This is a genomic window from Streptomyces sp. NPDC048506 (assembly GCF_040651315.1).
GTDB lineage: Bacteria > Actinomycetota > Actinomycetes > Streptomycetales > Streptomycetaceae > Streptomyces.
Genome location: NZ_JBEZIX010000020.1, coordinates 82,464 through 140,134 on the forward strand (window position 1 = coordinate 82,464; position 57,671 = coordinate 140,134).

Genomic DNA, 57,671 nt, shown 5'->3' on the forward strand with positions numbered 1-57,671 from the left:
GGTCCGCCGCCACCTGCCGTTGGACACCGGCTGGCGGATCAGGGTGCGCGGCGGCGACGCCCGCGCGGGCCTGGCCAAGGTCCCGGACGGCTGGGCCGACCTGATCATCGCGGACGTCTTCGGCGGTGCGCGTACGCCCGCGCACCTGACCAGCGCCGAGTTCGTGGCGGAGGTCCGCCGGGCGCTCCGGCCCGGCGGCCACTACGCGGCCAACCTCGCCGACGGGCCGCCGCTGCGCTTCCTGCGCGGCCAGATCGCCACCGTCGGGACGGCCTTCCCCGAGCTCTGCCTCACCGCCGACCCGGCCGTCCTGCGCGGCAAGCGCTTCGGCAACGCGGTGCTGCTGGCCTCCGACGCGCCCCTCCCGGTCGCCGAACTGACCCGCCGTGCGGCGACCGACCCTCAGACCGGCCGGGTCGAACACGGCCGCGCGCTGCGGGACTTCACCGGCGGCGCGACACCGGTGACCGACGCCACGGCGGTCGCCTCCCCGGCCCCACCCGCCAAGACCTTCGACTGAACCGCCGACCGGCTCGCTACGTCGCGTGGTTGTCGGTCTGCACGGTCGGCGGATGGCCGTTCCAGGTGCAGATCACGGACGTGCGGGCGCTACCGCTGGTGAAGTCCACCCGGATCCAGCCGTACTGCTTCCACACCTGCATCTCCCAGCCCGAGTTCGGGGTCGCCGAGACCAACTCGGCGGCGGAGCCGCCCAGGTCGAAGACCACCCGGCCGCCGTTCGTGGCGTAGCTCCTGACGCTGCCGCCGGAGTCCGGTGCCCAGCCGCCGGACGCGCCGCCGCCGGGCGAGCGGGACGCGCCGCCGCCGGTGCGCGAGGGCGTGGCCGATGAGGTGGGCCCGGCGGGCGACGGGCTGTGGCTCGCCGGGGGCGACGGCTTGGGCCGGTGCGTGGAGGAGACCTGCGGCGTCGCGCCGTCGTCCGGCCGTGCCGCCGAGGACGCCGCCTGATCGGAGAGGGGCAGCGCGCGCGGTGCGTCGTACGCCGTGCCGGACAGCACCGTGTGCACGCCGAACCACGACAGGGTGACCGCGGCTCCGGTCGCCAGCGTCCAGGCCGCCGCGTGAACCAGTCCTCGTTGCATTTGGCTCATACTGCACCACCGGCCCACCCCGTTGCAGCCCGTCCCCGACCCCGGAACACCCTGTTCCGACGTCAACCTCGGGTAAAGAACCCAGCCCGAATGGCGTACGGTGCCGCCCATGGCACGTGTGCTCGTGGTCGAGGACGACCAGTTCGTACGCTCGGCCCTCATCCGGCATCTGACCGAGGCCGCCCACACGGTACGCAGCGTCGGGACCGCCCTGGAGGCGCTGCGGGAGGTGGCGCACGTCGGCTTCGACGTGGTCATCCTCGACCTCGGCCTGCCCGACCTGGACGGGGGCGAGGCGTTGAAGATGCTGCGCGGGATCACCGACGTCCCTGTGATCATCGCCACCGCCCGGGACGACGAGGCCGAAATCGTGCGGCTGTTGAACGACGGTGCCGACGACTACCTCACCAAGCCGTTCTCGGTCGAACACCTCTCGGCCCGGATGGCGGCAGTCCTGCGCCGCTCCCGGGCCGGCGCGGCCGGCGCGGAACCGCCCTCACGGGTGATCCGGGTCGGCGGCCTGTCCGTCGACCCGCTGCGCCGCCAGGCCGCGCTCGACGGCGTCGCGCTCGACCTCACCCGGCGCGAGTTCGACCTGCTGGCGTTCCTCGCCGGGCGCCCCGGAGTCGTCGTCCCGCGCAAGGAGCTGCTCGCCGAGGTCTGGCAGCAGTCCTACGGAGACGACCAGACCATCGATGTCCATCTGTCCTGGCTCCGCCGCAAATTGGGGGAGACCGCGGCGAAACCCCGGTATCTGCACACCCTGCGCGGTGTCGGCGTGAAGCTGGAGCCCCCGCAGTGAGATGGGCCCTGGTCAAGGTGGCGCTGGCGGTCACCACGATGGTCGTGGTCGCGTTCGCCGTCCCGCTCGGCCTCGTCGTCAAGGAGATGGCCCGCGACCGCGCGTTCTCCAACGCCGAGCGGCAGGCCGCCACCATCGGCCCGGTCCTCGCCATCACCACCGACCGCACCCAGCTGGAGCGCGCCGTCGCCAGCGCCGAGACCGGCTCCGGCGGGCGGATCGGCGTGCACGTCCCGGCCGGCGGCAAGGACGGCGCCCCCGCCGAGATCGGCTCCCGGCGCGCCGCACCGGCCGATGTCGCGGCCGCCGTCAAGCTCGGCCGGGCCTCCATCTCGCCGGTCCCCGGCGGCTCCTCGCTCCTCCAGCCGACCGCCGTCGCCTCCGGCATCGCGGTCGTCGAGGTCTTCGTCCCCGACGAGGCGCTCACCAACGGCGTCACCACCTCCTGGGTGGTGCTGGCCGGCGTCGGACTCGCCCTGGTCATCGGCTCGGTCGCGGTCGCCGACCGGCTCGGCACCCGGATGGTGCGGCCCGCCGAACGGCTCGCGGACGCCGCCCACGACCTCGGCAAGGGCAAGCTCGGCGTCCGCGTCCCGGAGGACGGCCCCAAGGAGCTACGACTGGCCGCCAGCGCCTTCAACGCCATGGCCGACCAGGTCGTCCAACTGCTGGCCAACGAACGCGAACTGGCCGCCGACCTCTCGCACCGGCTGCGCACGCCGCTGACCGTCCTCCGCCTCAACACCGCCTCGCTCGGCGACACCCCGGCCGCCGACCAGACCCGGGCCGCCGTCGCACAACTGGAGCGCGAGGTGGACCAGATCATCCGCACCGCCCGCGAGCAGAAGACGCAGACCCAGCAGGCGGCGGCCGCGGCCGGCTGTGACGCCGCCGAGGTGATCCGCGAGCGGATGGCCTTCTGGTCGGCGCTCGCCGAGGACGAGGGCCGCACCGTGCGCATCGCCGGCGCGGACCGCCCCGTCCGCATCCCGGTCGCCCGCCCGGAACTCGCCGCGGCCCTGGACGCGATGCTCGGCAACGTCTTCCGGCACACCCCCGAGGGCACCGCCTTCGCGGTCGACGTGCACAACGCGGAGGACGCGGTGATCGTGCTGGTCTCGGACGCCGGTCCGGGCATCGCCGACCCGGAGGCGGCGCTGCGCCGCGGCTGGTCGGGCGGGGGCGGGTGGGGGCACCTCCCAGCGGTAGCTGGCGGAGGCTCCACCGGCCTCGGCCTGGACATCGTGCGCCGGCTGGCCGAATCCACCGGCGGCGACGTCCGCATCGGCCGCTCCGTCCTCGGCGGCACCGAGGTACGGGTCTGGCTGGCCCTGGACCGCCCGGCGCGCCCCGGCGGCCGCCGCGGCCACCGGCTGCGCCGCACGCTCGGCACCCGGCGACGCCGGGCGGCCGCCCGCGCCGCCTCCTGAGCCGCCGTCGGGCCGGCATGTGCCGGGGGCTCTTAACCGACCCCTTCCGCTTCCTTAAGGCAGTCATAATTCCGCCAACCACCGTACGGATCCCGGCATTTGTCCGTTTCCCTGCCGCTAGCGTGCGGGACGCACCACGGTGCACACCAGCCACCCCCCACGCAGACGACAGGCAGGCACGAGATGAGCTCCTCGGTACACCGCCGGCGCAAGAGCCGCACCACCAAGCTGATCGTGACCGGCGCGGCCGTGACGGTCGCCGCCGGCGGCGCCTTCGCCGTCGCCGGATCCGCCATGGCCACCAAGGCGCCGCGGACCGCCGGCACCGCCGCGAAGGCCGCCGCCGGCTTCGCCCCGTACGTCGACACCTCGCTCTGGCCCGCCTACGACCTGGCCGACACCGCCAAGAAGACCGGGGTGAAGAACTTCAACCTCGCGTTCGTCACCTCCGGCGGCGGCTGCACCCCCAAGTGGGGCGGCGTGGTCGAGCTGGGCAACGACCCGGTGGCCAAGCAGATACCCGCCCTGCGCAAGGCCGGTGGCGACGTCCGGGTCTCCTTCGGCGGCGCCAACGGCTCCGAACTCGGCCTCGCCTGCGGCTCCGCGGACCAGCTGGCCGCGGCCTACGGCAAGGTCATCGACCAGTTCACGCTCACCAAGGTGGACTTCGACATCGAGGGCGGCGCGCTGCCCGACACCGCCGCCAACACCCGCCGCGCCCAGGCCATCGCCCAGCTCCAGAAGAAGCACCCCGGGCTGGACGTCTCCTTCACCCTGCCGGTCATGCCCGAAGGCCTCACCCAGGACGGGGTGAACCTGCTCGCGGACGCCAAGAAGAACGGCGTGAAGATCTCCGCCGTCAACATCATGGCGATGGACTACGGAGCCTCCTACAACGGCGACATGGGCACCTACGCCACCAAGGCCGCAACCGCCACGCAGGGTCAGATCAAGAAGGCGCTCGGACTGGGTGACGCGGCCGCCTGGAAGACCGTGGCGGTGACCCCGATGATCGGTGTCAACGACGTCCAGAACGAGGTCTTCAAGGTCGACGACGCCAAGGAGTTGGTGACGTTCGCCAAGGCCAAGCACCTGGCCTGGCTGTCGATGTGGTCCTCGACCCGCGACAAGGCCTGCCCCGGTGGCTCCGGCAACTCCGCCCAGCCGACCTGTAGTTCCATCGAGCAGGGCCCGCTGGACTTCACCAAGGCCTTCGGCGCCTACACCGGCTAGCACGTCCTGCCCCCACCGGCGGTCCGGACCTCGTCGCCCCCACCCGGACCACCGTCCCGCAGGCGGGGCGCAGCGGGCTCAACCCCCCACCCGCTGCGCCCCGCCACGTACCGCCGTCCGGAAGGCGATCGGGGTGCTGCCGGTCTGCCGCTGGAAGAACTTGCTGAAGTTGGTGGCGTCGGCGAAGCCCAGCCGGTCCGCGATCCGGGCCGCGGACTGGTCGCCGTGCGCCAGTAGCCGCTTGGCCTCCAGCGCCACCCGGCGGTCGATGAACTCCTTCGCCCCGACGCCCGCGGTGGCCTCCGTGGCCCGGGAGAGGGTGCGCGGCGCGTAGCCCAGCGAGCGGGCGTAGTCGGCGACCCGGCGGCTCCGGGTGAAGTCCCGCTCCACCGCGTCCCGGAAGCGCAGATACGTCGGGTTCGGCTCACCGTCGGCCGCCCCGTCGCGGTCCGGCCCGCCCAGGAACGCGGCCCGCAGCACCAGGACGGCCAGCAGGTGCCGCAGCACCTCCAGGTGGACCTCCAGCGGCAGCCCGCCCAGCGCCCCGAACTCCTGGTGCAACTGGCGCATCGCCTCGTCCACCCGACGCGCCGCCACGCCCTCGGGGCGCCGCACCGGCGGTCCGTACCAGTCCTCTATCCGGGCCGCCGCCGCGGTCGCCGGATCCAGGAAGCCGGACTCGAAGAGCACCAGCCGGCCCTCCGCGCCCGTCAGGTCCCCGAAGTGCTGGACCTGCCCCGGCCGTGACCACAGCAGATCGCCCGGTTCGAGCACGTGCTCCCGGAAGTCGACGCAGTGCGCCAGCCGGCCGCGCTCCAGCACCAGCAGATGGTGGAAGCCGGGGCGGTGCGGGGTGGACAGCTGACAGGCGGCCGCGCGCCCGCGCAGCTCGGCGAGCGTCATCACCTCCATGCCCGCCGGCCGCCCGGCCGGCGCGGAGAACGCCACCTCCCGGATCTCGGGAACGGGTTTCCCACCCTCCTGTCGTTTTTTGACCATCACCGGTCCCTTCGCTACCCCGAAATGTCCAGCTACTGCCCCTAGCGTAGAAGCCATCAGCACCACCGCTGACGGAAAACGGAAGTCCGCAGACCCGGACATGCCGACACCGGACACACCGAACAACTGGGAGATCCACCATGTCCACGATCGCTCTCTTCGGGGCCAACGGCACCATCGGAAGCCGCATCCTCAGCGAGGCCCTGCGGCGCGGTCACCAGGTCACTGCGGTCGTCCGCGACCCCGCGAAGATCACCACGAGCCACTCGAACCTGACCGTGGCCACCGGCGACGTCCTCGACCCGGCCTCCGTCGCCGCCGCGGCCGAGGGCAAGGACGTCGTGGTCAGCGCGGTCGGCGGCGGTGACGGGCCGGGCCACATCGCCACCATCAAGCCCGCCGCCGAGTCCCTGGTCGCCGGTGTGCGCACGCTCGGCGACGTGGCGCCCCGGCTGATCGCGGTCGGCGGCGCGGGATCCCTCCGGACGCCCGACGGCAAGCAGGTCTGGGATGCCGAGGGCCTGCCCGAGTTCCTGCTCCAGATCATGCACGCCCACGGCGACGCCCTGGACTTCTACCGGACCGTCTCCGACGTGCGCTGGACCAACCTCAGCCCGGCCGCCACCATCGCGCCCGGCGAGCGCACCGGCGGCTACCGCACCTCGACCGAGGACCTGGTCACCGACGCGGAGGGCGCCAGCCGGATCTCCGCCGAGGACTACGCGGTCGCCCTCGTCGACGAGATCGAGCGCCCGCAGCACATCGGCGAGCGCTTCACCGTCGGCTACTGAACCGCCCCGGACACGCACAAGGCCCCCGACCTGAGGTCGGGGGCCTTGCAGTGGGGTGAGTAACGGGACTCGAACCCGCGACATCCTGGACCACAACCAGGTGCTCTACCAGCTGAGCTATACCCACCATGACCGGTGCTTGTGTGGTTCCTTTTCCCCACCGGCTGAGAAAAAGTGTACAGGGTCCGGAGGGGTGCTCACGCCCAGTTTTTCACCGGGGCGAGCGAGGGCGTGTCTTCCGGGTCACAACCGGTCGGAACCCGACCCGGAAGACCGCCCCCGTGCGTCACGACGACGGCGCGGACTGCGGCGCCGGCTGGGAGCACCGCCCCTCGACGGCAGGGGCGGGCTCCGCGGGCAGGACGTGCTTGGCGGCGATCGCCTTGGCGGTCTCCGAGTCCGGTCCGGGCTGCGGCACGAAGACCGCCTCCCGGTAGTAGCGGAGCTCCGCGATGGACTCCCGGATGTCCGCCAGCGCCCGGTGGTTGCCGTTCTTGTCCGGACTGTTGAAGTAGGCCCGCGGGAACCAGCGCCGGGCCAGCTCCTTGACGGACGACACATCGACGATCCGGTAGTGGAGGTAGCTCTCCAGCGTCGGCATGTCGCGCAGCAGGAAGCCACGGTCGGTGCCGACGGAATTGCCGCACAGCGGCGCCTTCCCCGGCTCCGGCACATGCTCCCTGATGTAGGCGAGCACCTGCGCCTCGGCCGCCTCCAGCGTCGTTCCGCCGTCCAGCTCCTCCAGCAGCCCGGAGGCGGTGTGCATCTGGCGCACCACCTCCGGCATGGTGCTCAGCGCCTCGGACGGGGGGCGGATCACCACATCCACCCCGTCGCCCAGCACATTCAGCTCCGAGTCGGTGACCAGCGCGGCCACCTCGATGAGCGCGTCATTCGCCAGCGAGAGTCCGGTCATCTCGCAGTCGATCCACACCATGCGATCGTTCATACATCTCACCCTACGGGGCGTTCGCGCTGTCCGGGCAGCACGGGGCGTCCCGCAGCACGGCCGACCGCGGTCTCCGGCAGCCGGGAGGCGTAGGCGTCCGACTGCGGTTTGCCGACCTCGCCCGCCTCGGCGGTCGCCAGCCCGTGTCCGGCCAGTGCGGCGGCGGAGAACCGCTCCGCACCGCCGGCCGCCAGCGCAGCCCGCTCGCGCTCCGGCCGCTCGACCCGCTCGGGCCGAAGCGCCGGCTCGGGCGGCCCGTTCTGCGGCCGGCGGGCGCGGTAGGCCGCCCGGTAGGCCGCGGGCGAGGCGCCCAGCTGCCGCCGGAAGTGACCGCGCAGCGCGACCGGTGAGCGGAACCCGCAGCGCCCGGCGACCTCGTCCACCGAATAGTCGGAGGTCTCCAGCAGCCGCTGGGCCTGGAGCACCCGCTGGGTGATCAGCCACTGCAACGGGGCGCTCCCGGTCAGGGAACGGAAGCGCCGGTCGAAGGTGCGCCGGCTCATGTATGCGCGGGCGGCCAGAGTCTCCACGTCGAACTGCTCGTGGAGGTGCTCCAGCGCCCAGGCGACGACCTCGGCGAGCGGGTCGGCGCCGATCTCCTCCGGTAATGACCTGTCGAGGTAGCGCTGGTGCCCCATATCGGAGGCGGTCCGGCGGGGTGGTACGACGAGCCGGCGGGCCAGCGCGTTCGCGGCGTCCGCGCCGTGGTCGGTGCGCACGATGTGCAGACACAGATCGATACCGGCCGCCGTCCCCGCGGAGGTGAGCACGTCGCCGTCGTCGACGAAGAGCTCGCGGGGGTCCACATGGACGGACGGATAACGCTTGGCGAGCGTCGGCGCGTACATCCAGTGTGTGGTGGCCGGGCGGCCGTCAAGCAGTCCGGCCGCGGCGAGGACGAACGCCCCCGTGCACAGCCCGACGATTCTGGCCCCTTCTTCATGCGCGCGGCGCAGCGCGTCGAGCGCGGCGGGCGGCGGGGCCTGGGTGATGGATCGCCAGGCCGGTACGACGACGGTCCCGGCTCGGGAGATCGCCTCCAGCCCGTAGGGGGCGGATAGTTCGAGCCCCCCGGTCGTGCGCAAAGGTGCGTCTTCGCCCGCGCACACAAGTAGCCGGTACCGCGGAACGCCGGCGTCCTGTCGGTCGATGCCGAAGACCGAGAGCGGAATGGAGCTCTCGAAAATGGGGCCGCCGCTGAAGAGGAGCACCGCGACTATTTCGCGGCGTCGTCGGGCGGCGAGCTTGCGTGCGGCATCTGGTACGGCAGCGGAGTCCTGGCTCATGGCACTTAAGCCCCCCTCGGTCGTCTCGCCCTCTCGGTCCTGCACAGTTCCCCCGCCGTTACTACCAAGATCGAATCTACTGTGTTCCGTGAGGATGGAGTGCCAAGTTCACCACCCACTGGTATGTCGATATGGCAACTTGGCGCGAAGCATTCGATCACGAAGCGTTCCACTCGTCGGGCCTACATGGGAAGTACGCGTCTCGGCTCTGCCCGTTCGCAGTAGGACACAACCATGCCCAGCGGTCCTTTCCTCCCTGCTCACACCAGGGTTGAGGGGTACGTGGGGCAAGGTGGTCAGTCAGGCCCGAAGTTGGCTGGAAACAGTCGCGCGCAGACTTGCAGACGCCTCAATCGACCGGCGTACGCCCTTCGGATTGCCGTCCGCCCCTGTGCGCCGTCCGCGCCGAATATCCCTTTCTGTCCCGGCGTCGCCGCCTCCTGCGGGCGCGGGCCCGCGCGGCGGGCTGTTCGGATTTCCGCAACAGCGCCCGACAGGCGCAGGTGACCGCCGTGAGTCCGGCGGCGGTACCGGCGGCGCCGGCCCAGGAGGCGCCGCTGATGATCAGGACGACCGGCACCAGGGCGCAGCTGAAGGCGCCCCAGCGCACGACATCGCTCACTGGGTCGGGTGATCTGTCGGGCCGCAGCGGCACCTCGCGCTCCCCTCGGACGGGCTGCTACTACAACGCCGCCGGCGATCATGGGTCACCGCGAGGGGTACGTACGGGGGCAGGCCGGGGCATTGCCATCCGCGCCAGGCTCCGGCATGCTCCGGGGAACGTTCGAGGCCTCTCCCCGCTTCTCCCCGTCTCGCACGGACGCCGGGCGTCCGTGGTGGGCTCTGGGCAGCGGAGGAGTGGCGCCGTACTCTTGGGGTAAGGGGTTGGGAAGATGATTCCCAGTCGTATCGTTCCCCTTTGAACTATGGCTCCCGCGCCTCGATCGAGCCAGCTCAGTCAACTGCCGGATCAAGTCAATCGCCGTTCCCCGTTCGCCCCTCCGCAAGAGGACGTCCTCGCCGAGACACCAATGGCCGGTCACGAATTCCCCGAACCCGCGGACCGCAAGCAGGTCGCCGATCCCCTGGCGGACCTGGAAGCGGCGGAAGAGCCCCGACGCTCATGCGATCCTGCGTTCCGGCATGGCGTCGTCGTCGGCTTCGACGGGTCCATGTCCAGCGAACGGGCGTTGGCGTATGCAATCGGTATCGCGCGGCGCCACGGCGCCGGATTGATCATCGTCCACGTGGCCAATCGGCTGCCGACGACCGTCTGGGCGGGCTGTGAGCCCCCGGTCTTCGTGGACGTGCCCGACCACCGCACCGAGGTGCTCGGGCTGGAGCTGGCCTGCGCGGAGCACCTCAGCGAGGTGCCCTGGATCCTCGTCGAGCGCGGTGGGGACATCTGCCACGAGCTGGAGGAGGTCGGCCGGGAGTACGAGGCCGACGCGATCGTGGTCGGCTCCACGCACGGCATCGTCGGCCGGATCTTCGGCTCGGTCGCCGGGCGACTGGCCCGCCGGGCGCAGCGCCCCGTGATCGTCATTCCCTGAGTACCGCTCAGCCGCCTCGCGTCCCCCTCATCTCTCCCCATACCGCGCACACTTGAGGGGGCGCCATGAATGTTGTGGGCGCAGTGGACATCTCCGTCTCCACGGATGTGTAGAGGTGGATTGTGCGCTTGTGAGGGGTAGAAGACGGTCACGTGGGCGCGCCGCACCACGGGCCCGGCGGCCGCGCGCACGGCAACTGCGTGCTGCCGGCCGGGAGGTGACGGTTCCTGGGGCGGCGGCATCCCGCCGGCGTATGGGCGACGCCGGCACAGGGGAGGCGGCGGCTTCGCGCGCATGGTGGCACGCGCGGAGCCGCCGCCCTGTCCTTTGCGGCCCAACCGCCGCCGCTCTCGCGGAGGTGGTCAAGCCCCGTGAGGGTTGCTCAATTGTCGCTTCGGTGGTCCCGGGTGGATTACTCCACGGTGACCGACTTCGCGAGGTTCCTGGGCTTGTCGATGTCCCGGCCGAGGGCCAACGCCGTGTGGTAGGCGAGCAGTTGGAGCGGAATGCCCATCAGGATCGGGTCCAGCTCGGGCTCGTTCTTCGGGACGACGATGGTGTGGTCGGCCTTCTCCTGCTCCTGGTGCGCGACGGCCAGGATGCGGCCGCTGCGGGCCTTGATCTCCTCCAGCGCGGCGCGGTTCTTCTCCAGCAGGTCGTCGTCCGGGACGATCGCCACCGTCGGCATCGCGGGCTCGATGAGCGCCAGCGGGCCGTGCTTGAGCTCGGAGGCCGGGTAGGCCTCGGCGTGGATGTAGGAGACCTCCTTGAGCTTCAGCGAGGCCTCGCGGGCCACCGGGTAGCCGCGCACCCGGCCGATGAACATCATCGACTTGGCGTCCGCGTACTGCGCCGACAGCTGCTTGATCTGCTCCTCGCCCTTGAGGATCTCGTCGATCTGGCCCGGCAGCTTGCGCAGGCCCTCGATGATCCGCTTGCCGTCCGCGACGGACAGGTCACGGATCCGGCCCAGGTGCAGGGCGAGCAGCGCGAAGGAGACCACCATGTTGGTGAAGCACTTGGTGGAGACCACGCAGACCTCGGGGCCGGCGTGCACGTAGATGCCGCCGTCGGTCTCCCGGGCGATCGCCGAGCCGACCACGTTCACCAGGCCCAGCACCCGCGCGCCCTTGCGCTTGAGCTCCTGGACGGCCGCCAGCACGTCGTAGGTCTCACCGGACTGGGAGACCGCCACGTACAGCGTGTCGGGGTCCACCACCGGGTTGCGGTAGCGGAACTCGGACGCCGGCTCGGCGTCCGAGGGGATCCGGGCCAGCTCCTCGATCATCTGCGCGCCGATCTGGCCCGCGTGGTAGGAGGTGCCGCAGCCCAGGATCTTCACCCGGCGCACCGCGCGCGCCTCGCGGGCGTCGAGGTTCAGGCCGCCGAGGTGCACGGTGGAGAAGCGGTCGTCGATCCGCCCGCGCAGCGCGCGGTCCACCGCGTCCGCCTGCTCGGAGATCTCCTTGTGCATGTAGGTGTCGTGGCCGCCCAGGTCGTACGACTCGGCCGCGTACTCGACGGTCTCCGGCGTCGTGGTCGTACGCGAGCCCTCGGTGGTGTACGTGCGGTAGTCGTCGGCCTTGAGGGTGGCCATCTCGCCGTCGTCGAGGGTGACGACCTGGCGGGTGTGCGAGACCAGCGCGGCGACGTCGGAGGAGACGAACATCTCGTGCTCGCCGATGCCGAGGACGACCGGGGAGCCGTTGCGGGCCACCACGATCCGGTCCGCGAAGTCGGCGTGCAGCACGGCGATGCCGTACGTGCCCTCGACGTGCCGCAGCGCCTCGCGGACCTTCTCCTCCAGCGTCTCGGCCGAGGAGCGGCCGATGAGGTGGGCGAGGACCTCGGTGTCGGTCTCGGAGGCGAAGTCGATGCCGTCGGCGGTGAGCTTGGCGCGCAGTTCGGCGGCGTTGTCGATGATGCCGTTGTGGACGACCGCGACCTTGCCCTCGGTGTCGAGGTGCGGGTGGGCGTTCTCGTCGGTCGGCGCGCCGTGGGTGGCCCAGCGGGTGTGCGCGATGCCGGTGGTGCCGGCGAACCGCTTCGGCAGACGGGCCTCCAGCTCGCGGACCCGGCCCTTGGCCTTGGCGGTCTTCAGACCCGCGGCCTTGCCGGTGCCGCTGGCGTGGATGGCGATGCCGGCGGAGTCGTAGCCGCGGTACTCCAGGCGCTGGAGGCCCTCCAGGAGCAGCGGAGCGACATCACGTTTGCCGATATAGCCGACGATCCCGCACATACAGTGACCCTCCGAGAACGATGTTGTGTGAATGACGTTGAGTCGGTTGGCGTGCCCGGCGCCCCGGGTGGGGCGTCAGCCGTAGACGAGGCGGCGCAGCTGGCGGGCCGAGAGATCGGGCGGGGCCACGGCGCGGTGCGGCATCTCGTGGCGGATCCGTTCGAAGATCTCCTCGTTGCGCAGTCCCTGGGACTGCAACTCGCGATGGCGCCGGCGGACGAACTCCTCCGTCGTCTCGTCGAAGTACGCCAGCACATCCAGCACCACCCGGGCGGCCTCACCGCGCTGGAGCGGCGTGCTGCGCACCAGGTGGTCCACCAGGTCTTCGTGCGGCGCGTCTGCGCTGCGGTTACGGCGTTCGAGCACCCGTCGATACTGCGGGGCGGCGGCCGCTTTCGCAAGAAATCTGCCCGGAATCGGGCAGGTACCCGGTTTGGGGGCCTGAAAGTGGTCTGAACCTTGACCGGATCGGAGGCTCACGGTACGCATGGTCACCGTTCCGTCGCTCCATGCCGTGTACGACCTTCGCCGAAGGGACCGTCGATGAGACGACGAAGAATGCTGCTCTCGCTGCTGCTGGTCGCCGCGGCGGGGATGGGGACCGCCGCCGTTCCGGCCCCGGACGCCCGAGCCGCCGCCCCCACCCCCCTCGACCGGGTCGTACCCGCTCCGGCGTCCGTACGGCCGGGTGGCGACGCCTACACCCTCAGTGCGCGCACCCGCATCCGGGTGCCCGGCGGATCGGGCGAGGCCCGGCGGATCGCCGGGTACCTGGCCGGCATCCTGCGTCCCTCGACCGGCTACGCTCTGCCCGTCACCGCCCGGGACGGCGCGGACGGCATCGTGCTGCGGCTCGGCGGCCGGGCGGCCCAGGGGCTGGGGGCGGAGGGCTACCGCCTCAGCTCCGGCGGCCGCGCGGTGACCATCAGCGCGCGCCGGCCGGCCGGCCTCTTCCACGGCGTACAGACCCTCCGCCAGCTGCTGCCCACGGCCGTCGAGGAGCGCACCGCACAGCCGGGCCCCTGGAGGATCGCCGGCGGCACCATCGCCGACGCCCCGCGCTACGGCTACCGCGGCGCGATGCTCGACGTCTCCCGGCACTTCTTCACCGTCGCCCAGGTCAAGCGCTACATCGACCAGCTCGCCCAGTACAAGATCAACCGACTGCACCTGCACCTCTCCGACGACCAGGGCTGGCGGATCGCGATCGACTCCTGGCCGCGGCTGGCGAGCTACGGCGGCTCCACCCAGGTCGGCGGCGGCCCCGGCGGCTCCTACACCAAGGACGACTACCGCGAGATCGTCCGCTACGCCGCCGACCGCTACCTGACCGTCGTCCCCGAGATCGACATGCCCGGCCACACCAACGCCGCCCTGGCCTCGTACGCCGAGCTCAACTGCAACGGCGTCGCGCCGCCGCTCTACACCGGCACCAACGTCGGCTTCAGCTCGCTGTGCGTGCCGAAGAAGGTGACGTACGACTTCGTCGACGACGTGATCCGCGAGATCGCCGCGCTCACTCCCGGCCGGTACCTCCACATCGGCGGCGACGAGGCGCACTCCACCAGCCACGAGGACTACGTCGCCTTCATGGACAAGGTGCAGCCGGTGGTCGCCAAGTACGGCAAGACCGTGATCGGCTGGCACCAGCTGACCGGGGCGCACCCGGCGGAGGGTGCCGTCGCCCAGTACTGGGGCTACGACAAGACGGGCGCGGCGGAGCGGGCACAGGTCGTCGACGCCGCCGAGAAGGGGACCGGGCTGATCCTGTCGCCCGCCGACCGCGCCTACCTCGACATGAAGTACGACAAGGACACCCCGCTGGGCCTGAACTGGGCCGGGTACGTGGGCGTGCGCCGCTCCTACGACTGGGACCCCGGCCACTACCTCCAGGGCGCGCCCGAGAAGGCGATCCTCGGCGTCGAGGCGCCGCTGTGGTCCGAGACCCTCTCGACCTCCCAGCACATCGAGTTCATGGCCTTCCCCCGGCTGCCGGGCATCGCCGAGCTCGGCTGGTCCCCCGCGGACACCCACGACTGGGCGTCGTACCGCGAGCGGCTGGCCGCCCAGGGGCCGCGCTGGGACGCCCAGGGCCTGCACTACTACCGCTCGCCGGAGGTGCCGTGGCCGACGAGGTAGGCGGCCCGGACCGGAGTCGGCAGCCGTGAGCCGGCAGCCGTGAGCCGGCCGGGCGTCCGCGGACGCCCGGCCGGTGGGCCGTCGGACCCCGACCAGGGCCGGTCCGACGGGTCAGGGCCGGAGCGGCCCTAGAACCCCAACTCCCGTGCGATCAGCATCCGCTGGACCTCGCTCGTGCCCTCGCCGATCTCCAGGATCTTGGCGTCCCGCCACATCCGGGCGACCGGGTACTCGTTCATGAAGCCGTAGCCGCCGTGGATCTGGGTGGCCTCGCGGGCGTTGTCCACCGCGATCTCGGACGAGTAGAGCTTGGCCAGCGCCGCCTCCTTCTTGAACGGCTCGCCGTGCACCAGCCGGGAGGCCGCGTCGCGCCAGGACAGCCGGGAGGTATGGGCGCGCATCTCCATGTCGGCGAGCTTGAACTGGATCGCCTGGTTGGCGCCGATCGGCCGCCCGAACGCCGTCCGCTCCTTGGCGTACGCCACCGACTCGTCCACACAGCCCTGCGCCAGGCCGGTGGCGAGCGCCGCGATGGCGATCCGGCCCTCGTCGAGGATCCGCAGGAACTGGGCGTAGCCGCGGCCCTCCTCGCCCAGCAGGTTGGCGGCCGGGACGCGGACGTCGGAGAAGGACAGCTCGCGGGTGTCCGAGGCGTTCCAGCCGACCTTGGAGTACGGGGTGCCGACCGTGAAACCGGGCGTGCCGGACGGCACGATGATCGAGGAGATCACCGGTCTGCCGGCGCCGGTGGCATCGGTCGTGTGGCCGGTGACGGCGGTGACCGTGACCAGCCCGGTGATGTCCGTCCCGGAGTTGGTGATGAAGCACTTGGTGCCGTTGATCACCCAGTCGTCGCCGTCCCGCACCGCGGTCGTGCGGGTGGCGCCGGCGTCCGAGCCGCCGTCCGGCTCGGTGAGGCCGAAGGCGCCGAGCATCTCGCCGCTGCACAGCTTGGGCAGCCAGGCGCGCTTCTGGTCCTCCGTGCCGAAGCGGTAGATCGGCATGGCGCCGAGCGAGACGCCGGCCTCCAGGGTGATGGCCACCGAGGAGTCGACCCGGGCCAGCTCCTCCAGGGCGATGCCGAGCGCGAGGTAGTCGCCGCCCATCCCGCCGTACTCCTCGGGGAACGGCAGGCCGAACAGGCCCATCCGGCCCATCTCCTGCACGATCTCGTACGGGAACGCATGCCGCTCGTAGTACTCGCCGATCTTCGGTGCGACGACGTCATGCGCGAACGCCTCGACCGTGCGCCGGAGTTCTTCCAGCTCTTCGGGCAGACGGTGGTCCAGGGACATGGGGGTCACTCCTTGTGGGAGAGGGCTCGGAGGGTGCGCGAGGGGCTGGGACGGCCGAGGATCCCGGCCATCCACGCGCTGGTGGCGGTCAGCCGGTCCAGGTCGACGCCGGTCTCGATGCCGAGGCCGTGCAGCATCCACACGAGGTCTTCGGTGGCGAGGTTTCCGGTGGCGCTCTTGGCGTACGGGCAGCCGCCGAGGCCGCCCGCCGAGGCATCGACGGTGGTGACGCCGTGCTGGAGCGCGGCGAAGGTGTTGGCGAGGGCCTGCCCGTACGTGTCGTGGAAGTGCACGCCCAGCTTGGAGGTGGGCACGCCCGCCTCGTTGAGGGCGGCGAGCAGGTGCTGGACGTGGCCGGGGGTGGCCACGCCGATGGTGTCGCCCAGGCTCAGTTCGTCACAGCCCAGGTCGAGCAGCGCCCGGCAGACCCGTACGGTCTGGGCGATCGGCACCGGGCCCTCCCAGGGGTCGCCGAAGCACATCGACAGGTAGCCGCGGACGTGCACCTTGGCGTCCTTGGCGCGGGCGACGACCGGGGCGAACATCGCCAGCGCCTCGTCGACCGTGCGGTTGAGGTTGGCCTTGGCGAACGACTCGGTGGCGCTGCCGAACACCGCGATCCGGCGGGCGCCCAGGGCCAGCGCCCGGTCCAGCCCGCGCTCGTTGGGCACCAGCACCGGCAGCCGGTGCGGTTCGAGGTCGCCCAGCAGCGGGAACAGCTGCTCGGCGTCGGCGAGTTGGGGCACCCACTTGGGGTGCACGAAGCTGGTGGCCTCGACGAGCGGCAGCCCGGCGTCCGCGAGCCGGTGGATGAACTCGGCCTTGATCTCGGTCGGGACGACCGTCTGCTCGTTCTGGAGCCCGTCGCGGGCGCCCACCTCGTGGATCCGCACGCGGGTGGGCAGGCCCTCCGCCTGGATCTGCATCGGCAGTCCGGCTGCGGTCATGACGTGCCCTCCCGTCCGTCCGCGGTGGCCCGCGCGGGGTCCGCGGCGCCCTCGGGCTCCTCGCCCGCCGCCTCGTGCGGGGCGATCACCGCCAGGACCTGGTCCATGGCGACGGTGCTGCCCACGGTCACGTCCAGTTCGGTGACGGTCCCGGCGTGCGGGGCGGAGATCACGTGCTCCATCTTCATCGCCTCGACGACCAGCAGGCCCTGCCCGGCGGTCACCTCCTGGCCGACCGCTACCTTGACGACCGTGACGGTGCCCGGCATCGGGGCGGCGAGGGTGTCCGCGCCGTGGCCGCCGGCGGCTCCGCGCAGCGCCGCCGCCACCGGGTCGTGCGTGGTCACCTGCCAGGAGTCGCCGTCCCGGCCGAGCCAGTCGCCGCTGCGGTGGAAGGTGTGCTGCACGTCGTCGACGGTGACCCGGACGCGGCCCGGTTCGAGCTGCCCTGCCGGTGTGCCGGGGTCCACGTCGTACGGCACCGGGTCATGGCCCGGGACCCGCAGCCAGTGGCGGACCGGGGCGGCCAGGCCGCCGAGCCGGAAGCCGTCGGGCGTGTCGAACGGGTCGCGCCAGCCGCCGTCGGCCACCTCCGGCTCCAGGGCGGCCTGGCGCACCGCCGCGGCCGCCGCGTACACCTCGTCCGGGACCTCGCCGCAGGCCAGCCCGGCCGCCTCCCGCTCCACCAGGCCGGTGTCCAGCTCGCCGGAGACCACGTCCGGATGCGCCAGCAGCCGCCGCAGGAAGCCGGCGTTGGTGGTCACCCCGAGGGTGACCGTCTGCGCCAGCGCGGCCCGCAGCCGGCGCAGCGCACTGGCGCGGTCCGGGCCGTGCGCGATGACCTTGGCGAGCATCGGGTCGTAGCGGCTGCCGACCTCGACGCCCTGGGTCAGGCCGGAGTCCGTGCGCACCCCGTCCCCCTGCACCTCGTGCAGCGCCAGCACCGTGCCGCCGGTCGGCAGGAAGTCCCGGGACGGGTCCTCGGCGCACAGCCGGGCCTCGATGGCGTGCCCGGTGAGGGTGATGTCCTCCTGGGCGTACGGGAGGCGCTCACCGGCCGCGATCCGCAGCTGCCACTCCACCAGGTCCAGGCCGGTGACCAGTTCGGTGACCGGGTGCTCGACCTGGAGGCGGGTGTTCATCTCCATGAAGTAGTACGAGGCCGGGTCCTTGCCGGGGACGATGAACTCGACGGTGCCGGCGCCCCGGTAGCCGCAGGAGCGGGCCGCCTGCACGGCCGCCTCGCCCATCGCCGCCCGGGTCGGCTCGTCCAGCAGGACCGACGGGGCCTCCTCGACGACCTTCTGGTGGCGCCGCTGGAGCGAGCACTCGCGCTCGCCGAGGTGGATGACGTTGCCGTGGCCGTCGGCCAGGACCTGGATCTCGATGTGCCGGGGCCGGTCGACCCAGCGCTCGACGAGGAGGGTGTCGTCGCCGAACGAGGAGCGGGCCTCCCGGCGGGCGGCGGCGATCTCCTCGGCGAGCAGCGCCTCGTCGCGGACCAGCCGCATGCCCTTGCCGCCACCGCCCGCGGACGGCTTGAGCAGCACCGGGACTCCGATCTCCCGTGCCGCGGCGGCCAGTTGACCGTCGTCCAGGCCGCTGCCCGAGGAGCCGGGGACGACCGGGACGCCGGCCGTGCGGACCGTCTCCTTGGCCCGGATCTTGTCGCCCATCAGCTCGATGGCCTCCGCGGACGGGCCGATGAAGACCAGCCCGGCCTGCGCGCAGGCCCGTGCGAAGGCGGCGTTCTCGGCGAGGAAGCCGTAGCCGGGATGGACCGCCTGGGCGCCGGTGCGGGCGGCCGCGTCCAGCAGCCGCTCCACGGACAGGTAGCTCTCGGTGGCCGGGGCCGGTCCGATCCGCACGGCCGTGTCGGCCTCGCGGACGTGCCGGGCGTCGGCGTCCGCGTCGCTGTACACGGCGATCGAGCGGATGCCGAGGGCGCGCAGCGTACGGATGACGCGGACGGCGATCTCGCCGCGGTTGGCGATCAGGACGCTGTCGAACATCGTCGTGGACATTCCTGTGGGCATTCCCCTCATGAAGATCACATCCGGAAGACGCCGTAGCCGGGGTCGCCCAGCGGGGCGTTGGCACAGGCGGTCAGCGCCAGCCCCAGCACCTGCCGGGTCTCCAGCGGGTCGATCACGCCGTCGTCCCACAGCCGGGCCGTCGCGTAGTAGGCGTTCCCCTGCGTCTCGTACTGCTCGCGCACCGGCGCCTTGAAGGCGTCCTCCTCCTCGGTGCTCCACTCCTCGCCGCGCGCTTCGAGCTGGTCGCGCTTGACGGTGGCGAGGACGGACGCGGCCTGTTCGCCGCCCATCACGGAGATCTTGGCGTTGGGCCACATCCACAGGAAGCGCGGCGAGTAGGCCCGGCCGCACATCGAGTAGTTGCCGGCCCCGTACGAGCCGCCGATGACGACCGTGAGCTTGGGGACGCGGGCGCAGGCCACCGCCGTCACCATCTTCGCGCCGTGCTTGGCGATACCGCCGGCCTCGTACGAACGGCCCACCATGAAGCCGGAGATGTTCTGGAGGAACAGCAGCGGGATGCCGCGCTGGTCGCACAGCTCGATGAAGTGCGCGCCCTTCTGGGCGGACTCGGAGAACAGGATGCCGTTGTTGGCGATCACCCCGACCGGATGGCCGTGGATGTGGGCGAAGCCGGTGACCAGCGTCGTGCCGTACTCCGCCTTGAACTCGGCGAACCGCGAGCCGTCCACGATCCGCGCGATCACCTCGCGGACGTCATAGGGGGTACGGGAGTCCACCGGCACCACGCCGTACAGCCCGGCCGGGTCCACCGCGGGCTCCTCGACGGGCCGCACCGTCCAGGGGAGCGGTTCGCGCGCGCCGAGGGTCGAGACGATCTGCCGCACGATGCGCAGCGCGTGGGCGTCGTCCTCGGCGAGGTGGTCGGTGACGCCGGAGGTCCTGGCGTGCACCTCGCCGCCGCCCAGCTCCTCGGCGGTGACCACCTCGCCGGTGGCCGCCTTCACCAGCGGCGGGCCGCCCAGGAAGATCGTGCCCTGGTTCCGTACGATCACCGCCTCGTCGCTCATGGCCGGCACATACGCGCCGCCGGCCGTGCACGAGCCCAGCACCGCCGCGATCTGCGGAACGCCCCGCTCCGACATCCGCGCCTGGTTGTAGAAGATCCGCCCGAAGTGCTCGCGGTCGGGGAAGACCTCGTCCTGCATCGGCAGGAAGGCGCCGCCGGAGTCGACCAGGTACAGACAGGGCAGGCGGTTCTCCAGGGCGACCTCCTGGGCCCGCAGGTGCTTCTTGACCGTCATCGGGTAGTACGTGCCGCCCTTGACCGTGGCGTCGTTGGCGACGATCACCACCTCGCGGCCGGAGACCCGGCCGATGCCGGCGATCACCCCGGCGGCCGGTGCGGCCCCGCCGTACATGCCCTCCGCGGCCAGCGGCGCCAGCTCCAGGAACGGCGAGCCGGGATCGAGCAGCGTGTCCACCCGGTCGCGGGGCAGCAGCTTGCCGCGGGCGGTGTGCCGGGCCCTGGCCTTCTCGCCGCCGCCCAGCCGGGCCGCCGCGAGCTTCTCGCGCAGTTCGGCGGCGAGCTCGCGGTGCGCGGCCTCGTTGGCCTTCCAGGGGTCGGACGCCGGATCGTCCCCGGGACTTCGTCCGAGGGGACCCCCGTCGCTGCCCAGCACCGGTGCCTGCTCCATCTACGAGCCCCCTTGCTCGGTCGCCCGCCCGGCGCCGCGATCGGCGGCTGCCGGGCCATCCGGGTTAATAGGCGTTAACCTCATTTCCTTCAGGTTAACGAGCACTAACCCGGCTGTCTACAATCGACGGCATGAGTAATCCGCAGTCCTCCGCCCCCAGCAGTCGCCGCGAGCAGATCCTCAAGGAGGCCGCCCGGCTCTTCGCCGAGCGCGGCTTCCACGGCGTCGGTGTGGACGAGATAGGGGCGGCCGTGGGCATCTCCGGTCCGGGCCTCTACCGGCACTTCGCCGGCAAGGACGCGATGCTCGCCGAACTGCTGGTCGGGATCAGCGAGCGGTTGCTCGACGGCGGCCGGATGCGGGTCGCGGAGGGTGGCGAGAACCCCGAGGCGGTGCTGGACGCGCTGATCGACGGCCATATCGACTTCGCACTGGACGACCGGCCGCTGATCACCGTGCACGACCGTGAACTGGACCGGCTGCGCGAGGCCGACCGCAAGCGGGTGCGCCAGCTCCAGCGGCAGTACGTCGAGCTGTGGGTGGAAGTGGTCCGGCAGGTCCACCCCGGCCCCTCCGAGTCCCAGGCCCGGGCCGCGGTGCACGCCGTCTTCGGCCTGCTGAACTCCACCCCGCACCTGGGTCGCCCCGGCTCCCTCCCGGGGCGTACGGAGATGGCCGAACTGCTGCACCGACTGGCGCTGGGGGCGTTCGGCGCGGTGGCCGACGGCGGGCCGGAGGCGGGGGAGTCGGTCGCGACCAAGACCGTGGCGGCGGGGGTGCCGGGCGCGTAGGCCCGGGCTTCCGGGGTGGGGCGCGGTCTCCCCTCCGGGTTTTCGTTGACCTCTGGACAGCTTTGGTGACCGGCCGGTAGCTTTCGCTGAGCAAGCGCTTATTCGTGCGCTTGGACCGGCGAGGTGAAGGAGGCGACGCAGATGCGCCGTACGGTGTTCAACGAGGACCACGAGGCGTTCCGCGCGACCATACGCGCCTTCATCGAGGCCGAGGTGGTGCCGGTCCACGAGGAGTGGTTCGCCGCCGGCCAGGTGCCCCGCGAGTTCTACTACAAGCTCGCCGAGCTGGGCGTCTTCGGTATCCGCGTCGACGAGGAGTACGGCGGCGCCGGCATCGACTCGCACAAGTTCGAGGCCGTGATGTACGAGGAGACCGCCCGCGCCGGCGTCACCTTCGGCGGCTCCGGCGTCCACGTGCTGCTCGGCCTGCCGTACATCCAGATGCTCGCCACCGACGAGCAGAAGAAGCGCTACCTGCCGAAGTTCGTCAGCGGCGAGGAGATGTGGGCCCTGGCGATGACCGAGCCGGGCACCGGCTCCGACCTCGCCGGCATGAAGACCACCGCCAAGCTGTCCGAGGACGGCACCCACTACGTCCTCAACGGCTCCAAGACCTTCATCACCGGCGGCGTCCACGCCGACCGCGTGATCGTCTGCGCCCGCACCTCCGCGCCGACCGCCGAGGACCGCCGCTTCGGCATCTCGCTGTTCGCCGTGGACACCACGTCCGAGGGCTACTCCATCGGCCGCAAGCTCGACAAGCTCGGCCTGCGCACCTCCGACACCGCCGAGCTGGCGTTCGTCGACGTCAAGGTGCCCGTCGAGGACCTGCTCGGCGAGGAGAACAAGGGCTTCTACTACCTCGGCCAGAACCTGCCCTCCGAGCGCTGGGGCATCGCCTACGGCGCCTACGCGCAGGCCAAGGCCGCCGTCCGGTTCGCGCAGCAGTACGTCCAGGACCGCACCGTCTTCGGCAAGACGGTCGCCTCCTTCCAGAACACCAAGTTCGAACTGGCCGCCTGCCAGGCCGAGGTGGACGCCGCCGAGGCCGTCGCCGACCGCGCCCTGGAGGCCCTCGACGCCGGCGAACTGACCGCCGCCGAGGCCGCGTCCGCGAAGCTGTTCAACACCGAGGTCGCCCACCGCGTCATCGACCGCTGCCTCCAACTGCACGGCGGCTACGGCTTCATGAACGAGTACCCGATCGCCCGCCTCTACGCCGACAACCGCGTCAACCGCATCTACGGCGGCACCAGCGAGGTCATGAAGTCCATCATCGCCAAGGCCATGGGCCTGTAGGTCGGGACCGGACGCCGACGGGTCATACGCACGTGAACGACGCACTGGAGTCGCTGCTCGATCTGCTCGCCCTGGAGCGGATCGAGCAGGACATCTTCCGCGGTCAGAGCCGCGCCTCGGTCGTGCCCCGGGTCTTCGGCGGCCAGGTCGCCGCCCAGGCCCTGGTCGCGGCCGGGCGCACGGTCCCCGCCGACCCGCCGCGGGCCGACGGCTCCGCCCCGGCGGGGGAGGCCCGGTTGCCGCACTCCCTGCACGCCTACTTCCTGCGCCCGGGCGACCCCGGCGCACCCATCGTCTACACCGTCGACCGGATCCGTGACGGCCGCTCCTTCACCACCCGCCGGGTCGTCGCCGTCCAGCACGGCCAGCCGATCTTCCACCTCTCCGCCTCCTTCCAGGTGTACGAGGAGGGGCTGGAGCACCAGGAGCCGATGCCGCCGGCGCCGGACCCGCTCCAACTGCCCACCCCCGCCGAGACGTTGCCCCGCCACGCCGCCGAAGGCCTGCTCGCGCCGGACGTCGCCGAGCGGCTGCTGGAGGCCCGCGCCGCGATCGACCTGCGGTACGTCGACGAACCGCCCTACGCCACCGTCGGCGAGGTGCGCGAACCCCGGTCCCAGGTGTGGTTCCGCACCCAGGGCAAGCTCGACGACCACGGCGAGATCCCCCGCCCGCTGCTCGACATCTGCCTGGTCACCTACGTCTCCGACATGACCCTGCTGGACTCGATCCTGCTGGCGCACGGCCGCGGCGGCTGGGCCGTCGGCGACGTCGTCGGGGCATCCCTGGACCACGCGATGTGGTTCCACCGCCCCCTGCGCGCCGACGAGTGGCTCCTCTACGACCAGGAGTCCCCCACCGCCCAGGCCGGCCGCGGCCTCGGCAAGGGCCGCATCTTCACGGCCGACGGCCAACTGGCGGTGTCGGTGATCCAGGAGGGGGTTATCCGGGTGCCGCGCGACTAGTCGGTGCCCCTTACGGCGTCACGCGGACGACGCGCGCCGCTTCAGCCATCGCCAGTTGCCACGGATAGCCCTCTGGGCGCGCCTCGCCCGGCTCGTTCGGTTGGAAGCCGCCAGGCCCGTACACCACCGACACACCGGCGCCACGCAGCGTTGCCACTGATCGCTCGAACTGCGGATGTTTCACGTACGCGGCGTTCACGCACGGCATCGCAACCGTCGGAATGCCTTTGCCGATGCCCTCGGCAACCACTCCGACCACGAAGTGGTGCGTCAATCCGAGCGCCCATGCGTTGATCGAATTGAAGGTGACCGGCGCGAACACGATGACGTCCGCCGGAGGCCACACATCAGGCTCGGCCGGTTGCTTGTACTGGGACCGGACCGGGTGCCCTGTCAGCTCTTCCAGCAGCGGCACCTCGTCGTCGAGCCACCGAGCCGCCGTGGGCGTCAGCCCGACACACACGTCGAATCCGGCCGTCCGGGCACCGCGCGCCACTTCGACGAACTGCCGGACGGGCGGGGCGGCGGAACCGAACAGGTAGAGCACGGGACGATTCATCACGCCATCCCACCACAGCCGGCTGCCTCGGGCAGGGGGTATCGGGAGCGGAGCGTTCACGGGAGTCGACGCGGGGGCGGGGCATCTGTGGGGCGGTGTTTCGTACGGCCCCGAGGGTGCCATTGCCCGTAGGGCATGGCACCCCCGCCTCCTCTCGATGGTGAGAAAGTGATGGGTGATGCGGTTTGTCGGGCACCTGTTCCCGGTGGTTCCTCTCGTTGGCCCGGAGTCGGGACTCCTGACCTTCGGCCTCATCGGAAGTCGTCGGCGGCGATCCGCTCGTTCCGAGTCCGCGTCACCGTTAACGCGGTCGCGTCGTGCGCCGGCCATTCCTTGATTCCCGGCCTCCTCAGGTAAGGGATGCCCTTACGGATGTCCGTCACGACAGCCAGCCGTCCGGGGGCGTACTCGACTTCGTCTCCGACCTCCGGCAGCTTCCTGGAACTCACAGCACTGCCTCCGCTCCCGTGGAGACACCGAACAGGGCGGCGCACGACCGACATGAATGCCGGTCGTCGGGACCGGTGACCTTCTCCCGTGCCAGGCTGTAGACGCCGTGGCAGCACGGGCACGCATTGCCGATGATCTCGTCCACCGTCCACATCTTCACGGCGGGCACGGCGTCCCATCCGGCCGTCATGACGCAGCTCCGAGACCGAGGAAGGCAGCCCATTCGCCAGAGTCCCAGCCGAGGGGGTCTCCGTGCCGACGGCGGAACGCGCGGGCTTCGGGCGGCAGGGGCTTCACGCCAGTCCGCACGGCGGGTGCCGGTCGGGTGCGCGGAGTGGCATCAGAGGTACTGCGGTGAGGGGTTGGTGCAGTCGTCGGCATCTTGATCAGCCCTTCCGGCGCCGGAGCGTCGTATTGGGCTTATGGCCAGCTAACGCCGTGCCAGGGCAATGTGATTAGGGAGATCGGGCGATGCCTTCACTACAGTCCCTAGGGCGATTTGGTCTGCCCTTGAGCTGACGACGCGTTGAGCGCGGGGCTACCGTGCGTACATGAACTCCTCGCGGAACACTGTGCTTGAGGCATGGATGAAGGAGCACGGCTACAGCTCCAATTCGCTGGCCGATGCGGTGAATTCGGCAGTGGGTGACCTCACCGGAAGAGTCGGAGGACTGGACGGCTCATCGATCCGTGGCTGGAAAGCAGGCCGGGTACGGTGGCCCAAGTCGGCGACCCGGGTCGCACTGGAGAAGGTCACCGGCCTGCCCGCCACCGCTTTAGGGTTCGTACCGCGGGGCCGTGCACCGTCGCCCGCGCCCGAATCACCGTCGGAGGACGCCGTGGAACGTCGTCGTTTCATCGCAGCCGGGACGGCCTTGGCTGCCGCCTCAGCCACACACGCGCTCGGCTCCAGTCACCGGATCGGAACCAGCGACGTCGTCCGGCTCCAGCAACGCTTTACCGAGATCATTGTGAGCGACCACCGCCACGGCGGCCGGCTCGGCATCGAACAGAAGGCTGCGGCGCTCGCCGACGAGGCACTTTCCCTGCAAAATTCTGGGAGCGCGAGCCAGCGAGTCCGTGCGTACGTGTACGGATGCGCTGCGGCATTCCGGTCTTCGGCGATGTGGGCTGCGATCGACGGCCGGCGCTACGAAGACGCGATCGTTCACATGCGGGAAGCGCAGGCCCTTGCCGAATTGGCTGCTGACCCGGCCATCAAATTCAGAATCTGGTCACATGCCGGGACGCTGTACCGGCACATGGGGCGCCCAGCCGAAGCCCTGGCTGCAAATGACGTTGCCCGAAGCCTCCCCCTCACGCGTCGCGATCCACTGTTCGCTTCCCTCGGCCTGGCCAGGCAGGCTGCCATTCAAGGCGTTGCAGGAAATGCCACGGCCACCCGGCGCGGCTTCGATCAAGCCCAGGATGCGATGGACCGCGCTGATCCCAGCGCCGACCGTCCCGTGTGGATGACCTCGTTCTACGACCAGGCGGAGCTGGATTCTCTTGCGCTCACCGGATACCTGGCACTCGGCGAATACGAGAAAGCCGAAGCGCATGCGCACCGGTGTTTGGCAGCTCTCCGGCCCCACATGCAACGCTCGAAGGCCATCGCCACCACTCGCCTGGCGTGCGCTCAACTCGGCCAGGGCGATATGGAACCGGCGGTTACCACCGCCATGTCGATCCCCGACGACGCTGCTGCTCATCACCCACGAGTCGCCCGGATGCTCCGAAGCTTCCACGCCAAGATCCACGCCGTGGCGCCGGACAGTCCGACCACCAGCAAGTGGAACGAGTACGCACACACCACCTGGAAGGAATCGGTATGACGTCCACCATCGAGCTGCGTACGTTCCACTCGCTCGAACCAGCCCGGCAACACCTACTGGACGTGTATGCCGACGTCCGTGCCGACCTCTTGCACCTTCCGAACTACGCCGTCTCCGCCTTCACCGAGCGCCTCGACCGCCACTCCAAGGAACCCGGCTGGGTAGCTGTCCTCGCCTACGATCAGGATGAACCCATTGGCTATGCGTATGCCAACACCGTTGATTCCGAAGACCGTTGGTGGAAGCGCGTCACGCCTACCCCGTCGGTTGAATACACCAGCCGGCATGCCGTCGCCCTGAAGGAAATCGGTGTTCGCATCCCCTGGCGCGGCACCGGCACCGCCCGGCGCATCCACGATGCCCTTCTCGCCGACCGTAACGAGCCGCACGTCACCCTTATGGTCAACCCTGCCGCAGGAGACGGGAAGGTGCAGCGGCTGTACGAGGCGTGGGGTTACCAGGGCATCGGCCGGAGCCAGCCATCGCCCGCTTCACCAGTCCTGATGGCGATGATCAGGGCCGTGCACTGAGTCCGATGACGCTGAGGCGGACAACGCCGCTTCGGTCCGCCGGAATATCGCTCCCCGCCGCCCCGTTGTGGCCCCGCAGGGGGTCCTCGTGTCCCCTACGGGATGTGTTCGGCCGCCCCTTAGGGCCACTTCAAGTAGGCCCCCTTCAGGCCTCTCAGGCCCCCAGGCCCCTCAGCCCAGCCCCGCCGCATCCAGCAGATAAGCAGTCAGCGGGTCGTAGTAGCGCGGGCTGTGGACGTGGTCGTCCAGGGGGATGGTGACCTGGAGGGTGCCCTCGGCCTCGGCGAGGAACAGGGCCGGGTCGTTGCAGTCCGCGAAGCCGACGGCCTGGATGCCGCGCTGGCCCGCGCAGCCCGCCCAGCCGTGGTCGGCCATCACCAGATCGGGCTGCGGCCGGCCGTCCCGCTCCAGTCCGTCCAGGATCGCGGCCATCGGCTCGGGGGAGTGGGTGTGCCACAGCGTGGCCCCGCGCTCCAGTACCGCCACGTCCGCGAACTGGAAGACCATGCCGTCGTCCGCCCGGAGCCCGTCCGGAATGACGACGATCTCGCAGCCCGCCGTGCGGAGTGCGGCCGCCGTCGCCCGGTGCACGTCGAGCAGCCCGCCGGGGTGGCCGGTCGCGAACAGCACCCGCTTCTTGTCGGCGGCCGCCTTGCGCAGCACCGCCGCCGTACGGTCCAGCGCGTCCACCGTGAGTTCCGGGTCGATGGTGTCCTGTCCCTGCCGGTGGTGCGGATCGTCGTTCACCCCGCAGCGCTCCGCCATCACGGCCAGCACGTCCTGCTCGTCCGCCCACCGGTCGCCGAACTCCAGGCCGAACCAGTAGTAGCGGTCGCCGTTGGCGAGCCTGCGGTAGTGGGCGAGGTTGTTCTCGCGGGGAGTGGCCACGTCACCGGCGATCCGGGTGCGGACGAGATGGGCGACGAGTTCGGCGCGCGAGGGAACGGCGGCTGCGGAGGCTATCGGCATAGCTGCCATTGTGCCCGGACGTATGTTTCGGGGCGGGCGAGTTCCGTAGCCCGGACGCCCGCTGGACGAAATGTCGAACGGCTTGTCGATCTCCGCCGTGAATGTCCATGTCGTGTCCGTCGTCCGGTGCCTACGCTCGGCTGCATGACCACCGCAGCAAGCGCCTCCAACGGCCCCGTGGGCCCCATCGACTCCTCCCGCATCCCGCGCTACGCCGGGCCGGCCACCTTCGCCCGCCTGCCCCGCCTCGACGAGGTCGGCGGCCGGGCCGACGTGGCCGTCGTCGGTGTCCCCTTCGACACCGGCGTCTCCTACCGTCCCGGCGCCCGCTTCGGCGGCAACGCCATCCGTGAGGCGTCGCGGCTGCTGCGGCCCTACAACCCCGCCCAGGACGCCTCGCCCTTCGCGCTCGCCCAGGTCGCCGACGCCGGTGACATCGCGGCGAACCCGTTCAACATCAACGAGGCGGTGGAGACGGTCGAGGCCGCGGCCGACGACCTGCTCGCCACCGGTGCGCGGATGATGACGCTCGGTGGTGACCACACCATCGCGCTGCCGCTGCTGCGGTCGGTGGCGAAGAAGCACGGCCCGGTGGCGCTGCTGCACTTCGACGCGCACCTGGACACCTGGGACACCTACTTCGGCGCGGAGTACACGCACGGCACGCCCTTCCGTCGCGCCGTGGAGGAGGGCATCCTCGACACCTCGGCCCTCTCGCACGTGGGAACCCGTGGTCCGCTCTACGGCAAGAAGGACCTGGACGACGACGAGAAGATGGGCTTCGGCATCGTCACCTCCGCCGACGTCATGCGGCGTGGTGTCGACGAGGTTGCCGACCAGCTCCGGCAGCGGATCGGTGACCGTCCGCTGTACATCTCCATCGACATCGACGTGCTCGACCCGGCCCACGCGCCCGGCACCGGCACCCCCGAGGCCGGTGGCCTGACCTCCCGCGAGCTGCTGGAGATCATCCGTGGCCTGTCGTCCTGCAACCTGGTCTCGGCGGACGTCGTCGAGGTCGCCCCGGCGTACGACCACGCGGAGATCACCTGCGTGGCCGCCTCGCACACGGCGTACGAGCTGACGACGATCATGTCGCGGCAGATCGCCGCCGCGCGCCAGGGGCAGTAGGCGGTACCCGCGGACGAGGGCACCCGCGGCTGACGGCAGCGACCGCCGCTCGGCGGTCGCTGCACGTCCGGTAGCGGATGCACGTCCGGTAGCGGATGCACGTCCGGTAGCGGATGCACGTCCGGCAATCGTTGGGCGTCCGGTAGTCGCCGGGCGTCCGTTCAGTCGCTCTCGTCGAAGGCGGCGGCCCAGGTGCCGGACTCCGTGCCGGCCGGGTCGATCTCCGCCAGGCCGGTCTCCAGGGCCTGGCGGATCCGCTCCCGCTCGATGGTGCTCGACGCCATCGTCAGTGCGCACAGCGCGAAGACGTGGAGCTGGAGCATGGCGACGAAGCGCCCCAGCTCCGAGGCGACGAGGACGGCGGCACCGTCGCCGTCCGGGCACCGGTAGACCCGGCCGGACCCGCCGTCCAGCGCGATCACCGCGCCGGCCCACCGGCCCAGCCGGAAGAAGCCGCCCGTCCCGCCGCCCGGCTCCCGCTCCACGCGGGCCAGACCCGGCAGCTCGTCCGGCGACAGGGCGGCCAGCCCCTCGTCCACCGCCAACAGCTCCAGCTCCGTGCTGGTGATCGCGGGCAGCCCGATGCGGGTCAGTACCTCCCGTGCGTCGGGTGCGGTGATCGAGGCGGGCAACCCCTCCTCGGGCACTCGGCGTACCGCGCCGGAGCCGAAGAGGTCGTGCAGGACGTCCGGGCGCGGGGCGTCCCAGTCCAGGGGCAGGACGCCGTTGGTGTCACCGAACCCGGCGAGCATCGGCTCTCCGTGGACCGCCGTCGGCCCGGAGAAGTCCGCCGGGTCGGCCGGATCGATCGCGAACAGTCCGCCCATTCCGTGGACGATGACGCTCTTCCCGACCGGCAACCGCCCAGCGATGAAGGAGGGCTCCATGCCGTCGTCCACCGTGAGGCGGTCCCAGGGCTGTGTCAGACCGGTGTCCTCGCCCCGCGGCCACACCTCCTCCGCCTGCCCCTCGGAGGGCACGCCCGCGCTCCACGGGCCCGCCAGGAGGGCACCGGTGTCGGCGGCCCACACCCAGAAGCGGCGGTCCCAGGTGCCCTGGCCGGCGACGGCGGTACGGCCGCCACAGGTCACCTCGCGCACCTGGCTCAGCGGCCCCGGCACGACGCTGTCCGCCCGTGTCCCGCCCGGCGGCCGCCAGTGGGCCCAGCGCACCTTCCACGGCAGGGAGATGCCCGAGTGCTCGATGGCGGACGCCGTGTCCGCGTCCCCGCGGGCGGTGCTCATCAGGTGCAGCCATGCCGCCCACTCGGCCTGGGGCAGCGAGTCGACCCCGCTGAGCCACAGATGGGCGGCGTCCCCGGCGGGGGTTTCGGCGTCGATCAACGCCCCTGCGTCGCCGGTGCAGTTCGCCGCGTCGAGCAGCGCCACCTGATCGAGGTGCGCAACCACTGTGCCGTCCCGCTGCACCTCGTCGAAGACTCCGGCCCGTACGGCGTGCATGGCCAGACCGGACGTGGCGTAACGGCCGGTGGCGCCCGCCGCAGCCCAGCCCTCCGGGTGCCGGGAGGCGGCGCCCCACATCCTCAGGTGGCCCACCAGGTGCAGATGGGCGGCGCGGCTGCGCGCGGGGTCCGCGGAGCGGCGCAGGGCCTCCGCCGTCCGCTCGTCGCGGAACGACACGATCCCTTCGGTCAGTTCCAGCGTCGTGGAGGCCTCCTCCGCCAGCGTTGCCAGCGCGTCCTCGGTCAGCGGCGGCAGCCCGAAGCCCCGGGCCAGTTCGGCCCACACGGCGAGCGGGACCCGGCGGACTTCGGCGAGGGCGAGCGCGGTGACGGCCTCCAGGGTGTCGCCGAGCCCGCTGCTCTGCCGGTCCGGGACGTCGGGGGCCGGCCCGTCCGGCGTGCCGGGGCCGCTCTGCCGGTCCGCGGCGTCGGGGGTCGTGCGCAACGCCAGCCGGTCGCGCAGCCAGTGCTCGCCCGGGTCGGCCTCGACGAGCACCCTGGCACCGGCCTTGACGGCGAGGTCGCTCGCCAGGTCCCGGACCACCCGGCCCGGTTGTGCCGACGTCCGTGTGCGGCCCGCCCGGTGGGCGTTGCAGAGGATGATCAGTCGGCCGCTGAACTCCGCGTCCAGTGCCTCGTCCCATTCGGCGCGTCGCCAGAGGGAGTCGGTGTCCTCACCCGCCTCCGACAGCAGGTGGTCGAGGACGTCCTCCGCGGTCAGGCCGGTCACATCCACCCAGTGGGCGTCGGGTACCGCATCCCGCACCTGGGCGAGCACGGCGGTGCGACCGGAACCGGGGGCGCCGACGACCTCGGCGACCGGACGGCGCTCGGTGCCGTCCTCCCACCACTCCAGAATCCGGGCGCTCGCCCGCTCCGGCGTCACGGGCTCGTAGTCGAACTGCGGGTGTGTCATCGTTCCTTCCTGTGGGCCGCGGGCGGTGGGCCGTGAGCCGTGGGTGGTGGGCCGCGGGCGGTGGCCGGTGTTGCGGGAAGGGGGCCGCTACACCTGCTGGGCGACCGTGTTCCACAGCTTCCGGACCTTCTGGACGCGCCGGTTGATCTCCGTCTCCCGTTGTTTCTCGGCAGTGGTCTGCGGTACGGCCTTGTTCACCTCGGAGTTGATCCGGCGGAGCTCCTCCTGCGGCAGGGAGGATACGCCCAGCCGCTCGCGCGCCTCGGCCTGTTTCTCGTTCCGCAGGTCCGTGCGCGCCTGGATGGCGTCCTGGTCGGCACGGTAGGTGGTGCTGTAGAACACGGGCTGCCCGCCCAGTTTCTCACTGAGCAGGTTGGAGCAGTTCGACCTGCCGAGCCCGCCCTTCTTCTCCCCGCAGGGTTCGCGCTCGGTGTACAGGCCGGTGACCTTGTACCCCGCCTGTTCGTTGGCCTCCTTTACCCGGTTGATCCAGCCGAGCAGGTGTGCCTCCGAGTGCTGGCCGGCTTCGCCCGGGGAGTTGGGGAACGAGGTGTCCACCACGTACTCGGTGCCGTGCGGTCCCTGGACCTCGATCACCGCGTAGTTCCGTTTGCTGAAGTCGGGCAGGTGCGATTCGACGTTGTCGCCCTTGGGCCTCTTGCCCTTCTCGACGAGCTTCTCCAGGACCTTCTCGCCCGACTCCTTGTGTTCCTGCACGCCCTTGGAGCTGCCGTCCATCGACACGGGGTGCTCCGACACCCCGTACTCCTGGTGGAACGAATGGCTGAGGCGGGCGAGCGTGGAGACGACCACCATGCGCTCGCCGCGGTTGAGTTCGGAGAACCCCGGCAGCGCCCGTTCCAGACCCTCGTTGGTGAAGGTGGTCGGCTTGTGCGGGGAGGCGTCGGGGTGGTCGGCGTCACCGGCCGCGGTGCGCAGGACGTCTGCCAGCTTGCCGTCCTTGGCCCACTGTTGCAGGTGGGAGTCGACCCGGTCGTGGTCCGAGATCCGGTAGACCGGGTTGGTCTCCCTTACGTGCGCCTGGGAGTCGTCCGGCGGCAGGCCGCTGCGGTGGGTGTGGTCGGTGTCGGTCTCGCGCTCCAGGCGGGGGTCCGCATCCAGGTCCGAGGTGTCCGGCCGGGAGGCGTCGTGCCCGTCGTGGGGGTCGGAGTCATGGGCGTCGGAGTCATGGGCGTCGGAGTCATGGGCGTCGGCGTCGGGCATGTCCACGTCCGAGGTGGCGTGGGACTCGTGCTCGTCGTTCCGCCTCGGTCGTTTGCCGTGGTCGCCCTCGTCGGCGTCCTGCTCGTCGGGGTCCCGTTCGCGCTTCTTCCCGTCGCCGTTGCCCGCGGGTTCGGCGGCGGGCCGGCGGTCGTTGTGGCCTTCCGTGCCCCGGTCGTGGGGCGAAGTGTCGGGGAGGGGGCGGCGGTTGCCGTCGAGGGGGATGGCGTGGACGCCGTTGCTGCCGTCGTGGAGGGGTGTGTTGCTGGTCCTGCCGGTTTGGGCGTCGACGTAGGTGATCTTGCCGTTGTGGTTGACGACGTTCCAGGCGTGGGCGCGGCCGTTGCGGTCCTGGGTGATGATGACGGCCTGGGAGCCGTGGCCGGCGTCGCGGAGGTCGTTCTCCAGGCGGTGGAAGGCGTCGCGGCCGTTGCCGTAGTCGTTGAAGCGGGCGCCGAGGGTGTTCTCGATGCGGTCGCGGCCGTTGTTCTCGCCGCGGTCGGAGGGGGTGCCGTCGGGGTTGGTGTCGGGGGTGCGGTGGGCGGCGGCGGTGGGGTTGCCGGAGTAGGTGTCGGCGGCGGCGAGGGCGGCGTCGACGCAGTTGTTGTTGCGGCCGGGGGCGTCGGGGCCGGGGTCGTTGATGGTGTTGACCCAGTGGCCGTCGCCGGGATCGGGGTGGCGTTGCGGCGCGCCGTTCTCGTCCTTGGGGATCGAGTCCTCGACGTGTTGTTGGTGTTCGTCGGTGGGGCCTTCGAGGCCACCGGGGCGCTCGCGGTTACGGGTCTCGGAGGCGGGCGGGGGATCGGCGTGGTCGGTGGTGTCGGTGTCGGTGTCGGTGTCGGTGTCGGTGTCGTTGGTGTGGTTGGTGGTGTCGGCGTGGTCTGGGGTGTCGCTGTGGTCGGTGGTTTGTTGGTTGGTGTGGTCCGGTGAGCTGGGGGCCGGTCGGGTCCCTTGGGTGTCGTGCTCGCGGGTGTCCTGCCCGTGTGTGTCTTGCCCGTGCCCGTCGTTCCCGTGTGTGTCGTTCCCGTGCCCGTCGTTCCGGTGTGTGTCGTTCCGGTCCGTGGAGTTGGTGTCGTGCTGCTCGGGGCGGCGCGGGTCTGGTCGGTCGGTCTGCGGGTGTTGCGGGGCGGGGGCGTGGGGCCGTTGTTGCGGCGGCCGTTGGGTGTCCGGGCGGGCGCTGTCCGGGCGTGTGGTGTCGGGGCGTGTCGTGTCCGGACGTGTGGTGTCCGGGCGGCCGGAGTCGGGGCGTGGCTGGGCCGGGACGGGGCGTTGTTGGCGCGGGTCCGGGCGGCCGCCCTGTGGGCTCCGCGGGTCTTCCGGGCGGCGTGGCCCGTCGGGGCGGGGGTCGTGGGCGGGGCGGTCCGGGCGGCGCTGCTGCCCGATGTCGTGGATCGGCTGGGAGCCGTCCGGGCGGCGGTTGGGCGGGCTGCCGGGCGCACTGCTGGGGCTGCCGGTCGACGGGGGTGTGGCGCCGCGCGGCGGGGCGGCGTTCGGCGTCGCGGGGCCGCCCTGGGACGGCATCGCGGTGGGGACGCCCATCACCGGCCCCGGTGTCTGCGTGCCGTGCTGCGGTGACTGCTGTGCGGCGGTCGGAGTGCCGGTTCCGGTTCCGGTGTTGGTGTCCGGGGTGTGCTGGGTGGGCGGCGGCATGGTCGCGGTGTCGGCGGACTGGGTGGTGACGGTGGTGTCGTCGTCACCCCGCGAGTGCGGCATGGGGTCACCGGGGGAGGGGTCCCGCTGACCGACCGACGGCCCGGTGGACGGTGTGTGCGGCACCGGCGCGCCGTGGGACGGGGAGGGCACGCTGACGTGCGGTGCGGCGGAACGGCCGCCACCTGCCCCGCTCTGGGAGTTGTCCCCGTCGTGTGGGCGGGAGTCGGTGCCGGAGCTGGAGCTGGAGTCGGAGCCGCCACCGTCGCCGTAAGGGGAAGTACCGCTGCCGGGCCGCGGGTTGCCGGCGACCGGGTCGGGTGAGGGGGAGGTCTGCTGCGGCGACGAGGACGCGTCCGGGTGGGACGGACCGTCGGCGGGGGCGGCGGTCGGCTGGTGCGTGGACGCATGGTCCGGGGCGGGTGCGGGGGACGGACCGGAGTCGGCCGCGTCGGGGTGTGGGGACGGGCTCGGCGTCGGATGGGTGCTGACCGGGTCCGCGTCGGGGCGTGGGCCGTCGGGGCGTGCCGCGTCGGGAGTGGTGTCCCGGGTGGGAGTGCTGCTGTCCGGGGTGGGAGTGCGGTCCGAGGTGGGAGTGCTGTCCCGGGTGGGGCGGGTGTTCGCCGCATCCGCGTCGGGGCGCCCGGAGTCGGGAGCCGAACCACCTGATTCGGGGGTTAAGCCGCCCGTGTCGTGGGTGGGGCCACCTGTGTCGTGGGTGGGACCGCCCGAGTCGTGGGTGGGACCGCCCGGGGTGGGGGTGGGGCCGGAGTCCGGAGTGTGTCCGGAGTCCGGAGCGTGCCCCGAGTCCGGGGTGTGTCCGGAGTCGGGGGTGTGCCCGGAGTCCGGGGTGGTGGAGCCCCCGTACGGGTTGTGGTTGTTGCCTCCCGTGTAGCCCTCGTCGAACGCGGTGCGCTGGTCCGGGGGCGGCAGCGGCTGGGCCGTGGGCGTGGTGCGGCCGCCGTCCTGGCCGCCGGTGGAGCTGTCGGGCCCGGTCGTCGGGCTGCTGCTCGGGCCACCGTCCGCGCCGGTGTCGCTCATGGGGCGCGGGGCGTGCGAGGGGCCGTCGGAGCCGCTGCCCGGGCCCGTGCCGCCTCCGCCGCTCGCGGCACCGGAGCCGGCACCACTCGCGGAGCCGCTCCCCGAGCCACTGCCAGAGCCATTGCCTGATGCACCATCACCGGCACTGCCGCTGGAGCCGCTTGACCCGCCTCCGCCGTCAGATCCGCCCTGGGAGCCCGACCCACCGCCACCGTCCGAACCAGTGTGGGTACCCGATCCGCTGCCGGACCCCGATCCACTGCCGGAGCCCCCGCCGTCACCGCTCCCGCTCCCGGATCCGCTCCCGCTCCCGGACCCGCTCCCGCTCCCGCTCCCGGATCCGCTCCCGCCGTTGCTCCCGGACCCGCCACCGCCGTCGCTGCCGCTGCCGCTCCCGGACCCGGTGGATTCGCTCGATCCCCCGCCGTTCCCGCCCGCGTCCTCACCGCCGTGTTCGCCACCGCCCCGCCCCGCGGCGTGGTCCAGCCCGCTGCGCGCATGGTGGCCGGCCCGGGCACCCGCGCCGTCGCGCAGTGATTCGGCGAAGGTCTGGCCGGAGTTCTTGGCCGCATCGATGCCGGCCTCCGCGCCGGTCTTGAGGCTGCGGCCGACGTCGAAGCCCTGCTGGGCACCGAAGTTCATGTTCATGCCCTGCGCGATGGCGTCGGAGATCATGGCCTCCAGCGCGGAGACGGCGGGCTCCTTGACCGTCTCCATGATCGCCTCGACCAGGGCCTCCCGGGCTTCCTTGAGGATGCGCCGGACGATCAGGCGGGTGGCCTGGGTGGCTCCCGCGGCGCCGATCTCGGAGAGCCCCAATGTGAAGGGCGCGGCCGCCTGAGCTGCGATGATCTCCGCCGCGAGGATCGCCAATTGGGCGATCACCGCGACTTTCATCCCGATGATGACCACCGCCCCCGCGTCCATCGCGAAGGCGATCAGCTCGGCCGCCGTACGGGCGTCGTCGAGGTAGCCCGAGCCGTTGCCGGAGTACTTCTCCCAGGTCTTGCTGAAGCCCTCGATGCTGTCACCGGAGTTGGCCGACAGGACGTTGCCCGCGGCCGTGACGCCCTCGGACTGGAGCTGCTCGACGGCGTTGGCGAACTCACGCCATGCGCCGGCGGACTCGTTCATCTTGTCCTCGTCGCCCGTCGGCCAGTCGAAGCCGAGCATCTCCAGGACCCACTCCAGCCAGTCCGGCAGCATGAGTGACATGACGGTGTTCCCCCGTAGATCCTCGTAACGATGACGGAGCGTGCGGAGCGGGCGGAGTGGGCGACCCGGCGGTGCGTCGGTTAGTTAGTTGGCTAGGCGGTCAGTAGGTCAGCCGGTGGTTGTGTCGTGTCAGGTGTTGGGCGACTTGAAGTTGCTGATCAGCTGGCTCTGCGCCTCGGCGTTGGCGACGTGCTGCTTCATCAGGGAGTCGTTGAAGTCCTCGTCGGCTTGGTGGTTGTCGGCCATGGTGTTCAGGGCGCCGCCGATCTCCTGGAGCTTGGCGGCCAGATGCCCCATCGATTCGTACATGCCGTCCCGCAGGCCCTCGTAGACGACGCCGAACTTCTCGCCGATGTCGTCATCGCCCCAGGGCGGGGTGTCCTGGCCCTCCAGCCCGGTGAGCGTGTTCTTGAGCTTGTCCACGGCGGACTGGTAGCGCTCCCCGACGTTGGTGAAGTCCCTGCCCCCGGACTTCAGTGACGGAATGTCGGCCTGTAGTCCCTCTCCGGCCACAGCAGCCCCCGTTCACTCGCTCATGGTCAAACGAAGCACAACGTGAGGCAAAGTCTAGTCGCCGATCCCCTTGTGTCCTCAAGGAGTTGACTGTCACAAGGGTGTCACCGGTGCGCGGCGGCGGTGGTGGTGAGAGGCGAGAGGTGAGAGGTGAGGGCTGTCGAGTGCGGGCGCTCTCCACGGCTGTGAACGGCGTGCCCGGTGCGCCCCCGGTCACCTCCGCAAGGTGCGTGATCATCGGTTGGTGCCGGGGCGACCGGGAAGGTCGGAGATCGCATGCATCGGCCAGCCGGGGCGATGTTGTCCGGGTGGCGGACGTCTACTAGGAATATCCAAGACGTGTGCTATGAAATCCCTGACATTGCATGGCGTGCGGCGGAGCAAATGGCTTCATTCGAAGGTCGCCTTCTGGGGCGTGCGGCCGAGCTGGCGGAGCTGTCCCGGTTGGCGGAGTCCACACTCGCGGGCGTGGGGCAGGCCGGCTTCGTGGTGGGGGAGGCCGGTCTTGGGAAGACCGCGCTGCTTGAGGAGGCCGCGGCGGACGCACGGCGCAGGGGCATACAGGTGCTCTCCGCGAGCGCCCCGAATCTCGCCCAGCCATGCCCGTTCGCCGTGATCTCAAGCTGCTTGAAGCTGGAGGAGTCCCCCTCGGACGACCGGCGAGCGCAGGCCGCCGAGGTCCTGCGCGGCGATGCTCGCTACGGTGTGCCGGGCGTCAGGAGCGATGTGGCGGGGGCGGACGCCGCGACGATCGAGGCGATGGTCGGGCTGGTCGAGGACCTGTGCGCGAAGGGGCCGCTGGCCCTGTTCCTCGACGATCTGCAGTGGGCCGATCCGGCGAGCCTGACCGTGCTGCACAAGCTGGTGCGTTCGGTGCATCAGTTGCCGCTTCTGGTCGTCGGCGCCCACCGGCCCGTGTCCGGAGCGGGGGACCTCGCCCACCTGTCGCGGAGCCCGGTCGCCGGCAACCGCACCCTGCTGGAACTGGCACCACTGGATACCCGGGCCGTTTCGGCCCTGCTGGCAGATCTGTGCGGCCGGGAGGCCGGCCCGCGACTGCGGCGGATGTCCGAGGGAGCCGCCGGAAACCCGCTGTACATCACGGAGTTGATCGCCGCGCTCCAGCGCGAGCACGCCATCGAGACCGGCGGGGCCACGGCGGAGATCTCCGCCGGCTGTGTGCTGCCGCCACTGACCGCATTGGTGACGCACCGGCTTCGTTACCTGCGTGAGGACGTGCTGCATATGCTGCGCACCGTCTCTGTACTGGGCGCCGGCTGCACCACCGTCGAACTCGCAGAGGTCATGGACATCCCGATACGCGACCTGCTGACCGCCATGGCGGAGGCCGAGGAGTCAGGGATCCTGAAGGACACCGGACAGTGCCTGCGCTTCCGTCATGAGCTCATCCGGGACGCGCTGTACGACGCCGTGCCGGGGTCGGTCCGGGCCATGCTGCACATGAGAGCGGCGCAGCGTCTCGCCGAGGCCGGCGCGGCTCCTGAACGCGTTGCCGAGCACCTGCTCCATGGGGTGCCGAGTCCGGGATTCCTGATCACATGGCTGGAAAGGTCCGCGGCCCGGCTCACCACGCGAGCCCCGGCCATGGCTCTGCGGCTCCTCACCACGGCGCTGGAAATCGGCGACCCCGCGGACACCGGGTACGGCAACCTCCGTCTCCACCACGCCGTCGCGCAGCTCTCCTGCGGCCACCTCCCGGAGGCAGAGGAGAGTGCCCGCTCCGCCCTGGCCAAGGCACCCGAGTCCGGGCTGGAATCCGTGCTGCGCTGGATCGTCATCCAGGCCACGTTCGCCCGCGGCCGCCCCGACCTGGCGCTGGCGGAGGCGCGGGCCGGATGCCGGAGCCCCGGTGTGGTGGCGATCGAGCGGGTCCGGCTCCAGGCGTTCAGCGCGGTGTGCCTCTTCGCGCTGGGCGATCTCACCGAAGCCGGCGCGGTCGCCTCACGTGCCCGGTGCGCCGCCGACGAGGCCGGTGACAGTTCGGCTCTGGCCAGCAGCCTGCATGTCCTGGCTGCCAAGCGCTTCCTCGAAACGCCGGACGCCGAAGCGGTCGGACTGGCGCGGCAGGCCTCCCGCCTCACCCCCGACACGATGCACCCCGCTCAGTGGCTGGGGCTGCAACTCTCCCTGGTCAACTGCTACATCGATCTCGACCTCGGGCCCGACGCCCAGCGGACCCTCGCCGCCGTACGAAGACCGGCGGAGCGCATCGGCGGGGTGTTCCTGCCCTGGTACCACCTGTCCTGCGCGCTCCTGGCCTTCCATACAGGGCGCTGGGACGACGCGCTGGCGGAGGTCGAAGCAGGTCTCGACTGTGGAGACCAGGCCGCGATGAGCCGGGCGCTACGGGCGATGGCGGCGGTGATCGCCGTACACAGAGGCCGGCGCCCCCTTGCCGAAACACACCTGACCGCCGTGCTGCCCGAGCTCGACAACGCGACGGTCGCCGCCTTCTACGAGTACCTGCCGATGTGCGCGGGCGCCCTGCTGGACGAGGCGCGGGGCGATGACCGGCGCGCGTACTCCCGGCTTGCCGAGGCGTTCGACGAGGGCGTCGGCCATCTACCGGGCCAGCTGATCCTGGGCTTCCTGACACCCGATCTGGTCCGACTCGCCCTGGCCCAGGGGGATCACGACAGCGCACGGCGCTACGCCGCCGCCGCGCAGCGACGAGCCGAGGACAGCGGCGGCCTCTACCACCTCGGCGACGCCTACCGCTGCGAGGGGCTGCTGAGCGGGGATCCCGATCTGCTCATGGAGGCGGTCCGCTGCTATCGCAACGCACCGCGGCCGCTCAACGCGGCACACGCCTGTACCGATGCGGCCGAAGCGCTGGCCCGCCGCGGCCGTCTGGACGACGCCCGTCTCCTGCTCGACCAAGCGCTGGAGACGTTCACCCGGCTCGGCGCGGTCCGGGACGTGGCACAGGCGACGTCCCGGCTGCGGGCGGTCGCCGTCCGCCGCGGCTCACACCGGTCCCGAACCGGCGTACGCGACGGCTGGCAAGCACTCACGCATACGGAACGCCTGGTCGCGGAGCACGTGGCCGAAGGGTGCTCGAACCCCGAGATCGCGGCTCGGCTGTCCATCGCCCGGAGCACCGTCAGCACCCACGTCTCCAGCATCCTCAGAAAGCTGGCGATGACCTCGCGGGTGGAGATCGCCGCGGAGGTGACCCGTCGGCAGAGGTCCGGACGGCCGCCTTCCGAGGACTGACCCTGCGGTGCCCGGCGCAGGGGAAGGGTGCGGCGGGCCGACGCGTTGTTCCCCGGCTCCGTTCGCCGAGGCCGGGGAACCGTCCGACGGCGTGCCGTCGGATCACGAGGTGGCGGGCGGTGCACCGGTCACCGGTTGTCGACGCACTCCTTGGCGGTGCTGTCGCTCGTGCACAGCACCAGGTTGCTGCTGAGGTCGTCGGTGCCGTCGACGGCGGGGAGCGTGGCGGTGCCGTCACCGGACCACTTGTCACCGAGGTCGTTGGTGAACGTCCACTTGCCCGTCACCGTCTTCATCAGCTGGCCTCGCATCGCCCAGCTGTAGTTGTTCGGCTTCACGGATATCTTGTTGGCGTCGCTCACGGTGTTGGTCTGGGTCCAGGAGTGCTCGTAGCGTGCGCTGATCGCGCTGCTGACCTTGACCGAGACGACTTCGATGTTGACCCCGACCTCGCTGGTGACGGTGATGGAGCTGCCCACCGTGTTGGACTCGGACGAGGTCTGCGTCCAGGTGATGGTCCGGTCCGCCGGATCGGTGCTGTTGTTCCACACGTTGGAGCTGACCCGCTTGAGGTTCCCCACGGACGCCACGCTGTCGCCGGTGACCGTGTAGTCACAGGACTTGATGATGCTGGAACTGTTGCTGCACTGCTTGAGGGCGTACGCGGTGGCCAGATCCGACAGGGTGGGGCCCGTGGACCCCGGGCTGGGCGTCGGACCGATGATCCACTCCTGGTTGCTGCGCCCGTGGCAACCGTCGATGCCGACCGTCGTGCCGTCGTTACCGCTTCCCCCGAACACGTCCATGCACTTGTCGGTGTTGACGTTCCGGATCAGGTAGTAGCCGCCACCTCCGTCCGAGGGCTGCAGATACCAGTTCTGCTTGGTGTTGGTCGGGTCGCAGTACACCGGCTCGACGAGATGGTTGTTGTCGGTGTTGAAGTCGAGGCACTTCTGCGTCTTGTCGTTGCGGATCAGGAAACTCCCGTCACCGTTGGGCAAGATGCTCCAGTTCGCCATCGGCGTCTTGTTGACGACGATCTCGGTCCCGTAGTCGGGCGAGTCCTTCGCCAGGTCCAGGGACGGCGCGAGGCCGTCTGCCTGGGGCAAGCGCGGTGACAGGGACAGGCCCGCCAAGGCGGAGGAGTCCGCATGGGCCGTTCCGGTCGTCAGCGGAGACACCGACGTGGCGAGCGTGGCGAAGGCGACCGCGGCGAATGCGGCCATCGTGCGCCGCACCGGCCCGTGAGGGGTCGACTCGGTGATCATGATTGGTCTGTTCTCCTTCGGCAGTTCTTGCCTGCGGGGCGGGTTCTATGACCGGCCCCTTACGCCGCAGCAAGGCAGCAACCTCTCCGAAAGGGGGAGGAAGCATCCGGCCCCCGGCCGTGGTCCGCTGCGGCGGTGTCAACGTACGGGCGGCCACGCGGTGATACATCCGTCAACTGATGGAGGCTTTCGGGACGGATGGCGGCGGGAGACTGCGCGAGTACATGACGTCAGGCCCCCATCAAGCCCCCCGTCAGGCCCCCGTCAAGATCGCGTCAGTCCGGCGCCAAAATGCTCGCGCACCGGGCTCCACGCCCCGCCGTGCCCCGTAGCGTCCGATTTCGGCCAACAGCACGGACCAGGTGACGAGCCGGGTCCGGGACCGGACGCGACGGGGGAACGGCACACATGTCATCCGAGCACTTCGAGGCACACCCAGAGGGCATAAGGGAGTTGGCCGCGGAGTTCAGCACCGCGGCGGACGAGATCGACAACCGGCTCCAGGGGTTCGCCGCCCAGGCCGGGCAGATCGGCACCGCCTTCGGACTGCTGGGCGCCTGCACGGGAGTCACCAGCCAGTACGCGGAGATGCTCGTCCACACCGAAGAGGGCCTCGCCGAACTCGCCGCCCTCTTACGGCACTCCGGCTTCGGTCTGGAGCACTCCGCCGCCAACTACGACGCCGTCGAAGCGGTCACCGTCTCGTCCATGGGGGGTCGGTCGTGAGCCTCAACAGCTTCCTGGTCGACAAGATCACGCCGGTCCTGGAGACGATCGGCATCCCCTGGCCCGGCGGCGACCCGGAGACCCTGCGCGACCTCGCCGCGGGCTGGCGCAGCTTCGGTCAGGACCTCCACCAGACCGCCGAACACCTCAACGGCAAGGTCGACTCCGTCGTCGGCGGCACCTGGAAGGGGCAGGCGGCCGAGTCCTTCAAGAAGCACTGGCAGCAGCAGTACAAGGCGCTCCAGGACACCTCGAAGAACTTCGAGGAGGTGCGGAAGGAGCTGGCGGCCTACGCGGACGAGGCCGAGGCCATCCTCAAGGAGATCGTCGAAATCGCCCTGGAGATCGCCGAGATGGAGCTGGCCGGGGCGCTGCTGACGGTGGTCACGGCCGGCATCTCGGACGCGGTGGCCGCCGCGGCCTCCGGCGCCCGGGCGATGAAGATCATCAGCCTGGTGGAGAAGTTCGCGGGCCTGGCGACCCGGGCCGAGGAGGCCGTGCTCAAGCTGGTCGGCGACTCCAAGACCCTGATCCGTATCGTCAAGGGCCTGTCCAAGCTGCTCGGCGACGCGCTCAAGAACACCGCCATGAACTACGCGGGCACGGTCGGCACCAAGCTGGCCACCGGCGACCCCAGCCAGGGCTTCGGCCTCGGCTGGCAGGACCTGCAGAACGCGGCGGTCGCGGGCACCGTTGCCGCCGGCCCCGGCGCGCTGGGCAAGGCGTTCGCCCCGATGGGCAGGCATGCGGCACCCGGCATGGCGGGCAAGCTCCTGAACGGCGACGGGCTGACCGGAGGCGCCGCGGCCGCCCAGAAGATCGCCTCCGGCGCGGTGGGCAGCGCGGCCGGCACCGCGGTGGCCGAGCAGTTCGACCCGAACGCCACGACCGTCGGAGCCGACGCCGCCACCAGCTTCATCACCGGCGGCCTGGGTGCCCACCGGGCCAACAACTTCCCGGGGAACCACGGGACCGATGGCGTGCAGGGGCAGATCCACACCGGCTATGAGATCGGCGCCAACGGCATCACCTACGCGGAGGGGGGTGCCGTGGAGACCACGATCAACAACGGTTCCGGCCTGCCGAAGGCGGGGAAGGCGATGACCGACGAGGACGGCGCCGTGCACCTTCCGGAGGAGTGATGCGCAAGGGCGGCACGGGCCGAAGGCGGCGGACGGACGGAGCGCCTCCGCCACCTGCGATGACGTACCGGGCGTGGTCCGAGAAGTGGGAGAGCGTCCGCCCGGGGTGGCGGGCGCTGTCCAAGTGGAACGACCGGGCGGAGGCGAAGATGCGTTTCCGCGGTGTGCAGCCGTTCAGCCTCGGCGGGTACGCCTTCGACCACGCCGCGGTCGGCGAGGTCCCCGACGCCCGGGGCGGCCGGCAGCCGGTGGAGGTGCTGCTCTGGCAGCTCACTCAGAAGGGCAGGGGCGCCGATGCGGGCGGCGAGGTCAAGTCGGCCGGTGTCACCCTGACGTTCCCGTACCCGCTCCCCCTCCTCGGCGTCTATCCGGACAACCCGCTCTGGCCGCCCCGGGTGCGGGACTTCTCCTCGTCCGCAGGGTTCCAGCTCTTCGAGGGCGACGCCGGGGCCGCCGCCGGACCGCGGTTCGCCGGTACGACGGTGGTGGCGGCCGATGCGCCGACCGTCGCTGCCCTGGTGACGCCGGAGGTGCTCGGCCTGCCCCAACTGTCCGGTCGGCACTGGCGGTTGGACGGCCGGACCGCCGTTGCCTGGTCGAAGGGCCACCAGAGTCCGGAGACGCTGGCCGAGGCCGTCACGGACCTCTGCGCGCTGGTCGCCGGAGTGCCGCAGGAACTCCTGGACACGGCTGCCGAGTCGGCCCGTGCGGGAGGGGGCGGCGGAGCGGGCGAGGCTCCTTAGCTGCTTGTTGCCGCCGACCCCACCCGCCCCTGTAGCAGCCGGGACAGCGCCGCGTGCACCTCGTCCACCGACCGGTCCGGCTGGAAGGACTGCCAGTCCAGGGCGGCCACCAGGACCATGCCGAGGAGGGCGGAGGCGGTGAGCGGGACGTCGATTTCTCGTGAGAGTTCGCCGGTCCGCACGGCGTCCTCCAGGACCGACTCGACGACGGCCAGGGCCCGGCCGCGTACGGACTGCAAGGTGGCGCGCCAGGTGCGGTTGGTGCGCCACAGCTCGGCGACGTAGAGCTGGGTCAGGGCGGGGGAGCAGGCGATGAAGTCCAGGCCGGCGCGGATCATGGCGTCCAGCGCGTCGACCCGGGTGCCGCCGCGTGCCACGGTGGTGTCGGCGGCCCGGCGCAGCGAGTCGGCGAGCAGGTCGAGGCCGTCCCGCAGCAGCTCCTCGTAGAGGACGTTCTTGCTGCTGAAGTTGTAGTAGACGGTGCCCTTGGCGACGCCGGCGCGGTCGGCGATCTCGTCGACGGTGGTGGCGGAGAAGCCCTGTTCGGCGATGAGGGTGACGGCGGCGTCGAAGAGCCGGCGCCGGGTGGTCGAGCGGCGGCCGGGGGTGGCCCCCGGGGCGGTGCCGCGAACGGCACCGCCCCGAAGGCCCGTGGAGCCGTTCACAGGCTGAGCTCCGGGTGCAGGTCCTTCATCCGGACGACCTGCCGGCTGCGCGCCGCGAGGGCGGTGAGGGCCAGCGCGCCGAGGGTGAAGGCCGCAAGGACCGCACAGCCCTGCCAGACGACGGTGAGGTCGCCACCGGTGATCAGGCGGCGCAGCCCGTCGACGACGTAACTCATCGGCAGGAAGGGGTGGATGGCGGCGAAGAACCCGGGGCTGGTCTGCACCGGGTAGGTGCCGCCCGCCGACGTCAGCTGGAGCATCAGCACGACCAGGGTGAGCACCCGGCCGGCCGGGCCGAAGAAGGCGCTCAGCAGCTGGATGATGGCGGTGAAGGTGGCCGTGGCCAGCAGCAGGAAGCCGATGGTGGCGGCCGAGCGGGCCATCTCCAGGCCGAGGCCCCAGTGGAGCACGGCGATCAGAGCCAGCACCTGGACGACGCCGATGGCGAAGGCCGGCAGCCAGGAGCCGAGGGCGATCCGCCAGCCCGGGGCGCCCGCGGCCAGTGCGCGCTTGCCCAGCGGCTGGAGCAGCATGAACGCGACCATCGCGCCGACCCAGAGGGAGAGCGGGATGAAGTACGGCGCCAGGCCGGTGCCGTAGTTGGGCGCCTTGTGCAGCGACTTGGCGGCCAGGGCGACCGGGTCGGCCATCACCTCGGTGCGGGCGTCGCGGTCCTTCTTGTCGTAGTCCGGGATCTTGGCGACGCCGCTGTGCAGCCCGTCGGCCAGCTGGTTGGTGCCGTCCTTGAGCTTGAACAGGCCACCGGTGAGCTTCTCGGCACCGTCCTTGGCGTCGCCGAGGCCGTTGTGGACCTGATCGGCGCCGTCGGCGACCTTCCCCGCGCCGTCGGCGACCTTGCCGGCACCGGCGGCCAGCGATCCCAGGCCGTCGGCGAACTGGCCCGCGCCCTGGGAGAGCTGGTGGGCGCCGGCGTTGAGCTGGTTGATCTGGCCGATCGCGGTGTCCGCACGGTCGGCGATGCCCGGCGCGTTGTCGGCGACCAGGACGGCGCCCTGGTGCAGCTCGCGCAGCTTGGCGCGCAGCTGCCCGAAGTCCGTGTGCGCGATGGTGTCGTTGACCTTCTCCGCGGCGTCGGCGGCGAGGGCGCTGCCGTCCGCGATCGCCTTCAACTTGGCGCAGTCGGTGTCGGTGGAGACCAGCCCGCCGCACCGCTCGCGGTACAGCTCGGCGGCGTTGTCGGCGTTCTGGCGGGCCTGTTGGGCGGCCCTGGCGGAGTTGCCGGGCAGCTTGTCGAGGTCGTCGTCGAGCGCCTGGGTGAGGTCGGCGACGATCCGCGCCTTCTCCCCGATGTCCTTGCCGTGCTCACGGAGGTAGGGCAGGTCCTTCTTCGCGATGCCCTGGACCTTGTCGGCGAGCTGCTGGGTGCCGTCCGCGACCTTGCTCGCACCCTGGCTGAGCTCCCGGGCCTTCGAGGCGGCCACCGTCGCACCCTTGCTGACCTCGCCGGTGCCCTTGCTGACGTCCCCCGCGCCCTTGCTGACCTTGCCGGAGCCCTGGTCCAGCTTGCCCAGCCCGTCCGCCAGTTCGCCGGTCTTGTCCTTGGCCGTGCCGACCCCGTCGTCGACCTTGCCGGCCCCGTCCGCCGCCTTGGCGGTCTGGTCGTGCAGGTCGGAGAAGGACACGAAGATCTTGTCCAGCATGGCCCGGGACGAGGTCGCCGAGGTCTTGGCGCGGATCTCGGAGAAGACGGTCTTGGAGATCGAGCCGACGACGTAGTTGTTGGCGTCGTTCGTGCGGACCTGGAGCGCGCCGGTCTTCGGGTCGTCCCCGGAGCTGGAGGCGATCCGCTCACTGAAGTTCTTCGGGACCGTCAGCGACAGGTAGTACGTGCCGTCCTCGACGCCCTTGGCGGCGTCCGCGGCGCTGACCTCCTCCCAGTCGAAGGTCTTGCTGTCCTTGACGTTCGCCGCCAGGTCGTCGCCGGCGGTGATCTTCTTGCCGCCGACGGTGGTACCCCGGTCGTCGTTGACCAGGGCCACCGGGATCTTGTCCAGGCGGGAGTAGGGGTCCCAGAAGGAGCAGAGGTAGAGGGCTCCGTACAGCAGGGGGATGAGCATCAGGGCGACGAGCCCGAGCCGGGGCAGCTTGCCCCGGCCGAACCGCCTGAGCTCAAGCGCGGCCAGTCGCGGCGAACGCATGCGCCGGTTCCTCCTCGGTCTGCGCGGTGGTGTGGGGGGTGGTGCGGACGATCAGGGCGTCCGCGGGGGCGTCGCTGCCGGCCGCCACGACGGTGGTGCCGTCGTGTGCGAGGTCGCGCAACAGCTGCCAGGCCTGGGCGCGTTCGTCCGCGGACAGCTTGAGGTCGACGTCGTCGACGGCGAGCAGCTGCGGGTGGTGCATCACCGCGAGGGCGATCGACAGCCGCAGCGCCTCCAGCCGCTCCAGGTCGCGGACGTGGGTGCCGAGGCCCTTGGCGAGGGTGCCGGGATCGAGGCGGGCGGCCGCGAGGGCGGCGTCCATCCGGGCCCGGGTGGCGTCCTTGTGGCGCTTGCCCCACGGGAGCGAGCCCTGGACGCGCCGGCCCAACAGGGCCTGTTCCTTGAGGTGTTCGCCGACCGTGAGGGCCGGTTCGAGGTCGGCGATGCCCGGTACGTGGGCGATGGCGGTCCGGCCGCGCACGGTACCCATCCGCTTGGGCAGCGGGAATCCGGCGACCGTCGCCTGGCCCTCGGTGATCCGCATCCGGCCGGTGAGGGCGAGCAGCAGGCAGGTGCGCCCGGAGCCCGAGGGGCCCTGGACGGCGATCAACGAGCCCGGGTCCGCGGCGATGTCGATGCCCCGGAAGGCCCATCCCCGTGGGCCCTGAACCCCGATTCCCCTGGCGCTGACCGCCGCCCCCTGGCGGGTGGTGTTCACACGACCTCCCTTTTGATCTGACTGGTCAGTCTAAAAGTGTGCCGTACGAGTGGCCCTTTTGACCAATCGGGTGCCCAATCGGCGCGATATGGCGAAGGCTGGCCGGAAGTCGACGCCCGGTCCGTGACCCGGATGGCGGAGCCGTCCTAAGGTGCCGTCACGGCGGGGGCCTGATGATGTTCACGGTGGAGTCCGTGGCGCGGAAACGCGGCACGGACCGCTCACGTATGACGGAGAACCATGGATCATTCGGCACGCAAGAGGGTCGGCCCGCTGCTCGTCGCGGGGGTGCTGGTCGCCGCCCTCGCACCCATATCCGCGTCCGCCTCCGCCCCGCGGCCCGCGCCTCCCGCGCCCGCCTCGCCGGGCGACCCCTGCGAGGCGGGCGACGGCTGGAGTGCGACCGCCACCGGGATCGACCCCAAGGACAGCTACCACGCCTTCGTCGGCAACGGCTATCTCGGCCAGCGCGTCCCGCCCAACGGCACCGGTTACGCGGCCCCCGGCGGCGTCACCGGCTGGCCGCTGAAGACCCCCGCCTACGACGGCGCGTTCGTCTCCGGGCTCTACGCCAAGGGGCCGAGGAACGTCGAGGGCCGGCAGGCGATCGCCGCGATCCCCACATGGACCACGCTCGACGTCACCGCAGGCGGCGCCCACCCCGACACCTTCTCCTCCGCCACCGCGCCCGGCCGGATCTCCCACTACCGCCAGACCCTCTCCCTGCGCTGCGGCTACGTCCGCACCTCGCTGACCTGGACGGCCGCCGACGGCCGCACCACCGACCTGGTCTACGACGTGCTCGCCGACCGCACCGACGCGCACACCGGTGCGGTACGGCTGCGGATGACGCCCCACTGGAGCGGCCCGGCCACCGTCACCGACGCCCTCGACGGGCGCGGCGCCCGCCGGCTCCAGCCGTCCCCCGGCGCCGCCGCCGGCCGCGGCGCCGGCGACCGCACGATGGACGTCGCCTTCCGGACGGACGGCACGCATACCGAGGGCGCGGTGGCCTCCACCCTGCGCACCGGGCCCGGGGTGCGCGCGGGAGCGCCCCGGCAGTCCGCGTCGACCGGCACACTGAGCAACCGCCGGCAGGTGACCTTCCCGGTGCGCAGCGGCCGCTCGTACGAGCTGACCAAGTACGTCGGGGTGGACACCGCGCTCACCTCCCGCGCGCCGCGCGCCGCCGCCGACGCCGCCTCGCGCCGCGCCGCGGACCGCGGTTGGGCGGACCTGTTCGCCCGGCACACCGCCGCCTGGCAGCGGCTGTGGCGCAGCGACATCGAGGTCAAGGGGCAGCGCGAACTCCAGACCTGGGTCCGCTCGGCGCAGTACGGGCTGCTGTCCGCCACCCGCGCCGGCAGCGACAACAGCATCGGCCCCACCGGCCTGACCAGCGACAACTACGCCGGTGAGATCTTCTGGGACGCCGAGACCTGGATGTACCCGGGCCTGCTGGCCGGCCACCCGGACCTCGCCCGGTCGATCGTCGACTACCGGTACAGGACCCGGGCCGGGGCCCGCGCCAACGCCCGGAAGCTCGGCCACGACGGGCTCTTCTACGCCTGGACCAGCGGCAGCAAGGGCGATCTGTGGAGCGAGTGCCACAGCTGGGACCCGCCGCACTGCAAGACCCAGAACCACCTCATGGGCGACATCTCCCTCGCCACCTGGCAGTACTACCTCGCCACCAAGGACACCGCCTGGCTGAGGTCCCGCGGCTGGCCGGTCCTCAAGGGCATCGCCGAATTCTGGGCCTCCCGGGCCACCCGCAACGCCGACGGCAGCTACTCGATCAAGAACGTCGCCGGACCGGACGAGTACAGCAACGGCGTCACCGACGGCGTCTTCACCAACGCCGGCGCCGCCACCGCTCTCCGGCACGCCGTCCGCGTCGCCCGCCTGCTGGGCGAGCCGGCCCCCGCTTCCTGGACCACCGTCGCCGACCGGCTGCGGATCCCCTACGACGCCAGGAACAAGGTCTTCGAGCAGTACGCCGGCTACCGGGGCACCAGCATCAAGCAGGCCGACACCGTGCTGCTGATGTACCCGCTGGAGTGGCCGATGTCGCAGGCCCAGGCGTCCCGGACGCTGGACTTCTACGCCGGGCACACCGACCCGGACGGTCCGGCCATGACGGACTCGGTGCACGCCGTGGACGCGGCCGGCATCGGCGAGCCCGGCTGTGCCACGTACACCTACCTCCTGCGGTCCATCAAGCCGTTCGTCCGCGGGCCGTTCGCGCAGTTCTCCGAGGCGCGCGGCACGAAGGCGGGCGCCGAGGACCCGCACGCCGGCCACCCCGCCCAGGACTTCCTCACCGGCAAGGGCGGATTCCTCCAGACCTTCACCCACGGCCTGACCGGGCTGCGGCTGCGCGAGGACCGGGTGCACCTCGACCCGATGCTGCCGCCGCAGCTGGCCGACGGCGTCACGCTGCGCGGACTGCACTGGCAGGGCCGGACGTACGACGTCGCGATCGGCGCGCACCAGACCACGGTGCGGCTGACCTCCGGGGCGCCGATGCGGATCGAGTCCCCCGAGGGCGAGCAGGTCGTCAGCCAGGGCGTGCCGGCCGTCCTCAAGACCCGCCGTCCCGACCTGGCGGCGACATCGAACGCCGCCCGGTGCACCACGGCCACGGCGACCTCGGAGGAGCCCGGCATGTACGCGGCGGCCGCGGTGGACGGCAACGCCACCACCGCCTGGGTGCCCGACTCCGCCACCGGCACCCTCACCGTCGACCTCGGCCGGACCACCCTGGTCGGGCAGATCACCCCGCACTGGACCGCCACCCGCCCCAAGGCCTACCTCGTCCAGGTCTCCGAGGACGGCCGGCACTGGACGGGCACCGGCTACGCGGGACGGACGCCCGCCCGGTACGTACGGGTCGTGGTGGAGGGCGACCAGACCCCGCAGACGGGCGGGAAGGGCACGCCGACCGGCCGGAAGCCCGCGCCGCATCCGGGCATCACGGAGCTGACCGTGCAGCGCGTGGAGTGACACTCACGGGGCGCTGACGGGCGCGCAGGGGCGCTCACGGGGGCACCCAGAGGGCGCCCACCGGGGCGCCCACCGGCCGACCGGACCGCTGGATTGTTTCAGCGGGATGAAATCCGCCCCTCGCGGCGTTGGTTTCTGTCGGTAGGCGTCGATGCGCGGGAGGCGTGGGGTGGCCGAGACGGCAGGTACGGCACGAGAGGGCTGGGCGCGGCGACTGAGCCGCGACTGCTGGCGGTACAAGAAGGACGTGGTGCTGGCGCTCGGCTCCTCGATGGCGGGGATGGCCGTGATGGCCCTGGTCCCGCTGGTCCCGAAGCTGATCATCGACGACGTCATCGTCCGGCACGAGCGGTCCCTGGGCCCGTGGGCCGCCCTGCTGGTCGTCGCCGCGGTGGTGGTGTACGTCCTGACCTACCTCCGCCGCTTCTACGGCGGCCGGCTCGCCCTGGACCTCCAGCACGACCTGCGGACCCGGATGTTCGGCGCGATCGCCCGGCTCGACGGCCGGCGACAGGACGAGCTGAGCACCGGCCAGGTCGTCGGCCGCGCCACCAGCGATCTTCAGTTGATACAGGGCCTGCTCTTCATGCTTCCGATGATGATCGGGAGCCTGCTGCTCTTTGTGATCTCGCTGGTCGTGATGGCGGTGCTGTCACCGCTGCTCACCGTCATCGCGCTGGCCGTCGCCCCCGCCCTGTGGTTCATCGCCAAGCGCAGCCGTGCGCGGCTCTTCCCCGCCACCTGGTACGCCCAGGGCCAGGCGGCCGCGGTCGCCGGGGTCGTGGACGGCGCGGTCTCCGGCGTCCGGGTCGTCAAGGGCTTCGGGCAGGAGGAGCAGGAGACCGGCAAGCTGCGCGAGGTCGGCCGCCGGCTGTTCGCCGGGCGGCTGCGCACGGTCCGGCTCAACGCCCGCTACACCCCCGCGCTCCAGGCCGTCCCGTCGCTCGGCCAGGTCGCGATGCTCGCCCTCGGCGGCTGGATGGCGACCCGGGGAGAGATCACCCTCGGCACCTTCGTCGCGTTCTCCACGTACCTGGCGCAGCTGGTCGGACCGGTCCGGATGCTGGCGATGGTGCTGACCGTCGGGCAGCAGGCGCGGGCCGGCGTGGAGCGGGTCTACGAGCTGATCGACACCAAGCCGTCGATCGAGGAGCGGCCGGACGCGCACGAGCTGCCCGCCGACACCCCGGCCACCGTCGAATTCGACCGGGTGACGTTCGGGTACGCGGCGGCGCACCACACGCCCGGCACGCCTGATCCGGACGGCACGGACGGTACGGACCGCACAGATCGCACAGGCGGCACCGACGGCACAGGAGGGGACGGCGCGCCCCGGTCCGTCGTCGGCCGCCCCGCCCGCCCCGTGCTCGACGACTTCTCGCTCCGCATGGAGGCCGGTGAGACGGTCGCCGTGGTCGGCACGTCCGGCAGCGGCAAGTCCACGGTCTCCCTGCTGCTGCCCCGCTTCTACGACGTCTCCGCCGGCCGCGTCCTGGTCGGCGGCCACGACGTGCGCGACCTGACCCTGGAGTCGCTGCGGGCCGCGATCGGGCTGGTCCCGGAGAACAGCTTCCTGTTCTCCGACTCCATACGCGACAACATCGCCTACGGCCATCCGGACGCCACCGACGAGCAGGTGCGCGCCGCGGCCCGCGCCGCCCAGGCCGACGGCTTCATATCCGAGCTCCCCGACGGCTACGACACCCCGGTCGGCGAGCAGGGCCTGACCCTCTCCGGCGGTCAGCGGCAGCGCATCGCGCTGGCCCGCGCCATCCTCACCGACCCCCGGCTGCTGGTACTGGACGATGCCACCTCCGCGGTCGACGCCCGGGTCGAGCACGAGATACACGAGGCCCTGCGCGGCGTGATGGCCGGCCGTACGACCCTGCTCATCGCGCACCGCGCCTCCACCCTGGCGCTCGCCGACCGGGTCGCCGTCCTCGACGGCGGGCGGCTGGTCGACATCGGCACCCAGGACGAGCTCGCCGAGCGATGTCCGCTCTACCGCAGGCTGCTGACCGACCCCGAGGAGCTGGGCGGCGTCGAGCGGGACCCGGCGGGCGACCTGGCCGGCGCCCTCGCGGGCGAGTACGGCGAAAGCGAGTACGGCGAGTACGGCGAGTACGCCGCGACCGGGCTGCTGGAGTACGTACCCGACGGTGCCGAGCCGGACGGCGCGCCGGGCCGGTCCGCGATGCCCCGCGCCATCACCCCCGAGCTGTGGGTCCGCCGGGAGCAGGACGCCGAGGCCGGCGCGGCCGGGTTGCCGCCCCGCGCGGCCGCCGCTGCCGGGCCGGGGATCGGCGCCGCGATGGCCGGGATGCCGGCAACGCCCGAGCTGCTCGCCCAGGTCGCGGCCCTGCCGCCGGCCGCGGACACCCCCGAGGTCGACGAGGACCGTGCGGTGCGCCCCGAGCGCTCCTACGGCCTGCGTCGGCTGCTGCACGGCTTCGGGCGGCCGCTGGCGTTCGCCCTGGTGCTGGTCGCGGTGGACGCGGTCGCCGGGCTGCTGCTGCCGGTGCTGATCCGGCAGGGCATCGACGAGGGCGTCCGCCGCGGCGTGCTGGCCGGCGTCTGGACGGCCGCCGTGCTCGCCCTGCTGGTGGTCCTCGCCCAGTGGGCCGTGCAGATCGGCGGCAACCGCCTGACCGGCCGTACCGGCGAGCGGGTGCTGTACTCCCTCCGCCTCAAGATCTTCGCGCAGTTGCAGCGGCTCGGCCTCGACTACTACGAGCGCGAGCTGACCGGCAAGATCATGACCAGGATGACCACCGACATAGACGCTTTGTCGACATTCCTCCAGACCGGCCTGGTCACCGCCCTGGTCTCCGTGCTGACGTTCTTCGGCATACTCGTCGCGCTGTTCGCCATCGACGTCCAGCTGGCCCTGGTCGTCTTCGCCACCCTCCCGCCGCTGATCATCGGCACGTACTTCTTCCGCAAGCAGAGCGTCAAGGCGTACGAGCTGGCCCGCGAGCGGATCAGCGTGGTCAACGGCGACCTCCAGGAGAGCGTCGCCGGGCTCCGCATCGTCCAGGCCTTCCGGCGCGAGCGGAGCGGCGCCGCGCGGTTCGCCGCGCGCAGCGACGCCTACCGCCGGGCCCGGGTCCGCGGCCAGCTGCTGATATCCGTCTACTTCCCGTTCGTGCAGCTGCTGTCCTCGGTGGCGGCGGCCCTGGTACTGATCGTCGGCGCCGAACGGGTCGGCAACCACACCCTCACCGCCGGCGCGCTGGTCGCCTACCTCCTCTACATCGACCTGTTCTTCGCCCCCGTCCAGCAGCTCTCCCAGGTCTTCGACGGCTACCAGCAGGCATCCGTCTCGCTCGGCCGCATCCAGGAGCTGTTGCGCGAGCCGACCACCACTCCGACGGCCGAGCGGCCCCGCGCGGTGTCCGGGTTGCGCGGCGACATCACCTTCGACGACGTCCACTTCCACTACGGCACGACCGGCGAACCGGCCCTGGCCGGCATCGACCTCACCGTCCCGGCCGGGCAGACCGTCGCCTTCGTCGGCGAGACCGGCGCCGGCAAGTCCACCCTGGTCAAGCTGGTGGCGCGGTTCTACGACCCGTCCCGTGGCGCGGTCCGGATCGACGGCACCGACCTGCGCGAGCTGGACCTGACCGGCTACCGCCACCGCCTCGGGGTGGTCCCCCAGGAGTCCTACCTCTTCGCCGGCACGGTCCGGGACGCCATCGCCTACGGCCGCCCGGACGCCACCGACGCCGAGGTGGAGGCGGCCGCCCGCACGGTGGGCGCGCACGCCATGATCGCCACACTCGACGGCGGTTACCTCCACGAGGTCGCCGAGCGCGGCCGCAACCTCTCCGCCGGCCAGCGCCAGCTCCTCGCACTGGCCCGGGCCGAACTGGTCGCCCCGGACGTGCTGCTGCTCGACGAGGCCACCGCGGCCCTCGACCTCGCCACCGAAGCCGTCGTCAACCAGGCCACCGACCTCCTGGTCGGCCGCCGTACCACCCTGATCGTCGCCCACCGCCTGACCACCGCCGCCCGTGCCGACCGCGTCGTGGTCCTCGACCACGGCCGGGTCGTCGAGGACGGAAGCCACGCACAGCTCCTCGCCCGCAACGGCCGCTACGCGCAGCTGTGGCGCACGTTCACCGGCGAGGAAGAGCTGGTGGCCTGACGCCGGGTCCCCGAGCCCGCGGAGCCCGTGCCCGCGGAGCCCGAACCCGCGGCGCCCGAACCCGGGGGCCGTCCGGCGAAGATCCGCCGGACGGCCCCCGAGGACTGGTGGCCCCCGCATCCCGCCGATAGGTTCAGCCCGACCTTTGCTATCCCAAGGGGAGGGTGCATGCGCAAGGCCACCAGATGGCTGCTGTCGCTCGCGGTGCTCATAGGCACGGCCGGAGCCGGCAGCGTCTCGGCAGGAGCGGCCACCGCCGCCGAGCCGAAGCACGAGGACATCAAGGACCGGATCCTGGCGATACCGGGGATGAGCCTCATCGAAGAGAAGCCGATCGACGGCTACCGCTACTTCGTCCTGAACTACACCCAGCCGATTGACCACCGGCACCCCGCGAAGGGGACCTTCCAGCAGCGGCTGACCGTGCTGCACAAGTCGGTGGACCGTCCGACGGTGTTCTTCACCTCCGGCTACAACGTCAACACCTCGCCGTCCCGCAGCGAGCCCACCAAGATCATCGACGGTAACCAAGTCTCCCTGGAGTACCGCTACTTCACCCCGTCGCGCCCCAAGCCCACGGACTGGAAGAAGCTGGACATCCGGCAGGCCGCCGACGACCAGCACCGCATATTCAAGGCGCTGCACCGCATCTACGGGAAGAACTGGATAGCCACCGGCGGCAGCAAGGGCGGTATGACCGCCACCTACTACCGCCGCTTCTTCCCGCACGACATGAACGGCACCGTCGCCTACGTCGCGCCCAACGACGTCAACAACGACGAGGACTCCGCCTACGACCGGTTCTTCAAGACCGTCGGGACCGCGCAGTGCCGCACCGCCCTCGCCGCCATCGAACGTGAGGCGCTGGTGCGCCGCGGGGAGATGGTCAAGCGCTTCCAGGACTGGGCCGTCAAGGAGAAGCAGACCTTCAAGCAGGTCGGCAACGCCGACCGGGCCTACGAGGTCATGGTCACCGACCTGGTCTTCGGCTTCTGGCAGTACCAGCCGGCCGAGACCGCCTGCAACGAGGTCCCCAAGCCGACGGTCTCCACCGACGCGCTGTGGACGTGGATGGACAAGGTCGGCGGCTTCGGCAGCTACACCGACCAGGGCATGGAGTCGTTCACGCCGTACTACTACCAGGCCGGCACGCAGCTCGGTGAGCCCGGCTACGGCTATCCGGAGATCGCCGACCTGCTGAAGTACCCCGGGATCAACAACTCCCGCAGCTTCGTCCCCAAGGACATCCCGATGCGCTTCGACCGGCGCGCGATGCCCGACGTCGACCACTGGGTGCGGCACCACGCCGACCGGATGATGTTCGTCAACGGCCAGTACGACCCGTGGAGTTCGGAACACTTCGAGCTCGGCAAGGGCGCCCGGGACTCCTACGTCTTCACCGTTCCCGGTGGCAACCACGGCTCGAACATCGCCAAGCTGAAGGAAGCCGACCGCACCAAGGCCACCGCCGAGCTCCTCGACTGGGCCGGCGTCCCCGCCCCCAAGGGCGCCAAGGCCACCCCGCTGGCCCCGTACAACAAGAAGCTCGACAAGCAGGAGATGCTGCGGATCCCGATGCTGCGGCCGTGACGAGCTGACCGCGAACGGCGCGCTCCCCCATGGGCGGGGAGCGCGCCGTACCGTTGTCGGGGAACGGCCCGCCGCGGCAGGGGCTCCTCAGTAGGACAGCCCGTGGCCGATCCGGTACAGCGCCGTGGTCGGGGTGTCGGCGCGCATTATGGCGACCGGCAGCCGGCCCACCGGGTTCCGCCGGCCGGCGATCACCCGGGCCGCCGCCCGCAGCTCCACGTCCGTCCAGGAGTAGCTCGCCAGGGCCGCCTCGACGCCGTCCAACTGGGCGATGTCGTACGGGTTGCGGACCGCCAGCTGCACCACCGGCCTACCGGTGCCGAGCAGCGCGCCGACCAGCTTCCGCTGTGCGGAGTCCGCCGTCACGTTGTACGTGGCCACCACCACCGCGTCCCGCTCGCGGAGCGCCGCCACCGCCTGGTCGATCCGCTGCTGGGACGGCGCCATGCCCGTCGACAGCGCGGTGGCCGTGAAGCCGAGCTCGGTCAGGGCCCTCGCCAGCACCGTGGTCGGCGGCCCTCCGGTGCCCGACGGGGCGGCCGGGTCCGCCCCCACCACCAGGACCCTGCGCTCCCGCCGCCGGGAGAGCGGCAGCACACCGCCGTCGTTGCGCAGCAGCGTGGTCGTACGGTCCGCGATCCGGTCCGCGGCGGCCAGATGCTCATCGGTCCCGACGATCCGGTCCACCGCCTCGTGGGTGGTGTACGGATCGGTGAACAGCCCCCGCCGCTCCTTCAGCAGCAGGATCCGCATCAGCTTGACGTCGATCTCACGCTCCGTGAGCTCGCCCTCCTCCAGGGCCCGCAGCACGGCGCTGTGCGCAAGGGCCAGGTCCGGCGGGTTCAGCAGTTGGTCCGCACCGGCCTTGAGGGCCAGCACCGGCACCCGGGCGTCGCCGTACTTCACCCGTACGCCCTCCATGCCGAGTGAATCCGTCACCACCACACCGTCGTAGCCGAGCCGCCGGCGCAGGATGCCGGTGAGGATCGGCCGGGAGAGGGTCGCCGGGTCGCCACTGGGGTCGAACGCCGGGACGACGATGTGCGCCGTCATGATCGAATCGATGCCCGCGGCGATCGCGGCCTTGAAGGGCGGCGCGTCCAGCCGCTCCCACTCCTCGGCGGAGTGGTGGATGTACGGCAGCCCCACATGGCTGTCGGTGTCGGTGTCGCCGTGCCCCGGGAAGTGCTTGGCGCAGGCGGCGACCCCGCCCTCCTGATAGCCCTTCACCTGGCCGCCGACCATACGGGC

At 71.5% G+C, this 57,671-nt stretch carries 41 protein-coding genes, 1 tRNA gene and 1 pseudogene (2 of these 43 cut by a window edge); 20 read left to right on the forward strand and 23 right to left on the reverse strand.

Annotated features, from left to right (window positions below; all coding sequences use genetic code 11):
• Window positions 1-520 carry the 3' portion of a fused MFS/spermidine synthase gene (locus tag AB0C96_RS18385; protein ID WP_362918639.1) on the forward strand. It extends 341 nt beyond the left edge of the window, so the window shows 520 of its 861 coding nt (coding positions 342-861); its start codon lies beyond the left edge, outside the window; its stop codon occupies window positions 518-520.
• Window positions 521-536: 16 nt separating this feature from the next.
• On the opposite strand, the gene AB0C96_RS18390 is transcribed toward AB0C96_RS18385, so the two are convergent.
• Window positions 537-1,103: a hypothetical protein gene (locus AB0C96_RS18390; RefSeq protein ID WP_362918641.1), complete on the reverse strand. Its 567-nt coding sequence runs from the start codon at window positions 1,101-1,103 to the stop codon at window positions 537-539.
• Between the two features lie 118 nt (window positions 1,104-1,221).
• Between AB0C96_RS18390 and AB0C96_RS18395 the strand changes: the two genes are divergently transcribed.
• The 3 genes and pseudogenes from AB0C96_RS18395 to AB0C96_RS18405 form a co-directional block, all read left to right on the forward strand.
• On the forward strand, window positions 1,222-1,914 hold the full coding sequence (locus AB0C96_RS18395) for a response regulator transcription factor (protein ID WP_362918643.1): 693 nt from the start codon (window positions 1,222-1,224) through the stop codon (window positions 1,912-1,914).
• Window positions 1,911-3,344: a HAMP domain-containing sensor histidine kinase gene (locus tag AB0C96_RS18400; RefSeq protein WP_362918645.1), complete on the forward strand. Its 1,434-nt coding sequence runs from the start codon at window positions 1,911-1,913 to the stop codon at window positions 3,342-3,344. The genes AB0C96_RS18395 and AB0C96_RS18400 overlap by 4 nt, the downstream gene beginning before the upstream one ends.
• Before the next feature lie 324 nt (window positions 3,345-3,668).
• A pseudogene (locus AB0C96_RS18405) lies at window positions 3,669-4,577 on the forward strand (chitinase); the annotation flags it as partial.
• Window positions 4,578-4,655: 78 nt separating this feature from the next.
• Here AB0C96_RS18405 and AB0C96_RS18410 read toward each other — a convergent pair.
• A complete protein-coding gene (locus AB0C96_RS18410) occupies window positions 4,656-5,576 on the reverse strand; it encodes an AraC family transcriptional regulator (protein ID WP_362918647.1) in 921 nt (306 codons plus the stop codon).
• Between the two features lie 140 nt (window positions 5,577-5,716).
• Between AB0C96_RS18410 and AB0C96_RS18415 the strand changes: the two genes are divergently transcribed.
• Window positions 5,717-6,367 carry an NAD(P)H-binding protein gene (locus AB0C96_RS18415; protein ID WP_362918649.1) on the forward strand — a complete coding sequence of 217 codons (651 nt, stop codon included), beginning with the start codon at window positions 5,717-5,719 and terminating at the stop codon, window positions 6,365-6,367.
• A gap of 51 nt (window positions 6,368-6,418) precedes the next feature.
• Here the strand turns inward: AB0C96_RS18415 and AB0C96_RS18420 are convergent.
• The 3 genes from AB0C96_RS18420 to AB0C96_RS18430 all read right to left on the reverse strand — a co-directional run bounded on the left by AB0C96_RS18420 (window position 6,419) and on the right by AB0C96_RS18430 (window position 8,602).
• A tRNA-His gene (locus AB0C96_RS18420) sits at window positions 6,419-6,494 on the reverse strand.
• A gap of 159 nt (window positions 6,495-6,653) precedes the next feature.
• Window positions 6,654-7,316 (reverse strand): oligoribonuclease, encoded by a 663-nt coding sequence (orn, locus tag AB0C96_RS18425; RefSeq protein WP_362918651.1) that lies wholly within the window; start codon window positions 7,314-7,316, stop codon window positions 6,654-6,656.
• Window positions 7,317-7,321: 5 nt separating this feature from the next.
• Window positions 7,322-8,602, reverse strand: coding sequence for a helix-turn-helix domain-containing protein (locus AB0C96_RS18430; protein ID WP_362918653.1), 1,281 nt, complete (start codon window positions 8,600-8,602; stop codon window positions 7,322-7,324).
• Between the two features lie 1,031 nt (window positions 8,603-9,633).
• On the opposite strand from AB0C96_RS18430, the gene AB0C96_RS18435 reads away from it, so the two are divergent.
• On the forward strand, window positions 9,634-10,155 hold the full coding sequence (locus AB0C96_RS18435) for a universal stress protein (protein ID WP_362918654.1): 522 nt from the start codon (window positions 9,634-9,636) through the stop codon (window positions 10,153-10,155).
• A gap of 412 nt (window positions 10,156-10,567) precedes the next feature.
• On the opposite strand, the gene glmS is transcribed toward AB0C96_RS18435, so the two are convergent.
• Window positions 10,568-12,394, reverse strand: a complete 1,827-nt coding sequence (gene glmS, locus AB0C96_RS18440) for a glutamine--fructose-6-phosphate transaminase (isomerizing) (RefSeq protein ID WP_362918656.1) — start codon at window positions 12,392-12,394, stop codon at window positions 10,568-10,570.
• Window positions 12,395-12,469: 75 nt separating this feature from the next.
• A complete protein-coding gene (locus AB0C96_RS18445; RefSeq protein ID WP_006605447.1) occupies window positions 12,470-12,760 on the reverse strand; it encodes a hypothetical protein in 291 nt (96 codons plus the stop codon).
• Between the two features lie 177 nt (window positions 12,761-12,937).
• Here AB0C96_RS18445 and AB0C96_RS18450 point away from each other — a divergent pair, with 177 nt between their 5' ends.
• Entirely contained in the window at window positions 12,938-14,533 is a 1,596-nt protein-coding gene (locus AB0C96_RS18450) for a beta-N-acetylhexosaminidase (RefSeq protein WP_362918658.1), read from the forward strand.
• Window positions 14,534-14,661: 128 nt separating this feature from the next.
• Here the strand turns inward: AB0C96_RS18450 and AB0C96_RS18455 are convergent, their stop codons facing one another.
• From AB0C96_RS18455 to AB0C96_RS18470, 4 genes are read right to left on the reverse strand one after another with little or no spacing between them, the layout of a single operon-like run.
• Window positions 14,662-15,828, reverse strand: coding sequence for an acyl-CoA dehydrogenase family protein (locus tag AB0C96_RS18455; protein WP_362918660.1), 1,167 nt, complete (start codon window positions 15,826-15,828; stop codon window positions 14,662-14,664).
• 5 nt (window positions 15,829-15,833) lie between these two features.
• Window positions 15,834-16,775, reverse strand: a complete 942-nt coding sequence (locus AB0C96_RS18460; RefSeq protein WP_362918662.1) for a hydroxymethylglutaryl-CoA lyase — start codon at window positions 16,773-16,775, stop codon at window positions 15,834-15,836.
• A complete protein-coding gene (locus tag AB0C96_RS18465) occupies window positions 16,772-18,799 on the reverse strand; it encodes an acetyl-CoA carboxylase biotin carboxylase subunit (RefSeq protein ID WP_362918664.1) in 2,028 nt (675 codons plus the stop codon). Before AB0C96_RS18465 ends, AB0C96_RS18460 begins: the two co-directional genes overlap by 4 nt.
• Before the next feature lie 26 nt (window positions 18,800-18,825).
• Entirely contained in the window at window positions 18,826-20,469 is a 1,644-nt protein-coding gene (locus AB0C96_RS18470) for a carboxyl transferase domain-containing protein (protein WP_362918666.1), read from the reverse strand.
• A gap of 131 nt (window positions 20,470-20,600) precedes the next feature.
• Here AB0C96_RS18470 and AB0C96_RS18475 point away from each other — a divergent pair, with 131 nt between their 5' ends.
• The 3 genes from AB0C96_RS18475 to AB0C96_RS18485 all read left to right on the forward strand — a co-directional run bounded on the left by AB0C96_RS18475 (window position 20,601) and on the right by AB0C96_RS18485 (window position 23,524).
• On the forward strand, window positions 20,601-21,260 hold the full coding sequence (locus tag AB0C96_RS18475) for a TetR/AcrR family transcriptional regulator (protein WP_362918668.1): 660 nt from the start codon (window positions 20,601-20,603) through the stop codon (window positions 21,258-21,260).
• Window positions 21,261-21,401: 141 nt separating this feature from the next.
• The gene (locus AB0C96_RS18480) at window positions 21,402-22,559 is read left to right on the forward strand and encodes an acyl-CoA dehydrogenase family protein (protein WP_362918670.1); all 1,158 of its coding nucleotides are present in this window, start codon (window positions 21,402-21,404) and stop codon (window positions 22,557-22,559) included.
• Between the two features lie 32 nt (window positions 22,560-22,591).
• The gene (locus tag AB0C96_RS18485) at window positions 22,592-23,524 is read left to right on the forward strand and encodes an acyl-CoA thioesterase II (RefSeq protein WP_362918672.1); all 933 of its coding nucleotides are present in this window, start codon (window positions 22,592-22,594) and stop codon (window positions 23,522-23,524) included.
• Between the two features lie 10 nt (window positions 23,525-23,534).
• Here AB0C96_RS18485 and AB0C96_RS18490 read toward each other — a convergent pair whose 3' ends face one another.
• The 3 genes from AB0C96_RS18490 to AB0C96_RS18500 form a co-directional block, all read right to left on the reverse strand.
• Window positions 23,535-24,083 carry a flavoprotein gene (locus AB0C96_RS18490; RefSeq protein WP_362918673.1) on the reverse strand — a complete coding sequence of 183 codons (549 nt, stop codon included), beginning with the start codon at window positions 24,081-24,083 and terminating at the stop codon, window positions 23,535-23,537.
• 251 nt (window positions 24,084-24,334) lie between these two features.
• Entirely contained in the window at window positions 24,335-24,532 is a 198-nt protein-coding gene (locus tag AB0C96_RS18495; RefSeq protein WP_362918675.1) for a hypothetical protein, read from the reverse strand.
• Complete coding sequence (locus tag AB0C96_RS18500) at window positions 24,529-24,723, reverse strand: hypothetical protein (protein WP_362918677.1); 195 nt, start codon at window positions 24,721-24,723, stop codon at window positions 24,529-24,531. The genes AB0C96_RS18495 and AB0C96_RS18500 overlap by 4 nt, the downstream gene beginning before the upstream one ends.
• 361 nt (window positions 24,724-25,084) lie before the next feature.
• Between AB0C96_RS18500 and AB0C96_RS18505 the strand changes: the two genes are divergently transcribed.
• Window positions 25,085-26,368 (forward strand): XRE family transcriptional regulator, encoded by a 1,284-nt coding sequence (locus AB0C96_RS18505; protein ID WP_362918679.1) that lies wholly within the window; start codon window positions 25,085-25,087, stop codon window positions 26,366-26,368.
• Window positions 26,365-26,898: a GNAT family N-acetyltransferase gene (locus tag AB0C96_RS18510; RefSeq protein ID WP_362918681.1), complete on the forward strand. Its 534-nt coding sequence runs from the start codon at window positions 26,365-26,367 to the stop codon at window positions 26,896-26,898. The genes AB0C96_RS18505 and AB0C96_RS18510 overlap by 4 nt, the downstream gene beginning before the upstream one ends.
• Window positions 26,899-27,069: 171 nt before the next feature.
• On the opposite strand, the gene AB0C96_RS18515 is transcribed toward AB0C96_RS18510, so the two are convergent.
• Window positions 27,070-27,867 carry a phosphatase gene (locus AB0C96_RS18515; protein WP_362918683.1) on the reverse strand — a complete coding sequence of 266 codons (798 nt, stop codon included), beginning with the start codon at window positions 27,865-27,867 and terminating at the stop codon, window positions 27,070-27,072.
• A gap of 144 nt (window positions 27,868-28,011) precedes the next feature.
• Here AB0C96_RS18515 and speB point away from each other — a divergent pair, with 144 nt between their 5' ends.
• Window positions 28,012-28,998, forward strand: coding sequence for an agmatinase (gene speB / locus AB0C96_RS18520; RefSeq protein WP_362918685.1), 987 nt, complete (start codon window positions 28,012-28,014; stop codon window positions 28,996-28,998).
• Window positions 28,999-29,159: 161 nt separating this feature from the next.
• Here speB and AB0C96_RS18525 read toward each other — a convergent pair whose 3' ends face one another.
• The 3 genes from AB0C96_RS18525 to AB0C96_RS18535 form a co-directional block, all read right to left on the reverse strand.
• Window positions 29,160-31,376, reverse strand: coding sequence for an SUKH-4 family immunity protein (locus tag AB0C96_RS18525; RefSeq protein ID WP_362918686.1), 2,217 nt, complete (start codon window positions 31,374-31,376; stop codon window positions 29,160-29,162).
• Window positions 31,377-31,463: 87 nt separating this feature from the next.
• Entirely contained in the window at window positions 31,464-36,503 is a 5,040-nt protein-coding gene (locus AB0C96_RS18530) for a toxin glutamine deamidase domain-containing protein (protein ID WP_362918688.1), read from the reverse strand.
• 129 nt (window positions 36,504-36,632) lie between these two features.
• Window positions 36,633-37,016 (reverse strand): hypothetical protein, encoded by a 384-nt coding sequence (locus AB0C96_RS18535; RefSeq protein ID WP_362918690.1) that lies wholly within the window; start codon window positions 37,014-37,016, stop codon window positions 36,633-36,635.
• A gap of 384 nt (window positions 37,017-37,400) precedes the next feature.
• Here AB0C96_RS18535 and AB0C96_RS18540 point away from each other — a divergent pair, with 384 nt between their 5' ends.
• A complete protein-coding gene (locus tag AB0C96_RS18540) occupies window positions 37,401-40,253 on the forward strand; it encodes an AAA family ATPase (RefSeq protein ID WP_362918691.1) in 2,853 nt (950 codons plus the stop codon).
• Window positions 40,254-40,381: 128 nt separating this feature from the next.
• Here AB0C96_RS18540 and AB0C96_RS18545 read toward each other — a convergent pair whose 3' ends face one another.
• A complete protein-coding gene (locus tag AB0C96_RS18545) occupies window positions 40,382-41,521 on the reverse strand; it encodes a ricin-type beta-trefoil lectin domain protein (protein ID WP_362918693.1) in 1,140 nt (379 codons plus the stop codon).
• 408 nt (window positions 41,522-41,929) lie between these two features.
• On the opposite strand from AB0C96_RS18545, the gene AB0C96_RS18550 reads away from it, so the two are divergent.
• Genes AB0C96_RS18550 through AB0C96_RS18560 form a run of 3 tightly spaced genes read left to right on the forward strand, consistent with a single transcriptional unit; the run spans window position 41,930 to window position 44,132 of the window.
• Window positions 41,930-42,247, forward strand: coding sequence for a hypothetical protein (locus AB0C96_RS18550; RefSeq protein ID WP_362918695.1), 318 nt, complete (start codon window positions 41,930-41,932; stop codon window positions 42,245-42,247).
• Window positions 42,244-43,389 carry a WXG100 family type VII secretion target gene (locus AB0C96_RS18555; protein WP_362918697.1) on the forward strand — a complete coding sequence of 382 codons (1,146 nt, stop codon included), beginning with the start codon at window positions 42,244-42,246 and terminating at the stop codon, window positions 43,387-43,389. Before AB0C96_RS18550 ends, AB0C96_RS18555 begins: the two co-directional genes overlap by 4 nt.
• 59 nt (window positions 43,390-43,448) lie before the next feature.
• The gene (locus AB0C96_RS18560; RefSeq protein ID WP_362918699.1) at window positions 43,449-44,132 is read left to right on the forward strand and encodes a hypothetical protein; all 684 of its coding nucleotides are present in this window, start codon (window positions 43,449-43,451) and stop codon (window positions 44,130-44,132) included.
• Here the strand turns inward: AB0C96_RS18560 and AB0C96_RS18565 are convergent.
• The 3 genes from AB0C96_RS18565 to AB0C96_RS18575 are packed head-to-tail and all read right to left on the reverse strand — an operon-like array spanning window position 44,129 to window position 47,674.
• On the reverse strand, window positions 44,129-44,797 hold the full coding sequence (locus AB0C96_RS18565; protein ID WP_362918701.1) for a TetR/AcrR family transcriptional regulator: 669 nt from the start codon (window positions 44,795-44,797) through the stop codon (window positions 44,129-44,131). The genes AB0C96_RS18560 and AB0C96_RS18565 overlap by 4 nt on opposite strands.
• Window positions 44,794-46,956, reverse strand: coding sequence for a YhgE/Pip domain-containing protein (locus AB0C96_RS18570; RefSeq protein WP_362918703.1), 2,163 nt, complete (start codon window positions 46,954-46,956; stop codon window positions 44,794-44,796). The genes AB0C96_RS18565 and AB0C96_RS18570 overlap by 4 nt, the downstream gene beginning before the upstream one ends.
• Complete coding sequence (locus AB0C96_RS18575) at window positions 46,928-47,674, reverse strand: ATP-binding cassette domain-containing protein (protein WP_362918705.1); 747 nt, start codon at window positions 47,672-47,674, stop codon at window positions 46,928-46,930. The genes AB0C96_RS18570 and AB0C96_RS18575 overlap by 29 nt, the downstream gene beginning before the upstream one ends.
• A 240-nt stretch (window positions 47,675-47,914) precedes the next feature.
• Here AB0C96_RS18575 and AB0C96_RS18580 point away from each other — a divergent pair, with 240 nt between their 5' ends.
• The 3 genes from AB0C96_RS18580 (at window position 47,915) to AB0C96_RS18590 (ending at window position 56,420) form a co-directional block, all read left to right on the forward strand.
• Window positions 47,915-50,680: a discoidin domain-containing protein gene (locus tag AB0C96_RS18580; protein ID WP_362918706.1), complete on the forward strand. Its 2,766-nt coding sequence runs from the start codon at window positions 47,915-47,917 to the stop codon at window positions 50,678-50,680.
• Between the two features lie 151 nt (window positions 50,681-50,831).
• On the forward strand, window positions 50,832-54,830 hold the full coding sequence (locus AB0C96_RS18585) for an ABC transporter ATP-binding protein (RefSeq protein WP_362918708.1): 3,999 nt from the start codon (window positions 50,832-50,834) through the stop codon (window positions 54,828-54,830).
• Between the two features lie 168 nt (window positions 54,831-54,998).
• Window positions 54,999-56,420, forward strand: a complete 1,422-nt coding sequence (locus tag AB0C96_RS18590; protein ID WP_362918710.1) for a S28 family serine protease — start codon at window positions 54,999-55,001, stop codon at window positions 56,418-56,420.
• Window positions 56,421-56,507: 87 nt separating this feature from the next.
• On the opposite strand, the gene AB0C96_RS18595 is transcribed toward AB0C96_RS18590, so the two are convergent.
• Window positions 56,508-57,671 carry the 3' portion of a glycoside hydrolase family 3 protein gene (locus AB0C96_RS18595; protein WP_362918712.1) on the reverse strand. The gene runs 675 nt beyond the window's last position, so the window shows 1,164 of its 1,839 coding nt (coding positions 676-1,839); its start codon lies beyond the right edge, outside the window — the gene reads right to left on this strand; it ends in the stop codon at window positions 56,508-56,510.

Excerpts from the sequence above, each read along its gene's own strand:
- AB0C96_RS18545 (WP_362918693.1), bottom strand. The coding sequence starts at position 41,521 with ATGATCACCGAGTCGACCCCTCACGGGCCGGTGCGGCGCACGATGGCC.
- AB0C96_RS18550 (WP_362918695.1), top strand. The coding sequence starts at position 41,930 with ATGTCATCCGAGCACTTCGAGGCACACCCAGAGGGCATAAGGGAGTTG.
- glmS (WP_362918656.1), bottom strand. The coding sequence starts at position 12,394 with ATGTGCGGGATCGTCGGCTATATCGGCAAACGTGATGTCGCTCCGCTG.
- AB0C96_RS18470 (WP_362918666.1), bottom strand. The coding sequence starts at position 20,469 with ATGGAGCAGGCACCGGTGCTGGGCAGCGACGGGGGTCCCCTCGGACGA.
- AB0C96_RS18395 (WP_362918643.1), top strand. The coding sequence starts at position 1,222 with ATGGCACGTGTGCTCGTGGTCGAGGACGACCAGTTCGTACGCTCGGCC.
- AB0C96_RS18480 (WP_362918670.1), top strand. The coding sequence starts at position 21,402 with ATGCGCCGTACGGTGTTCAACGAGGACCACGAGGCGTTCCGCGCGACC.
- AB0C96_RS18475 (WP_362918668.1), top strand. The coding sequence starts at position 20,601 with ATGAGTAATCCGCAGTCCTCCGCCCCCAGCAGTCGCCGCGAGCAGATC.
- AB0C96_RS18560 (WP_362918699.1), top strand. The coding sequence starts at position 43,449 with ATGACGTACCGGGCGTGGTCCGAGAAGTGGGAGAGCGTCCGCCCGGGG.
- AB0C96_RS18450 (WP_362918658.1), top strand. The coding sequence starts at position 12,938 with ATGAGACGACGAAGAATGCTGCTCTCGCTGCTGCTGGTCGCCGCGGCG.
- AB0C96_RS18525 (WP_362918686.1), bottom strand. The coding sequence starts at position 31,376 with ATGACACACCCGCAGTTCGACTACGAGCCCGTGACGCCGGAGCGGGCG.
- speB (WP_362918685.1), top strand. The coding sequence starts at position 28,012 with ATGACCACCGCAGCAAGCGCCTCCAACGGCCCCGTGGGCCCCATCGAC.
- AB0C96_RS18515 (WP_362918683.1), bottom strand. The coding sequence starts at position 27,867 with ATGCCGATAGCCTCCGCAGCCGCCGTTCCCTCGCGCGCCGAACTCGTC.
- AB0C96_RS18585 (WP_362918708.1), top strand. The coding sequence starts at position 50,832 with ATGCGCGGGAGGCGTGGGGTGGCCGAGACGGCAGGTACGGCACGAGAG.
- AB0C96_RS18415 (WP_362918649.1), top strand. The coding sequence starts at position 5,717 with ATGTCCACGATCGCTCTCTTCGGGGCCAACGGCACCATCGGAAGCCGC.
- AB0C96_RS18500 (WP_362918677.1), bottom strand. The coding sequence starts at position 24,723 with ATGACGGCCGGATGGGACGCCGTGCCCGCCGTGAAGATGTGGACGGTG.
- AB0C96_RS18390 (WP_362918641.1), bottom strand. The coding sequence starts at position 1,103 with ATGCAACGAGGACTGGTTCACGCGGCGGCCTGGACGCTGGCGACCGGA.
- orn (WP_362918651.1), bottom strand. The coding sequence starts at position 7,316 with ATGAACGATCGCATGGTGTGGATCGACTGCGAGATGACCGGACTCTCG.
- AB0C96_RS18460 (WP_362918662.1), bottom strand. The coding sequence starts at position 16,775 with ATGACCGCAGCCGGACTGCCGATGCAGATCCAGGCGGAGGGCCTGCCC.
- AB0C96_RS18430 (WP_362918653.1), bottom strand. The coding sequence starts at position 8,602 with ATGAGCCAGGACTCCGCTGCCGTACCAGATGCCGCACGCAAGCTCGCC.
- AB0C96_RS18490 (WP_362918673.1), bottom strand. The coding sequence starts at position 24,083 with ATGAATCGTCCCGTGCTCTACCTGTTCGGTTCCGCCGCCCCGCCCGTC.
- AB0C96_RS18455 (WP_362918660.1), bottom strand. The coding sequence starts at position 15,828 with ATGTCCCTGGACCACCGTCTGCCCGAAGAGCTGGAAGAACTCCGGCGC.
- AB0C96_RS18410 (WP_362918647.1), bottom strand. The coding sequence starts at position 5,576 with ATGGTCAAAAAACGACAGGAGGGTGGGAAACCCGTTCCCGAGATCCGG.
- AB0C96_RS18465 (WP_362918664.1), bottom strand. The coding sequence starts at position 18,799 with ATGTCCACGACGATGTTCGACAGCGTCCTGATCGCCAACCGCGGCGAG.
- AB0C96_RS18580 (WP_362918706.1), top strand. The coding sequence starts at position 47,915 with ATGGATCATTCGGCACGCAAGAGGGTCGGCCCGCTGCTCGTCGCGGGG.
- AB0C96_RS18540 (WP_362918691.1), top strand. The coding sequence starts at position 37,401 with ATGGCTTCATTCGAAGGTCGCCTTCTGGGGCGTGCGGCCGAGCTGGCG.
- AB0C96_RS18530 (WP_362918688.1), bottom strand. The coding sequence starts at position 36,503 with ATGTCACTCATGCTGCCGGACTGGCTGGAGTGGGTCCTGGAGATGCTC.
- AB0C96_RS18505 (WP_362918679.1), top strand. The coding sequence starts at position 25,085 with ATGAACTCCTCGCGGAACACTGTGCTTGAGGCATGGATGAAGGAGCAC.
- AB0C96_RS18435 (WP_362918654.1), top strand. The coding sequence starts at position 9,634 with ATGGCCGGTCACGAATTCCCCGAACCCGCGGACCGCAAGCAGGTCGCC.
- AB0C96_RS18590 (WP_362918710.1), top strand. The coding sequence starts at position 54,999 with ATGCGCAAGGCCACCAGATGGCTGCTGTCGCTCGCGGTGCTCATAGGC.
- AB0C96_RS18510 (WP_362918681.1), top strand. The coding sequence starts at position 26,365 with ATGACGTCCACCATCGAGCTGCGTACGTTCCACTCGCTCGAACCAGCC.
- AB0C96_RS18570 (WP_362918703.1), bottom strand. The coding sequence starts at position 46,956 with ATGCGTTCGCCGCGACTGGCCGCGCTTGAGCTCAGGCGGTTCGGCCGG.